Source organism: Rubritalea tangerina (assembly GCF_042683245.1).
GTDB lineage: Bacteria > Verrucomicrobiota > Verrucomicrobiia > Verrucomicrobiales > Akkermansiaceae > Rubritalea > Rubritalea tangerina.
In genome coordinates, this window is sequence record NZ_JBHUJB010000037.1 from 1 (window position 1) to 57,671 (window position 57,671).

At 51.5% G+C, this 57,671-nt stretch carries 45 protein-coding genes and 2 tRNA genes; 28 read left to right on the top strand and 19 right to left on the bottom strand.

Annotation, left to right across the window (positions count from 1 at the left end; translation table 11 throughout):
• The first annotated feature begins 586 nt into the window (after positions 1–586).
• Positions 587–2,011 carry an adenylosuccinate lyase gene (purB, locus tag ACFSW8_RS09380; protein WP_377091597.1) on the top strand — a complete coding sequence of 475 codons (1,425 nt, stop codon included), beginning with the start codon at positions 587–589 and terminating at the stop codon, positions 2,009–2,011.
• 99 nt (positions 2,012–2,110) lie between these two features.
• Positions 2,111–4,882, top strand: a complete 2,772-nt coding sequence (gene glnD / locus ACFSW8_RS09385; RefSeq protein ID WP_377178059.1) for a [protein-PII] uridylyltransferase — start codon at positions 2,111–2,113, stop codon at positions 4,880–4,882.
• Between the two features lie 110 nt (positions 4,883–4,992).
• Here the strand turns inward: glnD and ACFSW8_RS09390 are convergent, their stop codons facing one another.
• Complete coding sequence (locus ACFSW8_RS09390) at positions 4,993–5,631, bottom strand: carbonic anhydrase (RefSeq protein ID WP_377091056.1); 639 nt, start codon at positions 5,629–5,631, stop codon at positions 4,993–4,995.
• A 134-nt stretch (positions 5,632–5,765) separates the two neighbouring features.
• Here ACFSW8_RS09390 and ACFSW8_RS09395 point away from each other — a divergent pair, with 134 nt between their 5' ends.
• Together ACFSW8_RS09395 and ACFSW8_RS09400 are read left to right on the top strand one after the other, a co-directional pair.
• Complete coding sequence (locus ACFSW8_RS09395) at positions 5,766–7,127, top strand: replication-associated recombination protein A (RefSeq protein WP_377091057.1); 1,362 nt, start codon at positions 5,766–5,768, stop codon at positions 7,125–7,127.
• Positions 7,124–10,243, top strand: coding sequence for an efflux RND transporter permease subunit (locus tag ACFSW8_RS09400; protein ID WP_377091058.1), 3,120 nt, complete (start codon positions 7,124–7,126; stop codon positions 10,241–10,243). Before ACFSW8_RS09395 ends, ACFSW8_RS09400 begins: the two co-directional genes overlap by 4 nt.
• A 49-nt stretch (positions 10,244–10,292) precedes the next feature.
• Here ACFSW8_RS09400 and ACFSW8_RS09405 read toward each other — a convergent pair whose 3' ends face one another.
• The 7 genes from ACFSW8_RS09405 to ACFSW8_RS09435 all read right to left on the bottom strand — a co-directional run bounded on the left by ACFSW8_RS09405 (position 10,293) and on the right by ACFSW8_RS09435 (position 16,913).
• The gene (locus ACFSW8_RS09405) at positions 10,293–10,925 is read right to left on the bottom strand and encodes a hypothetical protein (protein ID WP_377091059.1); all 633 of its coding nucleotides are present in this window, start codon (positions 10,923–10,925) and stop codon (positions 10,293–10,295) included.
• Between the two features lie 164 nt (positions 10,926–11,089).
• Positions 11,090–11,782 (bottom strand): 3-keto-disaccharide hydrolase, encoded by a 693-nt coding sequence (locus ACFSW8_RS09410; protein WP_377091060.1) that lies wholly within the window; start codon positions 11,780–11,782, stop codon positions 11,090–11,092.
• A gap of 69 nt (positions 11,783–11,851) precedes the next feature.
• Positions 11,852–13,510, bottom strand: coding sequence for a family 20 glycosylhydrolase (locus ACFSW8_RS09415; protein ID WP_377091061.1), 1,659 nt, complete (start codon positions 13,508–13,510; stop codon positions 11,852–11,854).
• Between the two features lie 12 nt (positions 13,511–13,522).
• On the bottom strand, positions 13,523–14,953 hold the full coding sequence (locus ACFSW8_RS09420) for a sulfatase family protein (protein ID WP_377091062.1): 1,431 nt from the start codon (positions 14,951–14,953) through the stop codon (positions 13,523–13,525).
• 174 nt (positions 14,954–15,127) lie between these two features.
• A complete protein-coding gene (locus ACFSW8_RS09425) occupies positions 15,128–16,531 on the bottom strand; it encodes a sulfatase (RefSeq protein WP_377091598.1) in 1,404 nt (467 codons plus the stop codon).
• Positions 16,532–16,729: 198 nt separating this feature from the next.
• A tRNA-Asp gene (locus ACFSW8_RS09430) sits at positions 16,730–16,806 on the bottom strand.
• A gap of 30 nt (positions 16,807–16,836) precedes the next feature.
• Positions 16,837–16,913: transfer RNA gene (locus tag ACFSW8_RS09435), tRNA-Asp, on the bottom strand.
• Positions 16,914–17,344: 431 nt separating this feature from the next.
• Here ACFSW8_RS09435 and tsaD point away from each other — a divergent pair.
• The 6 genes from tsaD (at position 17,345) to ACFSW8_RS09465 (ending at position 22,809) form a co-directional block, all read left to right on the top strand.
• Positions 17,345–18,397 carry a tRNA (adenosine(37)-N6)-threonylcarbamoyltransferase complex transferase subunit TsaD gene (tsaD, locus tag ACFSW8_RS09440; protein WP_377178061.1) on the top strand — a complete coding sequence of 351 codons (1,053 nt, stop codon included), beginning with the start codon at positions 17,345–17,347 and terminating at the stop codon, positions 18,395–18,397.
• An 80-nt stretch (positions 18,398–18,477) separates the two neighbouring features.
• Entirely contained in the window at positions 18,478–19,653 is a 1,176-nt protein-coding gene (locus ACFSW8_RS09445) for a hypothetical protein (protein ID WP_377178063.1), read from the top strand.
• Positions 19,654–19,678: 25 nt separating this feature from the next.
• The gene (locus tag ACFSW8_RS09450) at positions 19,679–20,575 is read left to right on the top strand and encodes a hypothetical protein (RefSeq protein ID WP_377091068.1); all 897 of its coding nucleotides are present in this window, start codon (positions 19,679–19,681) and stop codon (positions 20,573–20,575) included.
• 141 nt (positions 20,576–20,716) lie between these two features.
• Positions 20,717–20,848 carry a hypothetical protein gene (locus ACFSW8_RS09455; protein WP_377178065.1) on the top strand — a complete coding sequence of 44 codons (132 nt, stop codon included), beginning with the start codon at positions 20,717–20,719 and terminating at the stop codon, positions 20,846–20,848.
• Between the two features lie 31 nt (positions 20,849–20,879).
• The gene (gene mnmH / locus ACFSW8_RS09460) at positions 20,880–21,977 is read left to right on the top strand and encodes a tRNA 2-selenouridine(34) synthase MnmH (RefSeq protein ID WP_377091070.1); all 1,098 of its coding nucleotides are present in this window, start codon (positions 20,880–20,882) and stop codon (positions 21,975–21,977) included.
• Positions 21,978–21,993: 16 nt separating this feature from the next.
• Positions 21,994–22,809: a TatD family hydrolase gene (locus ACFSW8_RS09465; protein WP_377178067.1), complete on the top strand. Its 816-nt coding sequence runs from the start codon at positions 21,994–21,996 to the stop codon at positions 22,807–22,809.
• On the opposite strand, the gene ACFSW8_RS09470 is transcribed toward ACFSW8_RS09465, so the two are convergent.
• Complete coding sequence (locus ACFSW8_RS09470; protein ID WP_377091072.1) at positions 22,797–24,323, bottom strand: PhoH family protein; 1,527 nt, start codon at positions 24,321–24,323, stop codon at positions 22,797–22,799. The two genes, ACFSW8_RS09465 and ACFSW8_RS09470, sit on opposite strands and share 13 nt — an antisense overlap.
• Positions 24,324–24,720: 397 nt before the next feature.
• Here ACFSW8_RS09470 and tdh point away from each other — a divergent pair, with 397 nt between their 5' ends.
• A complete protein-coding gene (tdh, locus tag ACFSW8_RS09475; RefSeq protein ID WP_377091074.1) occupies positions 24,721–25,746 on the top strand; it encodes an L-threonine 3-dehydrogenase in 1,026 nt (341 codons plus the stop codon).
• A gap of 143 nt (positions 25,747–25,889) precedes the next feature.
• On the opposite strand, the gene ACFSW8_RS09480 is transcribed toward tdh, so the two are convergent.
• Complete coding sequence (locus tag ACFSW8_RS09480) at positions 25,890–26,351, bottom strand: ExbD/TolR family protein (RefSeq protein WP_377091075.1); 462 nt, start codon at positions 26,349–26,351, stop codon at positions 25,890–25,892.
• 103 nt (positions 26,352–26,454) lie between these two features.
• Between ACFSW8_RS09480 and ACFSW8_RS09485 the strand changes: the two genes are divergently transcribed.
• The 4 genes from ACFSW8_RS09485 to ACFSW8_RS09500 are packed head-to-tail and all read left to right on the top strand — an operon-like array spanning position 26,455 to position 30,486.
• Positions 26,455–28,011 carry a hypothetical protein gene (locus ACFSW8_RS09485; protein ID WP_377091077.1) on the top strand — a complete coding sequence of 519 codons (1,557 nt, stop codon included), beginning with the start codon at positions 26,455–26,457 and terminating at the stop codon, positions 28,009–28,011.
• Between the two features lie 59 nt (positions 28,012–28,070).
• Entirely contained in the window at positions 28,071–28,523 is a 453-nt protein-coding gene (locus ACFSW8_RS09490; RefSeq protein ID WP_377091600.1) for a GatB/YqeY domain-containing protein, read from the top strand.
• Between the two features lie 7 nt (positions 28,524–28,530).
• Complete coding sequence (gene ispD / locus ACFSW8_RS09495) at positions 28,531–29,196, top strand: 2-C-methyl-D-erythritol 4-phosphate cytidylyltransferase (RefSeq protein ID WP_377091078.1); 666 nt, start codon at positions 28,531–28,533, stop codon at positions 29,194–29,196.
• A gap of 3 nt (positions 29,197–29,199) precedes the next feature.
• Entirely contained in the window at positions 29,200–30,486 is a 1,287-nt protein-coding gene (locus tag ACFSW8_RS09500) for a M16 family metallopeptidase (protein WP_377091079.1), read from the top strand.
• Between the two features lie 166 nt (positions 30,487–30,652).
• Here ACFSW8_RS09500 and ACFSW8_RS09505 read toward each other — a convergent pair whose 3' ends face one another.
• The 4 genes from ACFSW8_RS09505 to ACFSW8_RS09520 all read right to left on the bottom strand — a co-directional run bounded on the left by ACFSW8_RS09505 (position 30,653) and on the right by ACFSW8_RS09520 (position 35,137).
• On the bottom strand, positions 30,653–31,039 hold the full coding sequence (locus ACFSW8_RS09505; protein ID WP_377091080.1) for an ApaG domain-containing protein: 387 nt from the start codon (positions 31,037–31,039) through the stop codon (positions 30,653–30,655).
• Between the two features lie 88 nt (positions 31,040–31,127).
• Complete coding sequence (locus ACFSW8_RS09510; protein ID WP_377091081.1) at positions 31,128–32,402, bottom strand: hypothetical protein; 1,275 nt, start codon at positions 32,400–32,402, stop codon at positions 31,128–31,130.
• A gap of 1 nt (position 32,403) precedes the next feature.
• Positions 32,404–32,916, bottom strand: coding sequence for an RNA polymerase sigma factor (locus ACFSW8_RS09515; RefSeq protein ID WP_377178069.1), 513 nt, complete (start codon positions 32,914–32,916; stop codon positions 32,404–32,406).
• A gap of 139 nt (positions 32,917–33,055) precedes the next feature.
• Positions 33,056–35,137, bottom strand: coding sequence for a TonB-dependent receptor plug domain-containing protein (locus ACFSW8_RS09520; protein ID WP_377091084.1), 2,082 nt, complete (start codon positions 35,135–35,137; stop codon positions 33,056–33,058).
• A gap of 197 nt (positions 35,138–35,334) precedes the next feature.
• On the opposite strand from ACFSW8_RS09520, the gene coaD reads away from it, so the two are divergent.
• The 5 genes from coaD to ACFSW8_RS09545 all read left to right on the top strand — a co-directional run bounded on the left by coaD (position 35,335) and on the right by ACFSW8_RS09545 (position 40,565).
• A complete protein-coding gene (coaD, locus tag ACFSW8_RS09525; protein ID WP_377091085.1) occupies positions 35,335–35,817 on the top strand; it encodes a pantetheine-phosphate adenylyltransferase in 483 nt (160 codons plus the stop codon).
• Positions 35,818–35,921: 104 nt separating this feature from the next.
• Entirely contained in the window at positions 35,922–36,905 is a 984-nt protein-coding gene (locus ACFSW8_RS09530; RefSeq protein WP_377091086.1) for an AAA family ATPase, read from the top strand.
• Complete coding sequence (locus tag ACFSW8_RS09535; RefSeq protein ID WP_377091087.1) at positions 36,905–38,317, top strand: efflux transporter outer membrane subunit; 1,413 nt, start codon at positions 36,905–36,907, stop codon at positions 38,315–38,317. The genes ACFSW8_RS09530 and ACFSW8_RS09535 overlap by 1 nt, the downstream gene beginning before the upstream one ends.
• A 53-nt stretch (positions 38,318–38,370) precedes the next feature.
• Complete coding sequence (gene lepB, locus ACFSW8_RS09540; RefSeq protein WP_377091088.1) at positions 38,371–39,633, top strand: signal peptidase I; 1,263 nt, start codon at positions 38,371–38,373, stop codon at positions 39,631–39,633.
• 104 nt (positions 39,634–39,737) lie between these two features.
• Positions 39,738–40,565 carry a phytoene/squalene synthase family protein gene (locus ACFSW8_RS09545; protein WP_377091090.1) on the top strand — a complete coding sequence of 276 codons (828 nt, stop codon included), beginning with the start codon at positions 39,738–39,740 and terminating at the stop codon, positions 40,563–40,565.
• 253 nt (positions 40,566–40,818) lie between these two features.
• Here ACFSW8_RS09545 and ACFSW8_RS09550 read toward each other — a convergent pair whose 3' ends face one another.
• The gene (locus tag ACFSW8_RS09550) at positions 40,819–41,472 is read right to left on the bottom strand and encodes a helix-turn-helix transcriptional regulator (protein WP_377091092.1); all 654 of its coding nucleotides are present in this window, start codon (positions 41,470–41,472) and stop codon (positions 40,819–40,821) included.
• A 123-nt stretch (positions 41,473–41,595) separates the two neighbouring features.
• On the opposite strand from ACFSW8_RS09550, the gene ACFSW8_RS09555 reads away from it, so the two are divergent.
• The 3 genes from ACFSW8_RS09555 to ACFSW8_RS09565 all read left to right on the top strand — a co-directional run bounded on the left by ACFSW8_RS09555 (position 41,596) and on the right by ACFSW8_RS09565 (position 45,426).
• Positions 41,596–42,762 (top strand): KamA family radical SAM protein, encoded by a 1,167-nt coding sequence (locus ACFSW8_RS09555; RefSeq protein ID WP_377091093.1) that lies wholly within the window; start codon positions 41,596–41,598, stop codon positions 42,760–42,762.
• Positions 42,763–42,848: 86 nt separating this feature from the next.
• The gene (gene ppk2 / locus ACFSW8_RS09560) at positions 42,849–43,637 is read left to right on the top strand and encodes a polyphosphate kinase 2 (protein WP_377091094.1); all 789 of its coding nucleotides are present in this window, start codon (positions 42,849–42,851) and stop codon (positions 43,635–43,637) included.
• Between the two features lie 10 nt (positions 43,638–43,647).
• A complete protein-coding gene (locus ACFSW8_RS09565) occupies positions 43,648–45,426 on the top strand; it encodes a Na/Pi cotransporter family protein (protein ID WP_377091095.1) in 1,779 nt (592 codons plus the stop codon).
• A 12-nt stretch (positions 45,427–45,438) separates the two neighbouring features.
• Here the strand turns inward: ACFSW8_RS09565 and ACFSW8_RS09570 are convergent, their stop codons facing one another.
• From ACFSW8_RS09570 to ACFSW8_RS09585, 4 genes are all read right to left on the bottom strand, one after another.
• Positions 45,439–46,815: a hypothetical protein gene (locus ACFSW8_RS09570; protein WP_377091096.1), complete on the bottom strand. Its 1,377-nt coding sequence runs from the start codon at positions 46,813–46,815 to the stop codon at positions 45,439–45,441.
• Positions 46,815–47,426: a hypothetical protein gene (locus ACFSW8_RS09575; protein WP_377178071.1), complete on the bottom strand. Its 612-nt coding sequence runs from the start codon at positions 47,424–47,426 to the stop codon at positions 46,815–46,817. Before ACFSW8_RS09575 ends, ACFSW8_RS09570 begins: the two co-directional genes overlap by 1 nt.
• Positions 47,427–47,544: 118 nt before the next feature.
• Complete coding sequence (locus ACFSW8_RS09580) at positions 47,545–48,570, bottom strand: hypothetical protein (RefSeq protein WP_377091098.1); 1,026 nt, start codon at positions 48,568–48,570, stop codon at positions 47,545–47,547.
• An 86-nt stretch (positions 48,571–48,656) separates the two neighbouring features.
• A complete protein-coding gene (locus tag ACFSW8_RS09585; protein ID WP_377178073.1) occupies positions 48,657–51,323 on the bottom strand; it encodes a valine--tRNA ligase in 2,667 nt (888 codons plus the stop codon).
• 140 nt (positions 51,324–51,463) lie between these two features.
• Between ACFSW8_RS09585 and ACFSW8_RS09590 the strand changes: the two genes are divergently transcribed.
• The 5 genes from ACFSW8_RS09590 (at position 51,464) to ACFSW8_RS09610 (ending at position 57,550) form a co-directional block, all read left to right on the top strand.
• Positions 51,464–52,519: a quinone-dependent dihydroorotate dehydrogenase gene (locus ACFSW8_RS09590; RefSeq protein ID WP_377178075.1), complete on the top strand. Its 1,056-nt coding sequence runs from the start codon at positions 51,464–51,466 to the stop codon at positions 52,517–52,519.
• Between the two features lie 42 nt (positions 52,520–52,561).
• On the top strand, positions 52,562–52,807 hold the full coding sequence (locus ACFSW8_RS09595) for a glycine zipper domain-containing protein (protein WP_377091101.1): 246 nt from the start codon (positions 52,562–52,564) through the stop codon (positions 52,805–52,807).
• 141 nt (positions 52,808–52,948) lie between these two features.
• Positions 52,949–55,099, top strand: coding sequence for a protein-disulfide reductase DsbD family protein (locus ACFSW8_RS09600; RefSeq protein WP_377178077.1), 2,151 nt, complete (start codon positions 52,949–52,951; stop codon positions 55,097–55,099).
• Between the two features lie 207 nt (positions 55,100–55,306).
• Positions 55,307–55,969 (top strand): PEP-CTERM sorting domain-containing protein, encoded by a 663-nt coding sequence (locus ACFSW8_RS09605; RefSeq protein WP_377091104.1) that lies wholly within the window; start codon positions 55,307–55,309, stop codon positions 55,967–55,969.
• A gap of 108 nt (positions 55,970–56,077) precedes the next feature.
• On the top strand, positions 56,078–57,550 hold the full coding sequence (locus tag ACFSW8_RS09610) for a sulfotransferase family protein (RefSeq protein ID WP_377178079.1): 1,473 nt from the start codon (positions 56,078–56,080) through the stop codon (positions 57,548–57,550).
• Positions 57,551–57,671 lie beyond the last annotated feature (121 nt).

The following is a 57,671-nucleotide window of genomic DNA, read 5'->3' on the forward strand; positions in this document are numbered from 1 at the left end:
GATTCCGTTGTTCAATACAACTTACCCCTAACCAATAGAAAGGAAATAAACTTACCAGTTGACCTCTCTTCACATAAAAGCCCCTCGCGAAACTATTGGAGAGATTCGCGAGAGGGCTTTGACACACGCAAGATCAGTTTTGACGCTTCCCTACTATAAGTAAGTCAATATGCACACCACGCTGGAGCTCACTACGAGCACTCCACCGAGTAGCCTACGCCACGTTCTAGGATTTTTCATGGGAGTTTTATGGGAGGGTTGGATCGTGGATACTAACGGATGCATCCCCATTCGACGATGACTTTGCACAACTTATTCACACCCACCCCCACAACTTATTCACACACTACTCACATCCATCCCCGCTGAATCCCCAATTTTGTTAGCATTCACTATGACTCACTAATATCCAACACCTATCAAGAATTTGAAATGCTCAACAATTCCTAATAGTTAGTTCCTTCGTAACGACCTGCCCCCGCCCTCCCATCCCCCCAACTCCCAGCGCTTCCCCTTGCCCATTCCTGAGGCGAAAATGCACTGAGTTTGGCTTGCATGTTTGACCGGCCTGCCTACAACTCGACGCATGTCCGCAATTCCTAATGTCTTAGCCGAGCGCTATGCCTCACAAGCCATCCGCAATATCTGGTCCGCAGAGGGCCGTATCGTCCTCGAACGCGAGTTCTGGATCGCCGTTATGAAGGCCCAGAAAGACCTCGGCCTCGACATCCCACAGGAAGCAATCGATGCCTATGAAGCGGTCAAAGACCAGGTGAACCTTCAAAGCATCATGGACCGTGAGCGCATCACCCGTCACGACGTGAAGGCGCGTATTGAAGAATTCTGCGACCTCGCCGGTCACCAACACATCCACAAGGGAATGACCTCCCGTGACCTCACTGAAAATGTCGAGCAACTCCAGGTCTACCGATCCCTCCTTATTCTCAGAGACAAAACCATTGCGACTCTCGCCAAAATCGATAGCCGTGCTCAACAATGGCAAGGGCTCCTCATCACTGCACGCACCCACAATGTCGCAGCCCAACCCACCACCTTCGGTAAGCGTATTGCCATGTTTGGTGAAGAACTCCTCGGTGCCCTCAGCTCACTCAACCACCTCACCGAGACATACTCCGTTCGTGGCCTCAAAGGCGCCGTCGGTACCCAGATGGACCAAATCTCCCTCTTCGAAGGCGACATCGATAAAGTCAATGCCCTCGAGAATAAAATTTGCCAACACCTCGGAATCCCAGAAGTTTACGATAACGTCGGTCAGGTCTACCCACGTAGCCTCGACCTCCGCACTGTCTCAGTCCTCACTGACCTCGCTTCTGGCCCCTCCTCCTTCTCTCGCACACTGCGCCTCATGGCCGGCCATGAAACAGCGAGTGAAGGCTTCGCCAAAGGACAAACCGGTTCATCCGCCATGCCACACAAGATGAACTCTCGCTCCTGCGAACGAGTCAACGGATTCCAGACCATCCTCAAAGGCTACCTCACCATGGCCACAGGCCTCGCTGGTGACCAATGGAATGAAGGTGATGTCTCCTGTTCTGTCGTTCGCCGAGTCATGCTCCCAGATGCCTTCTACGCCTGTGACGGCATGTTCGAAACATTCCTCACCATCCTCAATCAAATGGATGCCTACCCAGCCGTTATCGAAGCCGAAAATGAACACTACCTTCCCTTCCTGATGACTACCACCATCATGATGGAAGCCGTCAAGGCTGGCGTCGGCCGCGAAGCTGCCCACAAAGTAATCAAAGAACACGCCGTCGCTACCGTCAATGACCTGCGCGCGCGCGAAATTAACAAAAACGACCTCCTCACCCGCCTCGCCGATGACGAGCGCATCCCGCTCAACCTCGAGCAACTCAACGCCCTCCTCGAAGAAGGCCGTAACAATGCCGGATCCGCCCGTGCCCAAGTAGACGCATTCACCAAGAAAGTCTCCAGCTGGACCGAGCGCTTCCCTAATGCCGCTAACTACGAACCCGGTTCTATCCTCTAACCGCTTACGTCAAAGCCAGCTCCCCCCCCACTTTGCCATGGCCTAGCAATCAATGCTGGGCCATTTTTTCACAAGAAGATCCTGAACAAGCCGCCACCAATGAAGCACCCCATTACTGAGACCATTACACAGACCGCCGATACGGTCTTGTTGCCAGCACTCAAACAGGCCAGCGAACAAAGTGAACGCGCACAACACATCAAGGACTTTATCCAAAGCCAAGATGCAAAAATTCGCGAACTCCACGAAATGGGGGCTGGCGGCCTCGAAGTCGCTGGGGCTCGCTCGCATATGGTCGACTGCTTCATCCGGGCCGCCTTCCTCTCAGCTCAGGAACGACTCTCGTCAAAGACTCCCATCAAAGTCTCACTCACCTCTGTCGGGGGCTATGGCCGTGGGACCCTCAATCCCGGCTCAGATATCGACCTGCTCTTCCTGCTCCCTGTAAGCTCCACTAAAATCCCCAAACTTACCGAGCAACTCGTCCAAGAAATGCTCTACCTGCTCTGGGATACTGGCTTCAAAGTCGGCCATGCCACACGGTCCATCACTGAATGTATCAATGAGGCAAAATCCGAACAACAATCCAAAACCGCCCTCATGGACACCCGCCTCATCGCTGGTGACCAAACACTCGTCGACGACTTCATCAGACGCTTCCAACGCGACTGTATCCAAAAACAACCAGAGGCCTTCTTCGAATTGCGCCGACAAGATATCCGCTCGCGTCACCGCAAGTACTCCCACACCGTCTTTCTCCAAGAACCACACGTCAAAGAAAGCTGCGGAGGCCTCCGCGACTACCATAATATCATCTGGGTCTCACAAGTCGAACGCGGCACCAATGACCTCGAAGCACTCGTCCGTGAACGGATCCTCACCAAAACCGCCTACAAAGAAATCGTAGAAGCCTACGACTTTATCCATAGAGTCCGTAACGAACTCCACTACCATACCGGACGCTCTACCGACATCCTCACCCTCCAACTCCAAGGGATCGTCGCTACTAACTTCCAATACCCCGAAAAAAGTATCCTGCGTCGATGCGAGTCATTCATGCGCGACTACTACCGACACACGCGCGCAATCTATAACCACACCACCTCATTGATGGAGATCTTCCAAATCGAAATCAACGAGAACGATGCCGCCAAAGGCTGGCTGCGCTTCCTTCCCAAACCCAAGAAAAAGCGCGTCGAAATAGATGGTTTCGTCATCCGAGACGGCCGTATCTATCCAAAAACCAATGACATCTTCCGCGAAGAACCGCACCGACTCATGCGCGTCTTCCAAGAATGCCAATTGCGTAACCTCACCCTCGGCCCCCAAATGCGCAAACTCATCAAAGCCAATTGGGACCTCATCGACTCCGACTTCCGCCATAATAAAGCAAACCGCGAAACCTTCCGCGCCATGCTCGAACGGAAAGGCCGAGTCGCAGACACACTCAGACGCATGCACCGCGTCGGCTTCCTCGGACGCTGGATGCCTGAATTCGGCCAACTCGACTGCCTCGTCCAGCACGAGTTCTTCCACCGCTACACCGCAGACGAACACACCCTGCGCTGTATCGAGCAACTCGATGCCCTCATTGACGACGACAGCCGCGAGCGCGCAGTCTATCGCAAAATCCTCACCGACCTCGAAGATCCCTACGCGATCTACCTCGCTCTCATCCTCCACGACACCGGTCGCGCTGAAAATGTCCGCGAACACACAGATGGCTCAGCCCTTCTCGCAGCCCGAGTCTGCTCCCGCCTCAAAATCCGTGGAGCACGTCGGTCCTTGCTTACCTTCCTAGTCGACCACCACCTCACATTCTGGCGCTACGCAACGAACAAAAATTTAGAAGACCCAGAGGTCATCGAAGAGTTTGCTGGCATCATGCGTGACCCAGAACGCCTCAAGGCCCTCTTGGTCTTTACCTTCGCTGACTCTAACGGAACTAACGAAGAAGCTTGGTCCCCCTGGAAAGAAACCCTCATGCTACAGCTCTTCCACTCCACCCTCGACTTCCTCAAGTCAGGTAAGGACCAATACCGTGAAGACCTCGCTAAAGAAATCCAACAACTCAAAAAGCGCACCAAAAATTGCCTCAAAGAAAAATACCATGAACAACTCGATACCCATTTCGAGACCATGCCTAAAGGCTACTTCCGCTACCGCGCCCCAGAATCAATCGCTATTCATGTAAGAGCTGTTAGGAGGTTCCTGATCAAAGAACAAAAGGCCGAAGAAAACTTTCAAGAATCCGACTTCCGCTGGATCAACAGAGATGACCGTGGCTACACAGAACTTGTGATCACCACGCGTAACCGACCACTCCTCATCGAGAAAGTCGCCTGCGCTCTAGCAGCCTCACAAATCAACATCATCGCTGCCGACGTCTACACCCGCACAGATGGTATCACCTGCGACATCTTCCATGTCTGCACCGAGGACCAACAACCCGTCACCCAAGCCGCTACCAAAAAACGCGTAGAATCCACCTTCTCCGAGCTCATCCAACAACACGAATACAACCCAAAGAAATTCCTCAAAAAGAAAAAGAATTTCCTCCAGCGCGACCCCAACGAAGGTGGTATCCCCTTCCCTGTACGCGCCTTCGTCAACAACCATACGAGCCAACAATTCACTGCTCTTGAAGTCCAAGCATTAGACCGCATCGGCCTACTCCACGACATCTTCCTCCATATCGGCCACTGCGGGCTAGCCACCGTCCACGCCCGTATCTGTACCGAAAAAGGTGCCGCCATGGACACCATCTACGTCAGTACCCCAGATGGCGCCAAAGTCACTGACCCCGAAAAAATCAAACAACTCGAGTCCTCGATCCAACGCCTCGTCGGATTCGAACACGCTGACGAGTAACTCAGCACACGCCCCCCAACATCAAGAACGCGCTGCCACCCAACAGAAATAAAAAAGCACTCTCACAATAACTGCAAAAGTGCCTTTAAAATCTAATCGGTCAGCTTGATCTAACGCGCTTGGAAACTATCGCGCTTACCAAGTCCGAAGCGTTGCTGTTCAGTAATAGCACTCCCGACAGGCTTGAGTTGACCACTCGCTAAATCAAATACCATCGGGTGAATCGTTAACTCTTGGCCGCGCTCCCATGCGTCTAATACTGGTGGTGACTGGGACATGTGGACCGCTTGCTCAATGGCATTGAGCTCACAAAGTCGCTGGAACCGTGCCTCTTCATCTAAGGCATCAAGCTCATCCTTGTACACGCTCATCACATCGTCAACGTGACGAATCCAACTATCCACCAAACCAAAACGCTTACCTGACATCGCAGCCTGCACACCACCACACCCATAGTGACCACAAACAATGATGTGCTTAACCTTCAAGTACTCCACGGAATAGTGAATCACCGCAAGGCTGTTAAAATCCGCATGCACCACCAAGTTCGCCACATTGCGATGCACAAATACCTCCCCAGGCTCTAACCCAAGTAAAGTCGCTGGGTCTACACGTGAGTCTGCACAGCCAATCCAAAGATACTCTGGTGACTGCCCTTCTGCCAATTGCTTGAAATACTCTGGATTTGAATCAGTGATGCTCGCTGCCCACTCCTCATTATTTCGTAAAATTTTCTCAATTCCTGCCATGGCCAGCGAGTGTCTGTAAAATTACGGATTCTGCAAGTTTTTACGGACTGACAACTGACATACCCCAGCCACAAGCTTCGTCGCAGCATTTCTCAACCTTGCTCCTAGCTTGGAGCTGTGTATTTTCTTGCTCCATGGACTCGCTCTTCCCTGACAGCCCAGAACCCAACACACCAAAACCAGATGCCGACCACTCAGATGCTCAGCCCCTGGCGGCACGCATGCGCCCCACCCAATTGAGTGAAATCGTTGGCCAACAACACATCCTCGGTAAAGGGAAACTCCTCAGACGCGCCATTGAAGCTGACCTCTTTTCCTCACTCATTTTCTACGGCCCACCAGGCACAGGTAAAACCACCCTCGCCACAGTCATCGCACAATCCACCCAGTCACGCTTCGAAATGCTTAATGGCGTGGAGAGTAATGTCTCAGAAATTCGCGACAAAATTGCCCAAGCTCGCACCTGGAAAAACCTACGCGGCCAGACAACCATCCTCTTTATCGATGAAATCCATCGCTTCAATAAAGCCCAACAAGACGTCCTCCTACCACACATAGAAAGAGGTACCGTACGCTTTATCGGGGCCACTACCCATAACCCCTTCTATTACGTCAATTCCCCACTCACTTCCCGCTCTCAAATCTTCCAACTCGAATCCGTGAGCACTGAGGACGTCACCGCTGTCCTCCAACGCGCCCTCACAGACCCTCAAAAAGGATTCGGCCAACTCAATGTCCTCGCTGAACCCGCCGCACTCACCCATATCGCCGAAAAATCAGATGGCGATGTCCGCAAGGCCCTCACCGCCCTCGAGCTCGCTGTCACCACCACCCCCGCAAATGAGAACAAAGCCATCGAGCTCACCCTCGCCATCGCCGAAGAGTCCATCCAACAAAAAGCCATCGTCTACGATGCCACCGGTGATGGTCACTACGATACCATCTCCGCATTTATCAAATCCATCCGAGGCTCCGACCCAGATGCCGCACTCTATTGGCTCGCCAAAATGCTCCACGCCGGCGAAGACCCTCGCTTCATCGCCAGACGCCTCGTCATCTCCGCCAGCGAAGATATCGGCCTCGCCGATTCTAACGCACTGAGAGTCGCCATGGATGCCCACCAAGCATTCGAATTCATCGGCATGCCCGAGGGACGCATCCCTCTAGCACACGCCACCGTCTACCTCGCGACAGCCCCGAAATCAAATAGCGCCTACGCCGCACTGGGCGATGCCATGGCTGACGTCCAGTCTGGACGCACACTCTCAGTCCCCCCACACCTGCGCACCCCCACTCGTAAAAAACTCGCCAAAGCCTCCGGTGCCTCAGAAGACTCGCTAGAATATTTTTATTCTCACGCATATGATGGGAATTATATCCCCCAGTCGTACCTCCCAGAGGGCAAGCATTACTATAGCCCGACAGAGAACGGCCTAGAGAAGCGTATCAAGGAACGTCTCGAATACTGGAAATCACTTCATCAAAAATCATCATGATTCGCTGGTTCGCAAAAAATCACGTTGCCGCAAATATTCTCATGGCCGCCATCCTCCTCCTGGGTGGCTACACTGCCTATTTCCAACTCCCTGTTGAAATCGAGCCAGCAGTCTCATTTCCCCAAGTGCAAATCCGTGTCCCCCTCCGCGGCGGCACCCCGAAGGACGTTGAACAAAAAATTATCCTCCCCATCGAACAAGCCCTCAATGACCTCTCAGGTATTGAAGAAATCGAATCCAGCGCCGACCGAAATTCCGGTAACGTCACCGTCAAAGTCGATGAATCCGTCGATATCGATAAACTCAAAGCAGATATCGAATCCCGCCTCGACCGTATCAGCACCTTCCCAGATGAAGCCGAAAAAGCCCGCATCTATATCCCTTCTACTGCCTATTGGCATGAAGTCATCTCCGTAGCCATCTACGGCGACCTCTCCGATCAAGATCTCATCACCGCCGCTAAAAAAGTCCGTGATGACCTCACCGCCATCAATGGTATCTCAAAAGTCATTATCAAAGGCCGACTCAATAAAGAAATCACCATCGAGGTCCAGCCCCAAACCCTCAATGCCTACGGCCTCACCATGGACCGGCTCGCCCGTAAAATCCGCGAGAGCTCAATCGACCTCTCCGCCGGATCTATCAATAACAATGGTGAACGTATCCTCATCCGTTCAAGCTCCCAAGCATACAGCGCTGAACAATTCCGTGACCTCGTCATCTCCAGAGAAAGTGGCTCCGAACTCACCCTCGGTGATGTCGCCACCGTCCGCGACCGCCGCGCCGATGACCAAAAGGTCATGCGCTATAACAACAAAAATGCCATCATCCTCGAAGTCCTCCGCCTCGATGGCGAAAACTCTCTCAAAATCGCTAACTCAGTCCACGACTACGTAGCCAATGCCCAAGACCGCTTCCCCACCGGTATCGAACTTGCCACTTGGGATGATGACTCAGTTAGCCTCAAGGGACGCCTCAAAACGCTGGCCGAAAACCTCGTCCAAGGTGGCATCCTCGTCCTCATTTTCCTAGGCCTCTTCCTGCGCCCTCAGATCGCCTTCTGGGTTGTTGCCGGTATCCCTATCAGCTTCGCCGGCGGAGTCATCGCCATGGATTACCTCGGTGTCTCAGCCAATAATATGAGTATCTTCGGCTTCATTATCGTTCTCGGTATTGTCGTGGACGACGCCATCGTCACCGGAGAAAATATCTACTCACGTATGAAAGACGGCACGCGCAGCCCACTAGACGCCGCCGTTCTCGGCACCCAAGAAGTCTCCACGCCCGTCACCTTTGGCATGCTCACCACCATCGCCGCCTTCGTCCCACTCATGTTCATCGATGGCTACCTCGGAGAAATGGCACGCCAAATCCCACTCGTCGTCATTCCTGTCCTGCTCTTCTCGCTCGTCGAATCTAAACTTATCCTCCCCGCCCACCTCAAACACCTCAAAACCAATCGTCAAAAAGCTGGCTGGCTCATCCGCACCCAACGCTACATCGCTGACGGCCTCGAACGCTTCGTCCAACGCGTCTACAAACCGTTGTTAGAATTCTCGCTCCACCACCGCTACGCTACCATCTCGCTATTTATCACCATCTTCCTCCTCACCGCGGGCTGGTATGTAAAATCAGATAACTTTGACCCCTCACCCTCCACCGACCGCTATTACATCTACGCGTCTCTCGAAACAGTAAGTGGCACAAGCTTCGAAACCACTGACCAACGCGTCAAACACGTCGTCAATGCTCTCGACTCAGTCCGCGATACCTTCGTCGACGAAGGCACAGGCGAGTCCCTCATTGGTAACGTCCTTACCTCATCCGGTGGTAAACCATGGAACAATAGCATGGACCCTACCGATGGTTACGTCCTCGTCGAAATCACCCCCCCGTCACAACGCACCACCCCAGGCCCCAAAAACCAAGAAATCGCAGAAGCCTGGGAAGCCGCCGTCGGTGAAATGCAAGGGGTCAAATCATTCTATATCCGCACCGAGAAAAATTCTTCCCGCGGTAAAAGCTCAGAACCCGTATCCATCGACCTCCGCTCCAATGACGATGACGAACGCGCTATCGTTGAAGAAAAAGTCAAACAATGGCTCAAGGACCACCCTAACATGAAAAATGCCTGGTCCAGTAGAGGCAGAGAACAAAGAGAACTCGAAATTAAACTCAATGCTCAAGGGCGCGAAGCAGGACTCTCTGAAGAAAACCTCGCACGCCAAATCCGCAGCGCCTTCTACGGCTCACAAGTCCAAAAAATCCAGCTCGGCGACGCCGAACTGCGCGTCATGCTCAAACTGCCTGAAGAAGACCGCGAGTCACTCCATACTCTCGATACACTCAAAGTGAGCCTACCTAACAACCAGCTCGCTAGCATTGCACAGTTCGCCACTGTCAGCGAAAATTCCTCACCGCCTAGTATCTATCGAAAAGATGGGAGCCGAGTCACTAGCATCACCGGTATTGCCAAAGGTGAATTCAATGTCACCAAACTCGAACCCGATCTCACCGCATTCCTCAACAAACTTATGCTCGATCACCCCAGCGTGACTTGGAGCTACCAAGGAGAACTCGCCGATTACAAAGAAGGCAATAAACGCCTGCTCGCCCTCTCCTGCATTCTAGCATTCACCCTCTACTCACTTCTGGCCATCCCGTTCAAATCCTTCATCCAACCATTCCTTGTAATGATTGCGGTGCCATTTGGCGTGATTGGTGCCTACTGGGGCCACGTCCTGCTCGACCTCAAAGTCTCCTACCTCAGCTACTTTGGCATGCTCGCCCTCGCCGGTGTAGTCGTTAATGACTCTCTAGTCATCGTGGACTTCATCAATAAACGTCGACTCGATGGGAAACCCCTGCGCGAAGCTATCGCTGAATCCGGCATCCGTAGATTCCGCCCCATCTTCCTGACCTCCATCACCACCTTCGCAGGACTCATGCCCATCATTTTTGAGAGCTCCATCCAAGCCCAATTCCTCATCCCCATGGCAGTCTCACTGGGCTTCGGCATCCTCTTTGCCACCGTCATTACCCTCTTCCTCATTCCTGCAGCCTACGCTATTAGCGTTGACCTCAGCTTAAGTAAGCAACCACCAAGACAAGAATAGCCCCCCTCCAAACACAGCTGAGCTCCCCCCCAGCTGTGTGACACGCAGCTCAGTTCTCTCTCTCTTGGTAAGCATAACAAACCACCGCTTGGTCGTCATACACATCCTTGATCTCTCTGCGCGCCAATAACTCAAATCCACTCGCTTCCACTATCTGAGTCACCGCCGGATACTGAGGAGCAGTCCGAACTAAAAATCCTCGAAACTTCTCCTTTAGTAAATCCCGATAAGCCTGAGGAATGCTCATGTCCTGCACCAAAAAAGGCGTGTATTGCACAATGTAAATCGGCTTTTGAAAGCGTACCCAAATCGGTTCCTTGTAACGCTTTGCCTTTAAACTCGCAGCTCCTCCCAATTTCACACGTCGGGTGATCTCCTTCAATGCTGGTAGATGATTCCTCACTTTGTTCTCCCAGAGAGCATCAGCTAACACATCATCTACCAAAAGAAGGTTGTACTCATGCCCCTCAGCCAGCGCACTCGAACTCAGGTGCTTCAATGACACTTTAATTGCTGATATCCTCTCGATATCTAACGGAAAGGTACGTGCACGTGCTTCGCTCTGTACACCGAAGGCTCCATGGCTGGATCCATGGTATAAAAGCTTCACAGCGCTGCTCAATGTAGAACAAGCATCTAACGTCGAGTAATCGAAAAAATAACTATCTTTCTCTTCTATCATAATTGGGTTCGTTGGTGTGACGACCCCATTGATTCAAATACAGACCAATGTCAACTCACCATGCAACACACTCAGGCAGCATCAGTAATAAATAGTATTTAAAAATGCTGAACCCAATATCGAGCTCAGCATTTTTGAAAACATTCACTGCAAAAATGTCGTTTTTACAGTTCTCTAACCATTATATTTCTTAAAGAAAGCCCTACGGTATTTCCATGGTCCTGGAAACCAATTTTCCCCTTGCTGTGGGTTCCAAATCCCGGCCATTGCTTAAACTTAGTTTTGCTTACCATCTCTTTAAACTCCTCACTATGAAGCTTAAAGTCAGCCACTATCTGTTCATTGAAAAAGACCTTCACCTGATCATCCTTCTTCCAAACTCTCGCCGAGTTCCACTCTCCTGATGGCTTAGACCACTCACGCTTACTAGGGAAAAGCCCAAAAACAGAACCCGCTATGAACAAATCAGGCGTCTTAGGGTTCGCCTCATTCCCCATAATTTGCGCCTCTATTGCGTCTTGATAAATCGGTCGCTCACTCTCCTTCACTCCTATGAATATCCCTGAGTTAATCTTCTCCCCAGCAGGCACTTTCCACTCCACCTTAAATTCAAAGTTTTCATATTCCTTCTCAGTGACAATATCTCCCCCACCACGCTCAGTGAGTTGGAGACTGCCATCGACAACCTTCCACTGAGGCCTGAGCTCCTTGGAATTATAGTTCGTCCAGCCCTTGGTCGTTTTGCCGTCAAACAATGTTGTCCACTCACCCTTAGCTTCCTCAGCAAGGGCACTACTCCCAATACTTAGTGAAACCACAGCGGATGCCGCTACCCGAGAATTAAATGATTTTGTCATTCTATTGATCTACGTGCAGCAGAATGCCTGTTCAATCCTCGAGTGCCTGTCCACTCCCACGACACCCATTCACTTCTCACCTCGCATGTTCATAGGTACGGGTAAAGGAGCTATCAGTTCCCCCCATTTGCCACCCTCTAACCAGACACCGTGCCACGCAGCCGGAGTCAACTCACTCTCCTTTGGCGCAGCCACATCGTTAAACATACTAAGCTTTCTATCCACTCGGCCCTTCAGTTCTTTATAGGCGACAACCTCCACCGGCGGATTCCAACTCACATCCGCACCAACCACAAAGTCAGGAAACCATTGGTCAATCTGATTCCCATGCCATTGGCAAACAGTCATCCCTATGAAATTCTCCCGATCCTTTCCTAAAATCGCCCATTCAGCCAAGTTGCGAAACGACTTCTCATAACCACACTTGCTCCCCGGACCATGAGAAGAACTCGAGCCAGCTCCCATCAATACCTTTTCCTTACAGCCTTCACCTAACAAATTCGGCACCTTCTGGTGCTTCAGATGCTTACTCATCCCACCATCAAGAGCTCTATTGCCATACGACCATGGACTGCGAATCACAATGTCCTTATAGGCCTCCGGCGTCTCAGGCGCGTCAGACCATACTATAAACTTCGGCTCAATACCGTATTCCTTTGCTAATTTCTGCACGCGCGGAATCAACACTTCCAAATGCTTCGCCTGATCCTCCTTCGGCATCCGAATCTCATCCATCCCTAAATGCACATACTCACACTCCATTACCTGAAACCATTCGCGAAATACTGAATCTAACAATTTTAGCGACCGCTCATCCGACGGCAAAAGATGGGCGCGAGTATAATGCATTCCCAGAGACTTCCCATGCACATTCTTACCGTACGGCTTGGCAGCTGTGCCTCGCACTAGTTCTGGATAATGCATCCTCCGAGCACCAGCGTGCCCTAAGCCCTCAATCTCAGGAATAACCTCTATGCCGTGAAGCGCCGCATAGCGAATGAGCTCTCTCACTTCATCCATTGTCAATGCCTCTGGGTTCTTAGAACCCAATGGATTCAAATCGTACCGCACAGCATTCAGTTCATTATCACTCTCCCTATAGAGCAGGAAATTAAGCTTAAAGGCTGAACACACCCTGATAATTCGTTTGAGATGACCTATCCTCACTGGAGCCCTCCCCGCATCAATCATAAACCCTCTCATTTCGTAGCGTGGGAAATCCACAATACGACATGAGCGCACACGACCATCCTCCACTAACTGAATCAATGTCATCGCGCCATTCCACAGCCCCTTGATGGAATGTGAACCAACTGCGACCCCTTCTTGATTGCTCTCTAAAACATAACCCTCATCCTTTCCGGCAATCGCATCAATCACCACCTCCCCCCCTTTATCCCTCTCCCCCAAAAACAATCTAAAACCCTCCTTAGCAGTCGTTGAAACCACCTCCAAATCTACCCCGTGACGTTCTTCAAAGAGCTCGGCTAAACGAACTCCAATGTGCCGCCCGTGCTCAGACCCATCACTCACTAAATAAATCCGAGTCTTCTCATCAACACTATAGCCACCTTCCCCTATCTCAATCTGCTGTGGCCTCGGTATAACAGAACGCGCTGGCTCCGCAGACGCACCTAACACAGTCATTGCCACGCAACTTCCCACAGCTACCCCCAACCTAATTAACGCTTTATAACGCATCCCGATCTTACTTGTTTTTTGTATCATCTAATCAACCTTTCACTTTTTGTTTTCACCTAACACATCACCACACCACTCCTTATACATCCCCCTCAGCTCAGAAACCTTTTCGGGCATAACTGAATAAAGATTATTTTTCTCCCCGATATCCTCCTTCAAGTTGTAAAGAAAATCTCCAGTCTCATCTTGATATAGATAATGCTGCCCTACTGAAAATTTTCGACCACTCGTACAATTACGTAACTTATAATCACCACTGCGCACGACAAAATCACGGTGCTCACTCCCACGACTCAACACCAAGAAACGATGATTATCTCCCTGTTCCTCTCCTCTTAGGATCGGTAACAATGACTTCCCATCGAGCTTGGCGTGAGGCTGACCTCCGGCTAACTCCACCAAGGTCGGATAGATGTCCATCGTGGAAACCAATGATCCAGTACTTCCAACTTCCTCAAAATGACCAGGCCAACTAAACAAAAAGGGAATCCTACACCCACCCTCAGCTTCGCAGTACTTATTCCCCTTCAGTGGTCCGTTGTTTGCCAATGTGTAAGGAGCACCACCATTATCGGAGATAAAAATAACCACCGTATTTTTTGTTAAACCACCAGCTTCTAAACTATCCAAGATCTTACTCACCCCATCATCTAGACAGGCCAAAGTTGCTAGATAGCGTTTTCTGAGATCTGGGTCATGACCCTTCCCCATCCCCCACTGCGAATGCCAATCCTTCTTGTAGTTCCCTTTGCTCGCATCATACTGAGGAAATGGTTTGAGCCCAAATTTCTTCTCATACTCCGGATGCCCCACATAAACTGGATGGTGCACCGCATTGTACGACATCTGTAAGAAAAATGGCTGACCACCAAAGTCCCGCTCGATGAACTCTACCCCCTCGTCAGTAAATAATTCCGTGGTGTAAGCATTCTTAAATTCTACCATCTCACCATCTCGCTCCAACGGGCCGCGGTGTGCCGCCTTATTCTTACTCGCATGACTGAGCTGCCGGTAATCCCAAGTGTGATCACTAAATCCAAAAAACTCATCAAACCCATGCTTCAGTGGATGAGATATATCACCCCTCTGGTTGTTCATGTGATTCTTCCCCACTTTTTTCGTGACGTAACCTAATGCTTTAAGCTCCATCGCTATCGTCTTCTCACCCACTGGTAATCCACCGCGCCCGTACCAATTATTTCCCCACCGTTGCTGGTACCGTCCCGTCGCAAGACCCGCCCTTGCTGGTGAACAAATCGGCGATGTCGCATACGCATTAGAAAAATACATCCCCTTCTTAGCAATCCGATCAATCCCAGGAGTCTCCACATCTCCCGCTGCAAATGGTAAAAAACTCATGTCTGCGTAACCTAAGTCATCAATGACAAATAATATGATGTTAGGTTTAGGGGCCGCCTCTAACGAGGCCATCAAACAACATAAGTAGATCAGAGTTTTACGTATCATCATTCTAAAGGAATCAAATTATGGCGCGTCATCACACCCTCACCCACCCTATGCTGAAACCCCATTGGCTATTACTTAAACTATCAATTCACACCCTAAATTTTCATAAAAAAAGACTCCCACGATACACACATAGGAGTCTTTAGATTTGTTTGAATATTATACCTCTATCTAGACTTACTTCTTATTTTTCGGCTTCTTCTTAGACTTTTTCTCTGTCGCCTTGTTAGGGTCGTATTCAGGATTTTTCTCAGTCGGAACTGGAGCTTCAGTCACCCCGTGCCACTTGATAAGCTCTTTAACTAACATGTCTCTCACCTCAGGATTTTGATTCGCCACATTCTTATGCTCACCAATATCATTCTCTAAATCATAGAGCTCAACAGATTGATTAGTGGCTATCGCATCTTTACCTCCGTCTAGAACCCATTCCTCGTGATAGAGATGAAGCTTCCAGCGCCCTTTTCGCATCACTGTCACAGGTCGCGTACGAAAGACTTTGTCACGTCCGCGTTTTACTGGCTTGTCCAAATAGCCAGGCATGTGCCAAAACAACGACTTGCGCTTCAACGCTCCAGTCTGCTTCATCAATGGCACCAAGCTCTCGCCATCCAGCGTCTTCTTCACGCTCACTCCCGCCAAATCTGTGAAGGTCGGAAAGTAATCAATCTGCATCACTGGCACAGAACACTGACTCCCCGGCTTAATAACCCCCGGCCAGTATGCCACCATCGGCTCACGAATGCCTCCCTCGTAATAACTCCCTTTGTTACCACGCAAGGGCTCCTGACTGCGCGTCCCGCCATTGTCACTGGTAAAAATCACTAAAGTATCTTTCTCTAAACCAAGCTCCTTGATCTTATCTAACACAATCTCGATGCTCGCATCCATATCGTAGATACAAGCCTTGAGTAGATCCGGAATCTTCTCACGCGTCGAATTACGTGCCTGATAAGGGCCGTGTGGTGCGTGGTGCGCTAAATAAACAAAAAAGGGCTTATCTTTGTTAGCCTCCATGAAATCACACGCTTGCTTAGACAAATCAAAGACGCCCTTGGGATCACTCTCAGGTCCCTTTTGGTTCCCTTTAGCACCCTCTGGCAGCTCCCCATTCCCAAAACTATCATAGGTGACATCAAACCCTTGCTTGCTGGGTAAGGCTCCACCTCCTCCCTTACTCTCAGCACCACCTTTGGAATACAAATGCCATTTCCCAAAGTGGCCCGTTGCATAACCTGCCGACTTAAGCACATCGGCAATCGTATCATCATCCTCCGCTAAACCATCTCTGTTGGGGATCGGTACCAATCGCATCTGATTCTTGGGACCTCGATTCGTACTTCCTACTGCAAACACATGATGCCGTGGCGTATAATTACCAGATAGAAGACAAGCCCGCGCCGGCTGACAGTTGGCTGCATTCGTGTAGGCATCCGTAAATACCATCCCCTCTTTAGCCATTCTGTCCAACACGGGTGTCTGATAAGACCCGTCAGATTGGTACCCAACATCCTTATACCCTAAATCGTCCGCGTATATCAAAACGATGTTGGGCTTCTTCGCTCCAGCCGCGTGCGCCATCACACCACAGCATAATATTGTGCATAAAACTCTCTTTATCATGGGTATCAATTTTTTCTGAATCAAAAGCAGCCCTGCGTATCCACTCACGCCCGTGCCACTCTATCACCCAAATGCACTTCCCACACAGATGTATTACCAGATTTTGTAGCAGACACAAAAAAAGCACACCCTGAGGTGTGCTATCTTATCAACGAGTGGCGAAGCGGACGGGAATCGAACCCGCAACCTCCGGCGTGACAGGCCGGTGCTCTAACCAATTGAGCTACCGCTCCACTCAGTCGATGTGTTGCGTTGAAAGGAAATGGCGAAGCGGACGGGAATCGAACCCGCAACCTCCGGCGTGACAGGCCGGTGCTCTAACCAATTGAGCTACCGCTCCGTTTCCTTTCGGTGCGTGCCTTGCGGCGGGCAGGAACCTACCTATTTCCCCATTCGGTGCAAGACCTTTTTTCCATTTTTCTTCACTTTTTTAGATCGCACAGACCTCCCCTACACCCACCACGACGCATAACACCACCCCAGCAATCTTAGAATCAATCATCTACCCAACACTTGTACCACCCCTCCCCATTCTCCCGCATCAAAAACATTTTTCCCTCCACCAGCCCCATTACCACTCCCCACCCACACACACCCGTTCATTTCGCGTAACAAATCGCGCATTTTCTCACTTCGCTGGATTATTTCCGGAACCTCTCCAAACAATCTACGCCCCAATTGCCGCGTAAGCTCCCGTCCTGTCGAACCATCCCCGCAACTTGACACTTGCATGTCACAAAGATTCAGGAATGGTCGGCACCATAACGACACATGACTCAGAAAGCCACTATCCTTGCGATCGAATCCAGCTGCGATGAAACTGCCATTGCCATCTTGCGCGGCGACCTCATGCGTACCGAAATCCTCAGCTCCGAAATTTCCTCGCAAATTGAAATCCACAGAGAGCACGGTGGCGTTGTACCTGAGCTAGCCTCGAGAAATCACTCGCTTGCACTACGCCCACTCGTCGACAAGGCCCTCGCGGAAGCTAAGCTCAGCATACATGATATCGATGCCTTTGCTGCCACTGCTGGCCCGGGGCTGGCCTCCTCCCTCTTGATCGGCCATACCGCCGCAAAAGCCATGGCGGTCGCCACCAAAAAGCCATTCCTCTCAATCAATCACATGGAAGGCCACCTCCTCTCCCCATTCATTGCTGGAGACCGTGGCGTGCTACCAAACATCTCACTCGTCGTCTCCGGAGGCCACACCATGATCCTTCACACGCAAGAATTTGGCTCCTACCAACTACTCGGAAAAAGCACGGACGATGCCGCCGGAGAAGCCTACGACAAAGTCGCTAAAATGCTGGGACTCCCCTACCCAGGAGGGCCTGAAATAGAAAAAACCGCAAAAACTGGCAATCCTGATGCATACAACTTCCCCCGCTCAATGCTCAAAAAGGGCAACCTAGATTTCTCATTCTCCGGCCTCAAAACCGCCGTACTCTATACCATCTCCGAGCTCAACCCCGAAACCGGCCGCGCCCTCCCTGAGCAACTCCCCGACCTCTGCGCTTCCTTCCAACAAGCCGTCATCGACGTGCTCGTCAAAAAAACGATCCAAGCAGCCCAAGCTTCCAAGCTCACTCGCATCACCATGTCCGGTGGAGTCTCCTGTAATGGCGCCCTGCGTGATGCCATGCTCGACGCCTGCCAACGCCATAGCTTCCAGCTCGATATCTGCAGTAAACACCTCTCCACAGACAATGCTGCCATGATCGCCTACGTCGCTCTCCAAAAATTCCTCCGAGGTGAACAATCGAAACTCGATGCAGATATCGACCCGAACCTACCACTCAATGCCCTAGTCCTGCGTAAATAAGCCCTCACTCAATCCTGTGCTTGCCGCCACACCAAATATTCCCTAAAGACTACGCACACCACATTCCAACCCAGCTTACCATGTCCGAAAATACACCCGCTCCCGCCAATAACCAAAACACCCTCATTGTCGTGGTCATAGCCATGCTCGGTATCATCGCCATCATGATGTTCTTTAGCATGCAACAAAGAGCTGGCCAACAAGTCAGCAGTGGCGCCAATACTGAAAAACTCATCGCCCTGCGCCAAAGTGTCGCCAATAAAGAACGCGAACTCCAAGACCTCGGCATCGCCCTTCCCGCTGACACTAGCTCCATCGATGAACTCAGCTCCCGCATCTCCCGCGACGCCATGGAGCTTCGCAATAATATCGAAACTTTCCAAACTGCCCTCAGCGCAAAAGAAGCTTCACTCACCAAGGCTCAAATCGACCTCAAAGCAGCAATCACTACCAACCAACACCTCAGCACCGAAGCCACAAAACTGCGCTCAAAACTCGCTGAGCTCGAAGGCCAAGGCGCCAACGTCGCCTTCCTTAAACAAGAAGTCGACCGACTCAAAAACACCCTCACTGAGCGCGATAAACAAATTAATGAGCTCAGCTCTCGCCCCACTCCCGAGACCGTTGCCCAATTCCGAGCATCACTCAACGAGACCATGCTCACGAACGAAAAGCTCAACAAAAAAATTGCAGAGCTCGAAATGCAAGCACTCAATGCTGTCAACAACTCAGACGTCGAAAGAATGCGTAGCGAAAACGAAGAAATGCGCGCAGAACTCCAACGCCTCAGAGCCGATAGCGACTACGACACACTCTACGCAAAATCTGCCGAAGAACTTCGCCCAGAAGCAGCTTTGCTCTACGCTGAACTCGAAAAGTTAGAAGGCCTCACCCCAGATCAACTCGAAGCTGCTTACATCCGAATCAGCGAAGAACACAATGCCCACATGGTGCGCTCGGTACGCTTTAAAACAAATTCCTCAGAAGTTGGCTGGTCCACACTCACACAAATTAAAGACACCATCGGTGGCGCCCGTAAAGATTCCTTCTTCCTCGTCGTCGGCTACGCCTCCAAAACTGGCAATGCCGAAAATAACAAAATCCTCTCCGCTAAACGCTCCGTCACTATCGCTTCCATCGTCAAACACCTCAAAGGAGGCACCGGCACACGTGCTGTCTTCCTCGGCCAAACCGATCGCTTCTCAAAGCAACCACTCGATAACCAAATCTGCGAACTCTGGGAGCTTCGTAAATAACCTCTTCTAGCCACTGTATTCTTCCATGAAAAAACACCTCTTTGCCTGCGCACTCGCAGCCACACTCAGCTCCACGACCTACGCCATCGAACGCGCCCCACTCCAAACCGGCTACATCTATGACTTCGCTACTGACGTCGATGGCGGTGGTGAAATCTCCAAAAACTTCTTCCACCTCACCGGCGGAATCCCACTCACAAACCCAGATAGCGACTTCTTCGTCGCCCTCAGCGCCTCATACCACTACCATGGCTACGATTTTAAATCGGGCCCCGTCGGTAGTTTTACCAGCCTCTCACCCTGGGACGATGTCCACACTGGTAACCTCGGCCTCTTCATGCGCTATAAGTATGACGAAAAATGGGACTTCTTTGCGATCCCTAACATCCGAACTTCAGGAGAAAGCGGCGCAAGCTTCAGTGACACCCTCACCGGTGGTATCCTCGCTGGTGCCTCCTATACCTTCAGTGACACCCTCACCATCGGTCCCGGCATCGGCGTCGTAGGCCAACTTGAAGATTCCGCCAGTGTCTTCCCCATCCTCGTTATCGATTGGCAATTCTGCGAGAACATGAGCCTCACCACAGGTTCTACCGTGGGCGCCTCACTCGGACCTGGTCTCGCCGTAAAGTGGGATATCAATGACAATCTCCGCTTCACACTCGGTGCGCGTAGCGAGCGCCTTCGCTTCCGTCTCGATGACTCTAACGTCCTTCTCAAAGACGCTATCGGTGAAGACAATAGCATCCCTGTGTTCGGCATTCTCACTTGGCAAGCAACCAATAACATCCAAACCTCTCTCATTGCAGGTGTTGGATTTGCCAATGACCTAGTGCTCGACGACAGCCAAGGCAATCGCATCCTACGTAAAGACTACGACAACGCACCTTTCCTTGGCGTCAACCTCGGCTACACATTCTAGTAAATAACTGATGAATCTTTCATGAGCGCCTAATGCTAGGAAACGCTCTTCAGATACTTTATACTCAGAGACATGACCACACTTCCATTAGTGCCTAAGTGCCTTGTCGCCTCTCTCAGCTTGCTGCTGTTCAGCTCCTGCATGCAGCAAACTGTACGAGATTCCAGTGGTGAAATCATCTACCAAGAACCCGTCATCGGCACCCCTTGGCAATCTGAAAAAGTCACCCAAAAACAAGTCGAAAAGCGTGAAGAAAAATTAGGCTGGCGCTAGCCCACTTACTTCATTTGCCCATCCAGCCAACATGCTGGCTCTTGCCCAGCGCGCCCATTGCATTCCACCTCGTGTGCACTACATAGAATCCATTTCCCTGCCACTTGAGTTAAACGACTTCTCTGAAATCATTGATGTCCGCTCCCCCTCTGAGTTTGCAGTCGACCATATCCCAGGTGCTACCAACCTCCCAGTCCTCAGCGACGAGGAACGCATGCGCGTAGGCAAACTTTACAAGCAATCCCCCTTCGAAGCCCGCCGACTCGGTGCAGCACTCATCTCCGTAAACGCGGGCAATCACTTGCTCAACCACCTCTCTGGTAAACCAGCCGATTACACCCCTCTCCTCTATTGCTGGCGTGGGGGAATGCGCTCACGATCCTTTACCCATATCCTCAGCTCCATTGGCTGGGAAGCCAAAGTGCTCGATGGAGGCTACCGCGCATTCCGTAAATTTCTTGTCGAAGACCTCGCGCAACAACTCAATGCTCCCAGCCTCAAAATCGTCGTCCTCTCAGGCCTCACTGGCGTCGGAAAAACCCGGATGCTCCAAGCCTTAAAAAATTGTGGCCAACAAATCCTCGACCTCGAACACCTCGCTAACCATAAAGGCTCGTTGCTAGGTGACCCCACCACCGGCTGCCAACCCAGCCAAAAGGAATTCGAAACAAAACTCTGGCACACACTCAGTAACTTCGACCAAAGCCAAATCATCTGGACCGAAGCCGAAAGCAATCGCATCGGAAAAGTCCATTGCCCCCCAGCACTCTGGCAAAAGCTCTCCTCCGCAACAGTCGTCCAACTCGAACTCCCCGTCGAGGAACGCATCAGATTGCTCAAGCAAGACTACCCGCATTTCTCAGATTCCCCAGAGTCACTCATTGAACTGCTCCAAGCACTCCGTAGACTCAGAGGCAATCAACAAGTCGACCAATGGCAAGATGCCATCAAAAACAATGATTGGGATGCCTTTCTGCGCTCCATCTTGATCGACCATTACGACCTTAGCTACCGGCAACCCGGGGAAGAGGGCTCAATCTATCAAGCCCCCAAACACGCGCTGCCAATCAAAAGCATCCTAGAAGAGGACTTCCTTGACGGAGCCAACCAGCTCATCAAACAATTCTAACTCCCCATCAGTCGCTATGGACACCTCCCTCAGCTTCTTCGATGCCCATAACCACCTCCAAGATGCAAGGCTCACTTCCTCACCTGACTTGCTCATCTCAAAGGCCCAATCTGCCGGCATCAAAAAAATGGTCGTCAATGGCACCTCGCCCAGCGACTGGCCATCCGTTAGCGACCTAGCCACCAAGTTCCCCGACATCATTGTCCCGTCATTCGGCCTCCACCCCTGGCACACCCCAAGCGATGAAAATGAATGGCTCCCACAACTCAAACACTTCCTCGCCAAACACCCAATCGTCGGCGTCGGCGAATGTGGACTAGATCGCTGGATGCCCAACCCGCATAAAGAAAACCAAATCCGCACATTCACCACTCACCTAGAACTTGCTGCCCAAAACAACCTCCCCCTCAGCATTCACGTGCTGAAAGCCTGGGGCTGGCTCATCGAGACCCTCCACCAAAATCCACTCCCCTCCCGAGGCTTCCTCCTCCATAGCTTCGGTGGTTCACGCGAAACCGCCCGCGAACTACTCGACCTCGGCGCCTACTTTTCCTTCTCCGGCTACTTCCTACACCCAAAAAAGAAAAACGTCCAAGACGTCTTTAAATACCTCCCACCTGACCGCGTCCTCATCGAAACTGATGCCCCAGACATGCTCCCACCACAAGCATTCTACTCAGATTCTAGTGAACACAATTCCCCCATCAACCTCTCTGGTATCTATCACGGATTCAGCCAGTTGCTAGAGGTACCCATCCAACAACTGGCCAATCAAGTAACTTCAAACTTCGAGCACTTCTTCCTCGAAACCCACCCTCATCACATCAGCTGAGCACCCGCTTCTGCCAAGGGGCTGCGCTCACCACGTGAGAGTGAAACGTGCGCTGTGAAGGGCTGCCCCTTCAATCGATTCCGCGTATACACTAAGCCATTACTCCGGCTATCAACATACGGATTATCAATCTGCGCAGGGTCGCCCACCATGATCAATTTTGATCCGCGAGACATCCTAGTCACAATCGTCTTCGCTTCCAACGGAGTCAGTTGCTGAGCTTCATCTAACACAAAGAAGCGGTTAGGAATAGAACGCCCGCGAATGTAGCACAATGCTTCTATCTCTATCAGCCCTTGTTCGATCAATGGCTCCCAAGGCTTGGCTGATGCCACAGCCTTATTTGCGGCCTCTTTCTTGGCCTGCTTCCTCCTTGGTCCCTGATGCAAATTCGCTGGCGGAGACATCAATAACTCAAGAGCATCGTAAATAGGCTGCAACCATGGCCGCATCTTGTCATCCAAATCACCGGGCAAGAAACCAATCTGGTCACCCATTGCTACTACCGGACGACTGATCGTGATTCCGTTGTACTCCCGATTGAACATCTCACTCAAACCCGCAGCTACAGCTACCAGGGTCTTTCCGGTGCCAGCCTGCCCATAACAAGTCACCAAGGAAATCTCTGGGTTCAACAAAGCATCAATCAAACACTTCTGTCCCAAATTCAATGGCTTCAAATGATGACCGTCAGGAATGCGCAAGACATCGGGAATCTGTAAACGCACAAACACTCCGTCAGCATCCAAACGCGCCGGCATCGTTTGCTTCTCACCCGCTTGCAGTAAAACGTATTGATTCAACACCACTCCAGACCTCCGCTCGTGCTCAATCTCTAAATGCCCAGTGCTCGCAAACCTCTGCAACTCACTCGCATCCACTTCCACACTCCGCATGTCATAATTCGAGACCTCACTCGGATCCACCTTGTCGTTCAAATAATCCTGACAATTAATGTGCACAGCACGAGCCTTGAGCTGCATGTTCAAATCCTTTGTCACCAGTACCACTGGCGTCTTGTTGTGCTCAGATAATAACAATGTAGCCGCTAAAATCCGGTGGTCCACACGCTCCCGGTCCGGAAATACACGCAAAAATTGCGCCAGCATCTCAGAGTTCTCCATACAAAATGTTGGATCATAGATCACCAAACGTACGGTTCCTCCCCCCTCCGTCTTCACCCCTCTTGTTACCTGCTGGCTCGTACCAAAAATCTCAGTGAGCCTCCGGTGCACCCGCCGTGCATTCGCCCCACGCTCAGATTGCTCGTTCTTAAATTTATCTAACTCAGATAATACATCCGCCGGAATACAGACGTGGTTGTCGGCAAAGCGATTCAAACATCCAGGATCGTGAAGTAACACATTCGTATCTAACACAAAGTTCTTCGCGGTCTGATTCGGGGCCTTGATGCCAAACTCTTGTAGCCGCTTGCTGGTCCTCTGAGATTCGGTCTTAGACTTGCTTACCTTCCGAGCTTGCGTTGAAACAGATGACTTTGTTGGTGAACTCATGGTTTATTTGGGTTAATACACTTGGGTTTTGCTGTAGGCGATGACGCTGAGCCAGTATCCCCCGCCTACTGAGGACCTGATCAATCACAGCATGCTGTGATACATGGAAAAACTTTATCAAGTTATCTAAACTATCGCACCACCTGCGTCTAAATGTAAACAGCAATCTACTGCCAAGCTCGGCCCACACCACCCACAACTCTCAACAATCACTTGATAAACGTGGACTTGCGCACGCTGCATCCTATCCGATTTTTTTCGCCCTCAGTCCAACTTCCCTCCCCCATAACTATGCACAAAATGACTACAGAAGATTATTATTTAGCAAAGCACTGGGTTTGACCTTTTCAGACGCCAGTGATCTGCTACACGCAGCCGTCCATTGACGATTTTTACCATGAAAGCACTCGTAAAATCCAAAGCCGAAGAAGGCCTCTGGCTCGAAGAAGTCCCCACACCTACTGCAGGTCCTGGCGAAGTCCTCATTAAGATCAAGAAGACATCCATTTGTGGCACTGACCTTCATATCTGGAAATGGGATAAATGGGCCCAACGGACCATTCCCGTACCCATGACTGTGGGCCACGAGTTCTGCGGTGAAATCGCCGAAGTCGGCGCAGGCGTACACGACTTCACCGTCGGTGAACGCGTCTCTGGTGAAGGCCACATCGTCTGCGGCCACTGCCGTAACTGCCTGGCTGGACGCCGCCACCTCTGCCCAAACACAGAAGGTGTCGGAGTAAACCGCACTGGTGCTTTTGCTGAATATCTCGTCATTCCAGCTGCCAATGCCTACAAGATCCACCCTGATATCCCCGATGATATCGTCTCTACCTTTGATCCACTCGGCAATGCTGTCCACACTGCTCTCTCCTTCGATCTCGTCGCTGAAGACGTCCTTATCACCGGAGCAGGCCCTATCGGTTGTATGGCGGCTGCTGTCGCTAAGTTTGCTGGCGCCCGTAATGTCGTCGTCACAGATGTGAATCCATACCGACTCGACCTCGCCAAAAAGCTGGGTGCGACCCGCGTCGTCGATGTCTCCAAAGAAAATCTCACCGATGTCAAAGCCGAACTCGGCATGACCGAAGGCTTCGACGTCGGCCTCGAAATGTCAGGCCACCCCAGCGGCCTCAATGACATGCTCGAACATAGCTCCAACGGTGCCAAAATCTCCCTCCTCGGTATCTTCCCCGAAAAAGTCGCTATCGATTGGGATAAAGTCATCTTCAAAGGCCTCATCCTCAAAGGAATCTACGGCCGCGAAATGTACGAAACTTGGTACAAAATGAGCTCCATGGTACGCGCTGGCCTTGATATCAGCCCAGTCATCACCCACCGATTCCACTACACGGATTTCGCCAAGGGCTTCGAAACCATGCTCTCCGGCCAATCCGGTAAAATCGTTCTCGATTGGGAATAAGCGAGCTTCCCCACACACTCCCCCCATTGCTGACTCTCTGTCTGGCGTGACTCTCAAGTCCGCCAGACATTTTTTTTTCGTACCAAAGCTACTCTGCAATGCTTAGCAAGGATCACTCACCTCTTTCGTAACTCGAATCGGCACTAGGATTCACCTCGAGTCACCAAAGAAATCTGCTCCACTTCCTTCTCACTCAGACAATTCATCACATCGATAAATCGTTGGTGAGAGGCATCATCCTCCACATCAATCTGCACCAACAGCTTGTTCGGACTAGCCGCCATTTGCATCATTTCAATGCGCTCTTCCAATACCGGTAATATCCGTACCCCTCCATCTGTCTCAAGGACATCACTTCCTCCCGAGTCCTGAACAATCGATATCGAGTCATCTGCTCCCACGCATATCCTCAAAACTAAATCATCCACCGGTGCAGACACCCCAGGCGATGGAAGCTGCATGTCCAAGTCCGATTCGCGCGGCATAATCGTTGCCGTCACGAGAAAAAAGATCAGCAGTAAAAAACACACATCAATCAATGAAGAGACATCTACAGGATGCTCCTCCTCATTGCCTCGGAATAAAGAACGGGGTTTTGTTTTCATACATTGAAACCAACGGACACCTCTACGGTTTTATTAGCTATCACAGCCGACAAATTTACCCTTTACCAGGAACTAGACGCACTTATATTACCTTTCCTACTCAATGAAACCTCTAAAATTAACCCTTCTTCTAACAATTCCACTCTTCACGGCCAGTGCCAACTGGCGTAACGAAGTGGGATGGTCAGACCTGCAGACTTGGACGCAGGAAGAAGGGGTTATACTCCCAGTGACTAACACCGTGTTTGCTGGTATGGTCGAAGCCGAAAACGGCAGTGACAAGCTCTCGATATATGCTCCCAACCCGAGTGAATCTGAATTTAATGACATCACAATCAATGACGTCTACGGTGAAACCCTCACCTACTCCGGTCACGCCACAGGAGTAGCAAAACGCTTTTTCGGCAACCAATCTAGTATCAGCCCAGATATACTCCAAGCCAATGTCTATGGCACCAATCGCTTTCTAAATTTGATTATCTCTTATCCAAGCTCTTGGAGTGAAAACGTCATGAGCCATGCTTATATCGGAAATTTTGCTGATAGTATCGATAGCGAAACAGAAGAAGTCACCGAGACAAAAGAACAAAAGTCCGAACGCTTCTGCCGCGCCTTTGATTACTCGGCTGCAGAGGGCAACATCCTTCATATATCAGGTGCAAATAACAATTCCAGTACCACACTCCCTCACATATGGAGCCACGCCTATAATAATATTACCATAGGCAGATCTGATGGTCTGCATAGTGCTGGCACTGTTCCTAGTAATTTTCATGGAGAAAAACGCCAGAAGCCAGAACTTGTCTTTCCAGCAACCACCACCAGCTCCTCCACAGGCTCCTGTGCCTCAATCGCCGCTGTCCTCCACGCCCAAGCCCAAACCCATGATTCATCGCTGGCCCAGCAACAACTCACTCTCAAGTCAATCCTCCTTGCTGGTGCAGATAAATCAAAATTCCCTAACTGGAGTAACACCAGCACCAAGCCGATTGACGTACTCTACGGAGCTGGTGAAATTAATATTCTCAATAGTTTCAGAATCCTGCTCGCTGCGGACGCTCAAAAAAATACCGACGTTCCTCGCTATGGTTGGGACCACACCAGTATCACTGCCGCAGAATCCATTACATATGCATTCTCAGTGCCCGACTACGCCAGTTCAGCAACCATCTCAGCAAACCTCAGCTGGAACCGCACAGTCACTAGAACCCGTTCTGGAAGAAATTGGATCAGCTCCTATGACTCCTTGTCGAACCTTTCATTAACTATCACAAATAGCTCGGGAACCCCCATCTTTGTTTCTGATAGCCCCTACGACAACCTCGAACACATCTGGCTCGAGAACCTCGCACCAGGCAACTACACCCTAGAGGTAAATATGCCCACAGGCAATGACACCACCTTCGCCCTTGCCTGGAGGGTTGATCTCAAAACCAATGCTCCCCCACAGCTAACAATCAATCAATCGGGAGACTACCAAATACAGTTCTCCCAACTTTCTCCAAACCACACCTATAGAATCGAACGCAGTAACAACCTCATTGATTGGTTCACACTCACTACCTCTCAAAGTGATGCTCAAGGTTCGCTTCTCTACTCAGAGCCCAGTCCACTACCCTCATCTCAGAATTTCTACCGCCTCCGCTATTTCAGCCCCTAGCTGACAATTAAACAAACTCAGCCCTTGTCTCCACGATGATTGCTCGCCACATTGCAGGTATGAGCATCAATGACACACTCACTGCAGATATGAAGGACGCTATGAAGTCCAAAGATAAGGTAGCTCTCACCACCATCCGAGCACTCAAAACTGCAATCAAAAATGCCGCCATCCAAGAAGGCAATGCCGATGCCCAACTCGATGATGCCGCCATCATGGGAATCATCCGTAAACAAATCAAACAACGCCAAGACTCAGTCGAGCAATTCAATAAAGCCGGTCGCCCAGAACTCGCAGAGAATGAGCTCGGAGAAATCACGGTCCTCGAGAAATACCTCCCCGCAGCCATGACTGCCGATGAAATTGCCACCATCGTCCAGCAAGTCATCACTGAAACCGGCGCCTCAAGCCGCGCAGATATGGGTAAAGTCATGGGCCTACTCCAGAAAAAAACAGAAGGTCGCGCCGACGGCAAAACCCTCTCTCAGGCCGTGATGCAGGCCCTCTCATAATACCACCATGCTCTCTGCCATCATCGTTGCTGCAGGCTCCAGCAGAAGAATGGGCTTTGATAAACTCATGGCCCCACTCGCCGGAATTCCCGTCCTCCAGCATTCCATCCAAACCTTCCTCCTCTGCCCAGCAGTCGAGGAACTTATACTCGTCTGCCCAGAAGAACGCTTTGCTCAGCTCGAGCTACAGCCAACCGACAAGCCGCTCATCAGAGTCGATGGCGGAGCAGACCGTCATAACTCAGTTTCTAACGGACTAGCAGCCCTCTCCCCCAACTCCCGCTGGGTTGCAGTCCACGATGGTGCACGCCCTCTCATCACTGAAAAACAAATTCTCAGCACTCTAGCTGCCGCTAAAGATCACCAGGCAGCAACCTCCGCAAGACGCGTCACCGAAACAGTCAAACGCGCCGACCAAAACCAGTTCATCCAGTCGCCAGTAGACCGCGAAAACCTCTGGCTCATGGAAACACCCCAAATCTTTGATAAATCACTTCTGCTGAAGTCCTACGCTAACGTCGAAAGCTCAGGCAGCCTTGTCACTGACGAAGTCTCGGCTCTCGAACTAATCGGTGTACCCACCTTCCTGCAGCCCAATGCGAGCCCCAACTTGAAAATTACTTTCCCCGAAGACCTCGCACTCGCTGAACATCTACTTACATTCTCAGCCTAACACATGGCTCCCGCGCCCAAATACCACCACGATCACGTTCGTGGATTCCATATCGCCACCTGCGAAATGCCCTACCTTGAATCGGTGTCTGTCGGCATTTACATCCCCGTCGGTAGCCGACACGAAGAGGCCGCCATCAATGGCTCTGCACACTTCGCGGAACACATGATCTTCAAGGGAACTGACAAGCGCAATGCCCTCGATCTCGCCATCGCTATCGAGGGCGCAGGCGGCACCGTCAACGCCTTCACCACAGAAGACCAAACCTGCCTAGAAACGCGTGGCCCATCAGAGCTCCTCCCCCACCTGCTCGGAGTCATGAGCGACATGCTCTGGCATTCCACTTTCCCCTTCGAAGAAGTAGAACGCGAACGTGAAGTCATCGCAGAAGAGATTGTCATGTACCAAGAGAATCCGAGCGATCACCTCCACGACCTACTCTCGCTCGCCCTCTGGCCAGACCACCCACTCGGCAGGTCCATCACCGGCTCTGAAGCCTCCATCCTTGGTATCAATGCCGACTCACTCAAAAAATTTACCGACCAACACTACAGAAGTGCTGGCATAAGTGTCGTGGTCGCCGGAAATGTTCAGCACAGCACAGTCATGGAACTCGTGCTCCAACACCTCCCTAAAGAAAGCCTCCCAAAAAGCCCATTCCAAGCATTCTCCCCCATCCCGTTTTCCGGCTCAGTCCCCCTACTCCACGATAAAAGAGACATTGAGCAAAGCCACCTCGCCCTCGCCTTTCACACCACCGGTAGACACTCAGATAACCGACAAACCCTTCGCATGCTCAGCCTGTTGTTAGGCGAAACCATGAGCTCGCGCTTGTTCCAAGAACTACGTGAAAAACGTGGCCTGTGCTACCACATCGCCAGCGACTTTAGCCTCTACGAAGATACTGGCACACTCGAAATCCACGCTGGCCTCGACTCCGATAGACTCGAAGAAAGCACCCACGCACTCCACAAAGTCCTCACTGACATCCTCCACCACGGTTTCACCCAAGATGAGCTCAACCAAGCAAAATCCTACGCCCTCGGCCAAGCCCGCATAGGACTCGAAACCACCCACGCCCAAATGAGCTGGATGGGTGATTCACTTACCTCCTTCGGCAAAATTATCGACCCAGTAGAAGCACGTAATAGCCTCAACTCAGTCACCCTCGACCAAGTCCACACACTCGCCACACACACATTCAAAACTGAAAATCTTGCCATCGCTAGCATCGGCCCACACCGTGAAAGAGATGTGCGTGCCTTGCTTGAGCCCTTCTCTCAACTCTAGCTAGGCCATAATTGAGGAGTGGACAACTGCCAACACAGCGAAGTGCCCAATGAGCCCCAAAGCACGAGTTTATGCTCACATAGCTCGATGACTTTTCATCTCATATTCTACCTGTTCGCACTGTGAAGCAATTTCTCCACATCGCCTAATAGAAGCAGCTCCTACCTCAGTCTGATAAAGGCAATCTCAAGGAAAAGTCTGGGATGCGAACGCTAAAGATGTCACCACCATCAGTACGCCCAAAAAGCGCCCCCTCGACTTCGGCGTCATGCTTGATCACATGGTAGCTGTTATAGGTAAATTCCTCCTCCGGAACGATCCTTGGCGTTTCTCCAACGACTCCGACTCCCTCCACCACCGTCACTTCACCATCAGCCTCAGTCACCACCCACTTTCGCCCTTTGATAGTCACTGCCTCATCAGAATTGTTGAGAATGCTGATGAAATAAACAAAGGCAAATGGCTTATCTTCAGGTGCCTCAAGACTCGGCACGTACATGACATTGTCTACCCTAACGGTCAATCCAGGGATATTTGCAAATGTCTGCTTCACGCCAGAAGCTTAATACACACCATCAGTCGAAAGCAACCCGAACCCACAGCTTTTGAGTGCCGATCAACAGCCACCCACTCTCAGATTACTACTGGCCAAGCCTCAAGCTCGCCGCCATCGCGTCCACTAACTCCGGAGCATCCACCGCATCACTTTCAGCAATCTGTTTCTCTAACAATGCACGCATCTCTGTGTCACTAGGGTTCTCTAACCAATACGCCCAAGTGAGTACTGCCACATCTAACTTGCGCGGATTACTCAACTCCTGCCACGACTTTGCACTCCCCCTCACCTTCAGCTGACCACTCTGCTCAGCGACCCGAAGCTTTAAATCACCTAGACCAGCATCCTCAGCTATCCCTGCTTCCGGACGAATGCGATACGCTACCTTGTGACCTGACTGTGCTTCAAACCGTCTTCCGGCAGGCGCCTCATTGTCCCCTTCACCACCATAACCAACAAGTTTGTAGAACTTCACCACCTCATCAAACACCAATGCCGCCTCAGCATCACACGCCTCACGTCCAATAAAATCAATGAACACTAACAGCTCACCATCCGACCATGGTGATCGCACCACCTCGACAGAGACACCCAAGGCCCCCACCTGCAGATCCACCTCTTGGCTCAGTGGTCGTTCATTAAGTAATTCTTCAGCACGTACCACCGCAGGCTCCGGCATCACCTTCTCCAATAGTGCCTTCCGCACCCAAGCCATGCTAGCATTGCCTGCTGATAATGGCACGCGTACCGCGTCCCCTCCGACGGGCTCTCTCCAGCCACGTACTGTCTCTAACTGCTTCGGTGCAGCCAAGCCACCACTCTCAGCGCGTCGCTCGACTTCCTCGTGAAGAGAACTCGCATGCAAACGCATCGCTTGCGTGAGATCCTTTTTCACATCAACCGAACTATCTGCACTAGGCTCAGCAACTTGCTCCCAGCTTTGGGAACTCGCTTGCGTGCGCCCCGTCAGTTCAAGATCGGACCATTGCTCCCAATCCATCACCGCCAATGCTTCTTCATCTGTCGCAGCTGGACGTTGCAGCACAGTCAATGTCAACACCACAGCTGCCGCACTCGCTAAGACAGCAACCACTCCACGGTTCCATGATCGCTTTGGAATATGCACCACATTCTGCGGCACCTCACTCGCTTGAAAAATGGCAGCACGTTGCTCGGGCCTCAAGCGATATTGCTCCTCTTGCTCATTCTTGAATAATGCCTCAATCGCAAGTAATTCATCCACCACCTTTTGCAAATCTGGTTGAGACCTCAGCGCCTGAGCCACCTCGCGGGTCTCCTGCGCATCGAGTTCACCAAATGCATAAGCAGTGAGTCTGGGGTCATCCTTACTTAGTTTCATGCTATTTTAAAATGTCTTTGGGTAACAGCTCTCTGAGCTTCTTAAGTCCATTGTGTAATAAAAAACCAACATTGCTCGAACTCAGCCCTGTGGCCTCGCTGATCTCTTGGTAACTCATGCCTTGTTCAAACTTGAGCCGTATCACCTTCTGTTGGTTCTCACTGAGTGCTTCCATCGTCTTTTGCACCTCTTCTAGCCTTTCGTGCACATCTGCAGAACTATCGGGTGCCGCCACATTGCTCGCTTCATTCTCAAAAAGCGTCTCATCACTCGCGACCATGCGCTTTTCCTTGCGCAAGACATCGAGGGCGCGGTTGCGACACACCGTGAACAACCAGCTCTTCAAGCCCCCCTTCACCTTCTCTACATCTTGCTTGTAGAGACGAATAAAGGTGTCTTGAACCACATCGCGTGCACGTTCCTGATCACGTACGATGCCTATAGCAAAGCCGATAAGTGGTGATTCATACTCCTTGAGCGCGTGTTCAACCAACTGTTCTGGGGTCGTGATCATGTCTAGATTCCTAGTGCCCATTGCTTGCACTATTTACCTCTAAAACGCCCGTACCAAGTCTTTCTTAGAAAAAAGACAAAAAAAATCCGAGGCCCATCCAGAACCTCGGATCATATGAATAACGACAAATCGATTGAACTTACCAATCGTACTTGATGCCTAACAAGGCATTCAGGCCAGTCTCATTTAGGCCAGAGCCGTGCACGCGGTAATCTTCATCACTCACGTTCTCGATACCCAGTGTCACAAGCAGGTTCTCCTGCGCTTGCCAGCCGCCACGGACCGATCCCACCAAATAGCCAGGTGTGCCATTGCTTGGAATACGTTGGTCATCGCCGACATCACGTCGTGAAAGGTTGTCTTGAGTCACAGCTCCTAAGACCTGCCCTTCCACCCAGTACTTACCTCCTGTCTGGGTCCAACGCAGGCGCACATTGCCCGATAAAGGCATCAGACGAGACACGGTGTCCTCGACCACTGGTCCGCCAATTTCAGCACGCGACTTCTGCTTTCCGTCCTGATAAGTGAGATTGCCAAAGAGCTCCCATTGTTCAGTGATGCGCCAGGCGGCATCCCCTTCAAAGCCCCAAATGTAACCTTCCTCTCCATTCGTCAGACGCAGGTAATCCACGCCATCAATAGTCTGCTCAGCACTCGTGATCGGGTTGCGAATCGCTGTGTAAAAGCCTGCCACACTCATCGTCACATCACGCCAATCAGCTTTCGTCCCCAATTCAAAACTCAAAACCTTCTCAGCATCCAAGTCCGAAGACCCAATCACCTCGTCGCGTGAACGAGAAACAGTAGAACCAGTCAAGTCCGCTAGGTTCGGTGCCCGGAAACCTTCAGATACCCCACCGTAGAGTGCCCAGTCGTTGCTCAATGAATAGGTACCACGCGCACTAAAGGAAATGTCCCCCCAGTTGCCGCTCCCAGATTCGTCGCGCCCTAAATTGCGGTTGTACGCTCTGTCCCAAGCCGCATCGAAGTAACTAGCGCGCGCTCCGAGGTCAAAGTTGAAGTTCTCCACGACATCCCAGTTGTACTGAGCAAACGCCCCGAAGGAATCGTATCGTGAGCCATCAGCCACTGGACGACGACTCGGGTCGCTCGCGTCCGTCTTCACCGCGTCGTGGTAAAAGTCACCACCCCAAATCAATTGACCTGGGCCAGTCGCCGAACTCGCCTGAAAACTCGCACCAAATGTCTGCACATTGGCCACTCCCCAGCGTGGGTCGCTGCGCGTCTCCGAATCCTGTGACTTCTGATAGGAAATTGTGCTAGTCCATTGCTCGAGCAAGCCAGCCCCCTCAGTACCAGAGAACTTCGCGTAGGTCAAAAAGCGCTCTTGATCATAATAACGGTAGTCCAATGACCCAGCTTCAGTCACGTGATCCTGATGCACCCAGCTTGTACCATTATTGCCACGCTCACTCAGCGTCGTACTGTGCCAACGCCAAATATCATCCTGATTGAGGTACTGGAATGCCAGATCCATCTGCGTCGTGTCACTCAATGCATAGCTATACTTTAAGTCCACATTCTGCTCTGGGTAGCCAGTACGATTCATCTGCCCAAAAAAGCTATCGCGAATGTCCCCGTAGCTCTTCACACTAGCACCCAAATGCAACCCCCATTTCCCCCCCTCACCAATGCGTTGCTCAAGGCGCCCCACATGGCTTTGGCTGTTCGTGTCAAAACGGTAGTACACACCACCGTCCTGGAAGAACCCTTGCGCGTCGCGATACAGCGCACTCTTACTAAATAAATTGAGTGTCCCCCCCAGGGAATCAGAACCATACATCACAGAGCCAGGTCCCTTCACCAGCTCCATGCGATCCACCGCATACACATCCAAAGTATTCCAGTACTGGACAGGGCCACTGCGCCAGGTCGAATTATTCATGCGCACACCATCCACTAACAAAAGGTTCTGGCGGCCAGTAAAACCACGAATAAACGGGCTGCCGTGTCCGTGGGTTGTCTTCTGAATCAACACCCCTGATACATTGCGTAATGCTTCAGGTACTGTGCGCATCTGCTCGTTGATAATCTGATCCTTATCAATAACGGCCACACTGTAGGGTGTATCTAACTGCTCCTGCTCAATGCGCGAAGCACTCACCACTGTCGGCTCAAGAAAGTCCTGCGCCAATACAGGGCTCACTAAGCTCACTAAGGGCAGGACGAATCGTAGGTTTCGTGACGGAATCGTTGTCATATTTCGGTTTTTCGTATGTAGATAGACGGGGTTACCCACATGCAACGCTCATTGCCATCAGAAAATTAGACCTTATTGAAAATAATTCTCAATAAGACCACTTTCTTTGCCCACACCCCGCATTTTGCTAGGAAAAGATTCCCTCATAAAAAATAAATTCAGATGACAAATGACCAAATCTAACGCAAAACACAGTCATGCGCACTGCTGTCTACGCGGGATCATTTGATCCCCCCACCAATGGCCACCTCTGGATGATCGAACAAGGGCTCGAACTCTTCGACCACCTCTATGTCGCCATCGGATCGAACCCCTCGAAAAGCTACACCTTTTCTGTCGAAGACCGTATCCAAATGCTGCGCGACTCCCTCCCCAGCTGTGACCGACTCACCATCAGCCACTTCGACAACCGCTACCTCGTTGACTACGCCAAAGAAGTCGACGCCCATTACATCCTCCGCGGCATCCGCTCGCCTGGCGATTATGAATACGAACGCGTCATGCGTCATATCAATGGCGACATGGCACGCGATATCACCACCACCTTCCTCATGCCCCCACGCGACATCGCAGAACTCTCATCGAGCATGATTAAGGGACTCACAGGCCCCGAAGGATGGGAAGACATTGTCCGCCGCTACGTTCCAGCTCCCGTCATGGACAAGCTGCTCGAAGCCTAAGCAATTTAGACAAAGCCCATCAGCCCACACGCTTAGCTCAGCACACGCCCCCCCACTAAAGATTTCAGAAACATTAGAAACCTAACCCACGTAACAAGCAACTCATGGATCACGAAGCACTCTCTGCAGAAGTCGAAAAACACCACAGCTGGGTAGAGGCCCTCAAAAATGAAATGGCTCGAGTCCTCGTCGGTCAGGCAGAACTCGTCGACCGCCTCGTCATCGGCCTCCTCACCAACGGCCACATCCTCCTAGAAGGTGTCCCTGGACTCGCTAAGACACTCGCGATCAAGTCCCTCGCTGGCTGCATGAAAGCCGACTTCGCCCGCTTGCAGTTCACCCCTGACCTCCTTCCTGCCGACCTGCTTGGCACCATGATCTATAGCCCAGAAAGTGGCGAATTCTCCGCCAAACTTGGCCCGGTATTCTCCAACCTCATCCTCGCCGACGAAATCAACCGCGCGCCCGCAAAGGTCCAATCCGCCCTCCTCGAAGCCATGCAGGAACGCCAAGTCACCATCGGCGATACCACCTACCCGCTTCCCGACCCCTTCCTCGTCCTGGCGACCCAAAACCCAATCGACCAAGAAGGTACCTACACCCTCCCCGAAGCACAGCTCGACCGCTTCCTCGTCAAAGTCACCGTCGATTACCCCTCCAAGCAAGAAGAACTCACGATCCTCGACCGCATGGCAACCTCCGGAAAAGTCGCCGCCACTAAGCAAGTCGTCGACACCGAAACCGTCTCTAAAAGCCGTGACATCGTAAACCAAATCTACATCGACCCAGCTGTGCGCGAGTACATTGTCGAGCTCGTGCACAATACCCGGAACCCATCCGGCGTCGACCCGAGCCTCGTCCCGCTCATTCGCGCAGGGGCCTCACCACGTGCCACGATCAACCTCGCCCTGGCTGCAAAAGCCCGCGCCTTCACCCAAGGCCGTGCCTTCGTCACCCCTCAAGATGTCAAGGACCTCGCCCCCGACGTCCTGCGCCACCGCATCCTCCCCAGCTACGAAGCGGAAGCAGAAGAAATTAGCACCGACACCATCGTCGAACGCATCCTCCAGAAAACTATCGTCCCATAATGCCACTCACTCGTCTTCTTCTCCCGACCTGCTGCTTGATAGGCCTCACCGCCTGCGCCGACCTCGTGCCCACAAAAAGCACCCAGAAAGCGGTCGTCAACGCCCCCAGTAGCTGGAAAGAAGCCTCAAAAGGACAACATAAAAAAATCTCTTCCGGGTGGCTCGAGGAATTCAATTCCCCGGAAATGTCGAGCCTCGTTAACGAAGCCCTGACCAACAACCCCAACCTCAATGCTTCCGCTGCGCGACTCCGCGCCGCTAAGCAAGGCACCATCGGTGCCCAAGCTGCCTTGCTTCCCACCGTCACCGCGGGCGCTGGCGGCTCGCGCACCCGACTCGGCAATGGTGACAATGCCAGAGTCTATACCGAAAGCTATAACATCCGGCTCAATGCCTCGTGGGAACCTGACCTCTGGGGCCGCCTCCGCGACCTCCGTGACGCCTCCTATTCCGGCTACTACGCTGACGCATACGAATTCCGTGGCGCCCGCCTCTCCCTCGCCGCCAATACAGCGAAAGCTTGGTGCAACCTCATCACTGCTGAAAACCAACTCAGACTCGCAGAAAACATCCTCGCGTCCTTCAATAAAAATAACGCCATCGTCGAGCGAAACTATAAAGCCGGTGTACCCGGCACCCGCGCCCTCGCCGTCCAGCTCTCCCGCAATAACGTCGCCCAAGCTCAACGAAGCCTACGCAGCCGTACTCAACAACGCGATGAAGCCGCCCGCCAACTCGAACAACTACTCGGCCGCTACCCATCTGCTAGCCTCAAAGGTTCACTCAAACTCCCAAAACTTACCAAAAACCCACCCGCCAGCCTCCCCTCAGAATTGCTCATCCGTCGTCCAGATCTCGCAGCTGCTCAATCCCGAGTTTACCAATCTGCTATGCGCGCCGACGCCGCCCAGAAAAACCTCCTCCCCTCCATCGACCTCACCGGCTCACTGCGCAGCTCGAACGCTAACATCGAGAATGTCTTTAACCCACACTTCCTCGCCGCCAGCGCCGCAGCTTCCCTCACCCAAAACATCTACCGTGGTGGCGCTCTCAAAGCCGAAGCTCAAGCCGCTCTAGAACGCAATAAAGCCTCCATCTACGACTTCAGCGACCGAGCCATCCGCGCCTTCCGCGAAGTCGAAGACGCCCTCGCGGCCGACCGCTCACTCGCGGAACAAGAAAAATTCCTCCTCGTCGAAGTCCGCCAGGCACAACTCGCCGTAAAGTCCGCCGAAATGGATTACTCCGAAGGCCTCGACAACTCAGGGATCCTCGAAATTCTCGAATCCCAAAGACGCGCTAACAACTCGCGCGCCCAACTCCTGGCACTCAAAAATCGTAGGCTCCAAAACCGCATCGACCTCCACCTTGCCCTAGGCGGCGACTACACCACACCCGCCCCAAAGTCGTAGCGAATTTATGCTTTTCATCTAGCATAAGGCTGCCAATCTCCTCCCACATTATTATGTTCACTCCAAAATGGAAAAAAGAGGCGAAGCACCTCTACAAGGGCGCCAAAAAATTCATCAACTACAAACGTGACCTCCTCGCGGAGGACCGTATCGATGAAATTGAATCCCGCCGTGAGGACCTCAAAAATGCTTGGAAAGCTGGCTCCAAAGAAGAAACCAAAGAAGCTGGAAAACAACTCCAAGCCTGTTGTGAACAAGCACTCCCACGCTACAAGGCACCTGACGCTGTCGCTGAAAATGTCGAAGTCCTCTTCGTTGCCATCGTCGTAGCCCTAGGCCTCCGAGCCTACTACCTGCAGCCATTCCGTATCCCCACCGGCTCCATGCGCCCAACCCTCAACGGCATCATCGGCCACGTCGAATCCAAAGACAAATGGCCAGCCCTCCCCATCCGACTCGCCCAAGAAGTCACCCACGGCCGCAGCTACCTCTCCGTTGTCAATGAAACCAAAGGTGACCGCATCACCAAAGTCGAAGCCAAACAACAATTCCACTTCTTCTCACGTACCGTCATCACCTTTGAAAGTGGCCGTACCGAAAATATCGCAGGCTCACCCACAGCCTTCGCTGAAGCAATCAATACAAAAGCATTCGAAGAACTCGCCGGAGGGAAAATGAGCGAAAACCTCAATGAACGCCTCCTCCAGATTACCCAAGTGCGCCTTCCCGTCGGTTTTATCATTGCCGAAGGCTACACAGAAACCGGTGACCTCGTGCTCGTCGACAAATTCTCCTACCACTTCCGAGCCCCCAAAGATGGCGAAGTCTTCGTCTTCGACACCCGCGAAATCAAAGGTATCCACGATGAAGCGGCTCGCTCAGGTACCCCAGTCGGCTCACATTACATCAAACGCCTCATCGCCACCCCAGGACAAAAAGTCGAACTCAAAGGCGGTAACCAACGCACTCTCACCTTCGCTCGCCCCGACGGAAAACTCGGAGTCATGCAAATCAGCGAACAAGCCCTCGTCTATATCGACGACGAAAAAATGCAGGCCCCAGGCGTCCTGCGCGTCGAATCTAATGCCAATGGCTACGGCGGATACCAAAGCCTCCAAAGGCTTGCCCCAGGACGCTATGTCCGTCTCGCGGATAAACCCTCCACTGGAAAATCCGAATACTGGGCCATGGGCGATAATTCCTCTAACTCCTCAGATTCCCGGATGTGGGGCACCGTCAAAGAATTTAACCTCGTCGGTCCAGCCATGATTGCGCTCTGGCCATTCGGTTCAGGACACTGGGGCTTCATCGACTAAATCTATCAACCACTCAGAAATCACCCCTGACACATCCCCTAACATAACACCCTGCCAACTTCCTACTTCCCCAAATTGCCCCGCGATTTGGGGAACTCTTTACAATGTCCGAAGCAGCTACCATCACCCAACAGGCAAAATCTAACTTGGCCTTCGCCTTCCTCTGCCTCCCTAAAGACAGACGCGATGACATGGTCACCTTCTACGCCTTTTGCCGCGTCATTGATGATCTAGCAGATGAACCAGATATCCCTATGGAGGAAAAACGAGCCGGCCTCGACTCCTGGATTCAATGCTTCTCCCCCAACGGCAAACCTGAGACACCATTACAAAAGGAAACTCTCCAGCTGCGCGACCGCTACGGCATCAGCAACCAACTCTTCCTCGACCTCATCGAAGGCTGTGAATCAGACCTTAACCCCCATCGCCGCTTCGCTAACTGGGACGAACTTAAAGAATATACCTACCGCGTCGCCAGTATCGTTGGACTCATCTCTATCGAAATCTTCGGCTGCACCAGCGAACAATCAAAAAAATATGCCGTCGCCCTCGGCCACGCCCTCCAACTCACTAACATCCTTCGTGATGTGGGCGAAGACCTAGCTGACCGCGTCCGCATCTACATCCCACTCAATGATATGGACCGCTTCCAGTACACCGAGCGTGACCTCATCGGCAAAGTCTATGATGGCCGCTTCATCAACATGATGCACTATATCGCTGAACGCGCGGAAGCCTATTACCAAGAAGCTATCGAAAACCTCCCTGAATGCGATAAACGTGCCCTCCGCGCCGCTGAAGGCATGCGCCGGATCTACCACGGCATCCTTAAAAAAATGCGCGATGATAACTTCCAAGTCTTCGACCAGCGCTATTCATTGCCAAAATGGAAAAAACTCGTCTACCTCTTTGGTACCCAACTCGGATTTTAATACCATTGAGCGAAACGGAATGGACAATGGTCGGAATGAGCTTGCAGAATATCAAGGCCCAGTGAAGGCCTCCCGCACGCGCGGGACAACTGAATGACAACGATGACATTCGGTAAGATAATCCGATTTACTCTAAATTCGCGAAGCGCAAACTTCACAAGACTCAACCACACTCCATTCGTCTATTCCGAGTCGAGAGATGGTATAGCACGGCTCCATCACCCGTGACCGCACCCTAAGTCTGGCTAACCGCCTAGCCTAACACTCCTATGCGGTAGATCACAAGCTCCCCACCTTTCTCCAATGGCTGCACCACACGCTCGACTCGCGTACCTAACAGATGCTCCATCATCCTTACCTCCTGCAAAATGGCTGAGGGATAACGATCAAAAATCTCCTGCATCGGATGGTGGTATTCCTCAATTCTGAATCCCCCCTGTCTAGTGTAATGGCACTGACAAAACACCCCTGACTTCTCTCGTAAATCCGCCAAACGCGTCGCCTTCTCCACCATCGATTTCCCCTTGCTCACATGTGTCGCCCACTTTGAGCGCTGCTGTTCATAGTGGTGAAACAAAATCTTCTCAGGAGCCGAATCTCCAAAAAATCGCTTCACCCCTTCCATCACATTCAAAGTCAAATCCACCCCAGCTTGTGGAAATAAATGCGCACACTTCTCCGTCAAAATATAAAGCTTCTCCGGCCGCCCAGCCGCCTTGCGGGGTACCCGCCAAGTTTTTACAAACCCTAATGCTTCCAATTTCTCACAATGCTGCTTGGCACCCATATAACTCAACTCCACCGCCTTAGAAAGCTCACTCACCGTCATCCCCTGAGACTTCTTCAAGGCTTCTAATATATTGAGCACGTGCGGCTTAGTTAAATCACGAAAGGCTTCCGAAAACATACTCGGCCCACACTTCTCTATTTTAACGAAATTGGCGACTCTAAAAGATAGTTAATTTCAGTTAAACAAATTTACCATCCCCCTTTTGACATCCTCAAAAATCACCTTACTATCGCTAAACACATGAGCAGCGCAGACGAATACGATCGATCGATGAATATCCAATCGCACGCACCAGGCTACTGGCCACTAGAAGCGATGGAGAAATGGAACGACCATAAATGGCAACTGCGTAACCGCATAAACTCACTCGAAGAGCTTGAATCCAAAATCAATCTCACCCGAGAAGAACGCTCTGGTATCCTCCTCTCCGGCAACAAGCTCGCCATGTCGATCACCCCCCACTACATGAACCTCGTCGATAAAGACGACCCCAATTGCCCAATCCGCCGACAAATCATTCCACGTATCGAAGAAACCTGGGAAGACCCAGCGGAGCTCTCAGACCCCTGCGGTGAGGATTCTCACATGCCCGTCCCAGGCCTCGTCCACCGCTACCCAGATAGAGTCCTCTTCCTCGTAACCGACCGCTGTGCCTCCTACTGCCGATACTGCACCCGCTCACGCGTGGTCTCAGGTGTCGGCGAACAACAACTCGAAACCCAGTACGAAGCAGCCTTCGAATACCTCGAAAACACACCAAGTGTCCGTGATGTTCTCCTTTCAGGCGGTGACCCACTCCTCTTTACTGATGCCAAACTCGACCGCATTCTCACACGCCTGCGCCAAATCCCTCACATCCAATTCGTCCGTATCGGCTCACGCATCCCAATCTTCCTCCCCCAGCGCATTACTCCCGAACTCTGCGCAATGCTTAAAAAGCACCATCCACTTTTCATCTCCATTCATACTAACCACCCAAAGGAGCTAACCACTGAAGTCCAACAAGGCCTCATTCGACTCGCAGAAGCCGGCATCCCTCTCGGCAACCAATCAGTCCTCCTCAAAGGTGTCAACGATGACGTCATCACACAACGAGCACTCGTTCACAAATTGCTCATGTGCCGAGTCAAACCCTACTACCTCTACCAGTGCGATCTCATCGAAGGGTCTTCACACCTCCGCACCAGTGTCAGTAAAGGCCTAGAAATTATCGAAGGCTTGCGTGGCCACACATCCGGATACGCCATCCCACAATACGTAATCGATGGCCCAGGCGGAGGCGGAAAAATTCCACTCAACCCTAACTATGTTGTCCAACATACCGACAACCAAGTTGTTCTTAGAAATTACGAAGGAAAAGAGTTCATCTATCCAGAGCCTAACAGCATGCCGGCATTTCTAGAATAACTCCACAAATGCACGACAACCTGAGAGATTTATGAGTTTCCTCGTCTAACGAATTCCTGTACGATGCTCATTCACCCTCTCAAAGTATGTCGCATAAAAAACACCGCAAAAAAGAATACCTCCGCACCCTCGAGTACCTACAGACTGAACTGGTCCACCTCCAGAGTTGGATCCAAGCCAAAGGTCTCAGAGTCGTTGTTATTTTCGAAGGTAGAGACGCCGCGGGTAAAGGAGGCATGATCAAACGCATCACCGAACGCGTGAGCCCCCGCGTCTTCCGCACTGTCGCCCTCCCAGCCCCTACCGACCGCGAGAAAACTCAAATCTACCTCCAGCGTTACATCGCACACCTCCCCGCTGCAGGTGAAGTCATCCTCTTCGATAGAAGCTGGTATAACCGAGCCGGTGTCGAAAAAGTCATGGGCTTCTGCACCCCACAAGAACACGCTGACTTCCTGCGTACCGTCCCCAACTTTGAAAAGTCCCTGATAGATCAAGGCATCATCCTCATCAAATATTGGCTCAATGTAACCAATGAGGAACAAGAAAAACGCTTCCTCAAACGTATCAATGACCCCATGCGTCGCTGGAAACTCAGCCCCATGGATCTAGAATCCCGCCGTAGCTGGTTCGCCTATTCCCGCGCTCGTGATGAAATGTTCGAAGCTACCGATACCGATTGGGCCCCATGGAACCTCGTGAATTCCAATGATAAAAAGAAAGCTCGCCTCAATTGTATCTCACACCTCCTCAGCATGATCCCCTACGAAAAACTCCCCCAAGATCAAATCCAACTCCCCCCACCCATACAAGACGGCGCCTACGACTCAATCGCCTCCGTGAAAAATAGACACTGGATCCCCGAACGATATTAAGCACACATTCATGCGATTGTTTCCTAACAAAATTTGGCTACGCGTAAGCCTCCTCGTCGCCCTCCTCACTCTGAGCTGCCAGTCACTCCTCGCCGCCGGTACTCCTTCTGAGGAGATGGACATCGATTGGGGCATTGTCATTATGCAGCTCTTTGGTGGACTCTCGATCTTCCTACTTGGCATGGAGATCATGACGGATGCAGTCCGCACCGTAGCCGGTGATGGCATGAAACGCTTCCTCCAGAAAATGACGGGCAACCGCTTCATGGGTGCCTTCTCTGGGGCCATCATCACCGCCATACTCAACTCCTCCTCCGTCACCACCGTCCTCGTCGTAGGCTTCATCAGTGCCGGCCTCATGAGCCTCACCCAGGCGATCAGCATCATCATGGGAGCCAATATCGGTAGCACCATCGCCGCCCAAATTATTGCCTTCAATATCACCCAATACGCCTTGCTCCCCGTGGCCCTTGGCTTCCTTCTACGCGTCGGCGCAAAACGTAAAAAAGCCCGCGAATACGGAGACACCATTATGGGACTCGGCCTCGTCTTCTTCGGCATGGGTTTGATGGGAGCCGCCATGGCCCCACTGCGTGAATACCCTGCATTCCTCGAACTCATGCAGCGCATGGATAACCCGATGTTGGGAATTCTCGTTGGAGCTGGATTCACAGCTCTCATCCAGTCATCCGCCGCCACCACTGGGATCGCCATAGCCATGGCCAGCGGCGGACTTATCACCCTAGAAGCTGGAGTCGCACTCGCTCTCGGCTCAAATATCGGTACCTGCATCACCGCCATCCTCGCCGCCATCGGCAAAAATAGATCAGCTGTTAGAGCTGCCATCGCACACGTCCTCATCAATGTATTTGGGGTCCTGATCTGGGTCTGGTTCATTCCTGAGTTTTGCGAAATTGTGAGGGACATCTCTCCATCATCTGACGAGCTCACCGGCACCGCAAAAATGAAAGCCGAGGTGCCCCGCCAAATTGCCAATGCCCACACCTTCTTCAATGTCGCAAACACCGTGCTCTTTATCTGGTTCACTGGCCCCCTGGCTCGCCTCTGCACCTGGATCGTCCCAGAACGCCCATCGACGGATGAACCCGTCATGACCGCCCAATATCTGGACAAAGAGCTCCTCGCCACTCCCGCCCTCGCCCTCCAACGCGCCCAATTAGAAATCGGTCGTATCGAAGGGTTTATCGACGAAATGTTCTCTCGATTCCAAAAAGCTGGCTGGGATGCAAAAATTGAACAATTTAGAGAAATTGCCCACCGCCAAGACGATATCAGCACACTCATCCAATCGATCCTCGAGTACCTCTCCATGCTCAACCGTGACGGTATGAATAAACACGACAGTAACCAACTGCTCCTCATCCTAACAGCATGCAACTACCTCCAAAGCATCAGCTCCACACTCGCAACAGATCTCGTCGAGGCCCTCATCGAAGCACGCTCACAACACGTCGTACCTAGCCCTAAAATGAAAGAGCTGATGAGTGATACCTATAAATCCGTCTGGCGAGCCTCAGTACTTTGCGCAAAAGGAATCTCACACGACGACCCAGACCTCGCACGCCAAGTCCTCGACCGCTCACTCGAAATCAAAGAACACATCCATATGTCTCTCGAACACCAAGCGAGTATGCTGACAGCCTCCCAACCTAACAGGCTCGCTATCTATAAAGTCGAAATGGAATTTATCAATACCATGAAGCGCATATACAACCACGCTAAACGCATCTCCAAACAACAACTTATCCTAGCCAAAGCTGATAGCTAACCCGCCTCACAATCACTCGCTCTCACGAGTGCCCATCAGCTTCTGAACCTTATCTAAATACGGGTCAATGCTCGTGTCCTTCTTGTGCTCACGCTCCATTGCCAAACTCTCTTTCAAATTCATATACCCAGAAAAATCACCCCTTACCTCATACGCGCGTGTGATCTGGTACCAATCCAAATAATCGCGACACCTTTCGTCAGCGATCACCATCTTTTGTCGCTCATCCGCCAATACTGGCAATCTAACCGACACGTTCTCTGTGTTCCCCTGAGATACCTCCATCCCCAGCTTTGCATACTCTAATAAGATTGGACGGTAGACTGGATGACAACGGTTTGAGAGTTGAACCACATTTTGACGTAAAGCCTCGGTCGCCTGAATCTTCTGGCTCTTACTGAGCTCGTCTAACAAAAAATATTGATCAAATGGAACGAGCCGAGCATTGCCCCCTTCATCCGCGATACTCAATGTCAGTGCCTCCACCAACTTCTTGTCAGAGTCAGCAATTGAAAATGTCTCGACCATCTTCGGTGCAGCCATCTCAGCCACCTGCAAACTCCATACCTTTTTCAAAGCATTCGCTCCAATGCTGAGATCTGGAAAATGCTTCCTCAAAAGAATATCAATCTCTCCCTCAAACAAAACGACCTCAGACAAAAACGCCTGCATGGCCTCCTCCCCACCATCTTGTCGAATAAGTGCCAGCACTAAAGCACAGGAACCCGCTCGATAAAAACTCTCGTTAGTAGCATCAAAAGCTCGCACCTCACGACCATTACTACTGAGCACTTTATCTAAGGGAAAAACCTCAGGGTTCGACAACAAATGCTCAAATACCCTTCGCCGCGAACTGTCCTTCTTCCAAGCAATCGCCTCTATCAATCCATAACTCAGCCATGGCGGCACAACCGCTTCCTGCCCATCTGCCAGATTCTTTACCCCCTCTAAACCTCGGCGATATAAATACACATCTAATATTCCATGTGCTAATATTGCCCTATCCACTTTCGATCGAGTATCTACTAACAAACGGATCACCAAGTCGTTTTCAAATGGAGTCACAGAGGGCCGCACCTTCAAACGACCTCTGGCCTTTCCATCCTCATACATGTCAATAAAGAGAATCCGATCGCCTTGGTAAGCTTCTGGTTCCTTTAGCAAAAGGTGCAGCTCCTTACCCATTCTATTGGCAATCGAAGCAATCGCCATCCTCATCTTGTTGTTGTCCCCTTTGACTACAACCTTCTGAATCTTGTTAGTCGACAGATTATGACTGTCCTCTGGCAATAGATTCTCGCCCACTGGCGCGTTGACCTGCGCACGCACCCCCTGGCCCAGTAACATCAGGCCGAGCACATAAATAAAACTGCCCCTCCACCACTTCATCAAGGCTGTGCTGGTTGAGCTGTCACTGGCCGTGGATCTAACTTAATGAGACCATCCTCCACCTTCACACTCGTCATCTGCCGATAACCCAATTCCACTTCCTCACTAAAGTGGTTGAGTATGATATCAAAACTTGGCTTCACCACATAAACTAACAAACCTGGCGCTGGAGCCTTGCCGAAATTACCTCCCGGAAAATGAACTGTCGTCTTCTTTCCTCCATCGACATCATCCACTGTCTCAACTTCTAACTGCATGGATACGGTCTGAGCCATTGGCAAAAAACCAACTTTCTTAGCGCCGTCAGCCTGCTGGTTGTCTGGCATCGTAAATTCCCTCTCAATACTCACGTCAATCACCCCAGGCTTGAGATCTACATAAATGCCCTTGATGTGCACGTAATCATCAACAATCGGTGACTGTGTCAGCTGTAACTTGCTCGCTAAATATCGATTCAATTCCTCCTCAGTGATGGTAACTTCATACGATTTCTCAACTGCCTCTTTCAGTCGCGCATGCAAATCTGCCACCGGCTGCTCGTCACTTGAATGCATGCCATCAACCTCTTGCAGGTTTCTTGGCACCCAAGATAAAACAGTGTGCGCAGCCATGCTTCCCAAAGCGAGAACTACAATAACGGCTATGATTGTTTTTGGCAGTGAAAACCCACGTCGCATCATGTCGCGTACACTAGTGACTCAGTGATGACTTGGCAAGAAGCGATCGAGCTCATTCTTTCACCCGAATCGCCGTCCCACAAAAGATACAGCGAAACCACTTGAAACTAATCAAATGCAATGCCGTCGGTAACATATTGCCCAATCCCGGATAACTGTGCGCTTTCACATGCTTGCGACACGCCTTAGGCACAAATTGCCTCTGCCGACACACCGGACACGAACTCTTGCGAGCCACAAATACATACACACATAGCCCCAGAAATGCGATGGCCGGCGCCAATACCCCCCATAGGTAATCCTCGCGCTTCCACACAATATATACGATCGGTAACACTGAGCTCATCAGCAACAATAAGCTTAATACATAACCATAAGCTCCAATATAGGTGCGACGACCATCATTGTGCAGAACCCCTCGTATATACTTCTTCGACTGCGGATCCACCCCTTCATTAGTCTCCTTCTTCGCCATCCGCACCCGATCCCTCTCACGATTCGGTTCAACAACCGGAAGCGTCTCACTTTGTTGCTGCAGACTCTCTACGCTCTTCAGCTTGGACTTATCTACATTGCGCTTCTCTGGAGCAATCGTCTGAACGATCGCTTTGCCCGTCGATGCCTTATCTGGCAACACAACACCCGATTCCAATAACGATTCCTCACCGAGCTCAGTAGGCTCAGGAATCTCAACAAGATCCACACCCTCCTCGTGCGCAGGTACAACACTTGCTCTAGGTAGTGTTGCTAAATCCATAGCATGACTCTCAATGAACTTCTCAGTCATTGGAGTGGCAAAATGAATCCTTTGACCCTCTTCACTCATGGTCGATAACTCGTCGGGATAAAATATAGGTCTGTATTGTACAGGATCTATCAGACTTTCTTTCCAGCAAATTAAGGCGTCAATCGAGGGAACCTCATCGACAATCTTGAGCATCCGGTTTGCCTTCGCAAGCTCGGTGAATAAATACTCAGGACGATATAATATGAAAACATCAACACTCGTAAAACCAGCAGCTTCAAAAAGCTCAACTACTGGTGAATCAATTCCTTCTATGTCTGATAGGCTAAGCATCCTTAATCTGAACCATTAAAGATCCTTAAAGCCATTCCCACAGTGACCGCAAGCGGAAAGTAGGAATGGCCTCCATTAGCCTGCTGTTAGGCTAGTGCCTCACGCATAGATTTTAGCTGCTCAAGCTTTCCTTCCCACTCACCGAGTCGCTCACGCTCCTTGGCGACAACCTCGGGCTTAGCGCGCTCAACAAAGTTCGGGTTGTTAAGCTTCTTGCCTGCTTTCTCGACCTCTTTGGACACTTTCTCGATCTCCTTATCGAGACGAGCCTTCTCTGCATCCATATCAATCAAGCCCTCTAAAGGCATGTAAACTTCGCCAAAGCCAGTCACCGCCGCAGGTGTCCCCTGAGGTGCCTCATAATCAGCCTGCAAGGCCATCTCCTTGGCCCCAACCAATGTCGCCAATGTATCACACTCGGCAGCCACCCAGTCAGCCACAGGCTTGAAGACAAACCTAACATCCTTACTCGCTGCTAAGTTGTACTCTGACTTCAAATTGCGCAGCTTGCCTGCAGTCTCGTAAAGCGCAGCAGCAATCTCTTGCCCCTGAGAAATCTCATCCTCTGACAATGCTGCAAGTACTGGAGTAGTATCGATGGTCTTCTGCATCAAAAACTCACCTTCATTCACATAGCCCATCTTCGCTGAGAGCTCTTCAGTGATGTGTGGCATGAACGGATGCAAGTAGGCAAGATAGCGGCTCATTACCAAATCAATTACCCCAAGCGCCTTCTGCTTTGCTTCACTATCACCCGAGCGGAAATCAAACTTCGCCGCCTCAAGGAACTTGTCGCAATACTCAGTCCAGAAAAACTCGTAGAGTTGTTGGGTCAAATCGTTGAAGCGGTATTTGCCATACGCAACCTCCAAATCAGCACCTAACTTGTCCAACTTCGCAAGGATATCGATGGCGTAGCTCGGTAAGCTCGCATCCACTACTAACTCAGAACCATCACTTTCCTGCATCTGACGAAAACGACAGGCATTGTAGATCTTGTTCGCAAAATTGCGCCCCTCTTCAACCTGAGCTTCATCAAACTTGACGTCCGCCCCCACAGGAGCAATGCGCATCAATCCAAATCGCAAGCCATCTGCACCATACTTGTCCATCAAATCAATCGGATCCGGCGAGTTGCCCAATGACTTACTCATCTTGCGTCCCTTCAAATCACGAATGATCGATGTGAAAAACACATTCTTGAATGGCAACTTACCTTCAAAACGGTACCCCGCCATGATCATCCGTGCCACCCAGAAGAAGATAATATCAGGACCAGTCACGAGGTCCGTCGTCGGGTAAAACTTTGACTTCACATCCTCGCTCATCGTCGCAAATGGCCAGAGCCATGAGCTGAACCAGGTGTCCATCACATCCTCGTCGCGTTCCCACTCGCCATCACTTGGAGCCTCTGTGCCCACGTAGATGTCACCTGACTCGAGATCAGCAATATCGAGACTCTCTTTCTCGCGGAGCGCAAAGGCCTTCTCCTTCTTGTACCAGACAGGAATCTGGTGCCCCCACCACAACTGGCGAGAAATACACCAATCCTGCAGGTTGCCCATCCAATGCGCGTAAGTCTTCTGCCATCGCTCAGGACGGAAAGTAATCTCACCGTTCGCCACCGCCTCCGTAGCTTCCCCAATCGCTGGGTACTTCAGGAACCATTGCATCGAAATGCGTGGCTCAATCACTACATCAGCACGCTCAGAGAAACCAACATTGTTCTCGTATTCCTCAACCTTAATAAGGAGACCTTTTGCCTCGAGCATCTCAGCCGCCTTCTTGCGGGCCTCAAAACGATCAAGACCATCAAGCTCAGGAACCTCAGGGCAGTTCACTCTGCCATCTGGATGCAACACATCGATAATCTCAAGATCGTGACGCTCACCAATCTCAAAGTCAGCCTTGTCATGCGCAGGGGTGATCTTCAAACACCCAGTACCAAATTCCACATCCACGTGATCATCAGCAATCACAGGAATCTCCGCCTCAGGGAATGGACGGCGCACCTTCTTGCCTACCAAATGCTTGAAGCGCTCATCACTTGGGTTCACCGCAACAGCAATATCACCCATCAATGTCTCTGGACGGGTCGTCGAAATCTCTAAAAATTCTCCAGGCGTATCCACCAGCTCGTACTTCATGAAGTACAACTTCGACTTCTTAGGCTTCATGATCACCTCTTCGTCAGACAATGCCGTCAATGACACTGGACACCAGTTGACCATCCGCTTGCCACGGTAAATCAAACCTTCCTTAAAGAGATCCACAAATACTTGTGAAACCTGCTGCGAGTAATCCTCATCCATTGTGAATCGCTCGCGATCCCAATCACAGCTACATCCTAGACGCTTCAGCTGCTTGATAATAATGCCACCATGCTTGTCCTTCCAGTCCCAGACTCGCTCCAAAAACGCATCGCGCCCAAGCTCACGCTTCGACTTGCCCTCTTCCTCACGAATCTTCTTCTCAACCTTCGTTTGAGTCGCAATACCCGCGTGGTCGGTACCTGGTAACCACAATACTTCCTTGCCCTGCTGACGTGCACGACGGGCCAAAATGTCTTGAATCGAATTGTTCAACACATGCCCAAGGTGCAATATCCCTGTCACATTCGGCGGAGGAATCACAATCGAGTACGCCTCCTTCTCAGAAGACGGATCCGCATGGAAACACTTGTTCTCCAACCATTGTTGGTACCAATTCTTTTCAACCTCCTGGGGTTCGTATGCTTTCGGCAGCTCGGACATGCCCGCTGCATAGCGCGTCAAAGGCCATGGGTCAAGAGTACCAACCAAAATCCAGATCTTTCAGCATGCCCCCCCCCAATAACTCTTGACCAATCAACTATCAACTCGCTGCAGCGAGTCTCTGGCTTTACAAAGCCCAGATGCCCCGCTATGCAGCGTCCATGACCAGTGGCCAGTACAACTTCGCACGCAATCTCCTCTTTAAGCTCGACGCAGAAGACGCTCACCACCTCTCACTCGACCTCCTGCGCAAATCCGAGTCACTCGGACTCCTCAAATTCCTCGCAGGCAAGACCCCTCCCTCGCAGCCAGTCGAATGTATGGGCCTCACCTTCCCTAACCCTGTCGGCCTCGCCGCAGGACTCGATAAAGAAGGCTCCACCATTGACGCCCTCGGACGACTCGGCTTCGGCTCAGTCGAAATTGGTACCATCACCCCCAAACCACAACCCGGTAACCCCACCCCCAGACTCTTCCGTATCATCGAAGAAGAAGCCATTATCAACCGCATGGGCTTCAACAACGTCGGCATCCAACAAGGGGTCGCTAATGTCCGTTCCTCCAAAACCTTCAAAGGAATCGTCGGATTTAATATCGGAAAAAATAAAGTCACCCCCAACGAAAATGCTGTCGATGACTACCTCGCTGCCCTCCGTGGCTGCTGGGGCGTCGCTGACTACGTCACCGTAAATATCTCATCCCCTAACACTCCCGGCCTGCGCGACCTCCAAGCCGCCGATGACACCGCGAGGCTGCTAGAAGCTCTCAAGCGTGAACAAGCCCACCTCACCGAGACCACCGGCACCCATATGCCCATCGCTCTCAAAGTAGCCCCTGATATGGGAGATGAACAAATCGCCGAACTCTCCCGCGTCTTCCTCAATGGCGGCCTCGACGGCCTCATCGCAACCAATACCACAATCAGCCGTGAACCCGTCCTCGGAAAACCCTTCGCCCAACAAGCTGGCGGACTCTCCGGAAAACCCGTCACCCAAAAATCCACCGAAGTTATCCAAGCATTCTACTCCCACCTCGATGAACAAATCCCTATCATCGGAGTTGGCGGCATTATGACTGCCGACGACGCCATCGAAAAGCTCAATGCCGGTGCGAAACTTATCCAACTCTATACGGGCTTCATCTACCACGGCCCACCATTGATCCATTCCATACTCAATAAACTTGCAGCGAGGTAATATGCTGTTAGTTTGTTGGATAACCCCATTGGAAGAAATACTATGAAAAAGATCATTACAGCAATCGCAGCCGTATCCACCGCAGCAGCATTCACTAGCTGCCAACCACAAAACCACGCCCAGGCAAATGCAGGAACTGGTGCAGCTCTCGGAGCTATCGCAGGGGGAATTATCGGTCACCAATCTGGCAATGCTGCTGAAGGTGCCGCTATCGGTGCTGCACTCGGTGGTGCTGGTGGCTACGCCGTCGGTAACGAAAAAGACAAACAGCAGAACCAATACCGCTAATCCAGCAAGTCTTAGTAAATTCTTTAAGGCACCTCCTCACAGGGTGCCTTTTTTATTGCTAGGGATTTGGCTGGGAATAAACATCCACCCATCGTCCCTCATACGGAAAACAAACAATCGCACTTACCTATCCCACACCCTATGAATCGCCGTATTCTCACCCTAGCCCTGACCTTGCTCGCAAGCCTAGCCACAAGCCTCCACGCCCAGTTTGGAGAACCAAAAACACAGGCCGCCATCGTCACCGAGTACACCACTGTCACTCCAGGCCAAAGCTTTGACGTCGCCATCGAACTCACCCACGACTCCCACTGGCATTCCTACTTCATCAATGACGGCATCGGCACCTCCATCATCCCCGCTGCCGACTGGACACTCCCAGACGGCTGGAAAGCCTCCGACCTCCAGTTCTCTGCCCCCCACGAATTCTCCTTCACCGGTGCCAAAGTCTATGGCTACGAAGGAACCAACTACTTTTTCACAACCCTCACCGCTCCTGCCGATGCTCCCCCCGGTAGCCCCGCAAAGTTCTCCGTCGAAGCCTCTTGGCAGGTCTGTGACGACTCCAGCTGCCTCCCCCCTAATAGTAAAAGCTTCGACCTCACCATCAACATTGGCGACAGCCCTGTCAAAAATACCAAGTACCAAGAAGTAGAAGCCTACCGACTCAAGGCATTCCCCACCAAAGACCTCCCCGCTGATTGGATCATCACTGCCAATGAATCCGCGGACGCCATCACCCTCACCATCAAAGGCAATCTCCCCGACAAAGTCGAATTCTACGAATACGACAAACAAATCGATGTCCAAGGGAAACGCACCCACAACTTCTCCGATGGTGTCCACACCTTCACTGCCACCCGTAACATGGGTAATAAACTCGGTGGTGAGGCCGGTCCCAAACTTCCCTCACTCCGTGGCATTCTCTACCTCCCTGCAGGCGCCGAGGGCACCCAAAACCACGCCTTCTGGATCGACGCTCCCTTCGGCGGTTCAGCCGACTCAGCCACAACGGAAACTTCTGAAAGCACCCCATCCTCCGAAAAGCCAGAAGGCGAACTCGGTGTGGTCTTCGTGCTCGCCTCCCTCCTACTCGGTGGCCTCATCCTCAACCTCATGCCCTGCGTCTTTCCTGTCATCGGCCTCAAAATCATGGGCTTTGTCCAACAAGCCGGCGAAGATACGAAGAAAATCAAGCTCCACGGCATCGCATTCACCGTCGGCGTCCTTCTCAGCTTCCTCATTCTCGCAGCCGTTCTCTTCCCACTTAAATCCACAACCACACTGGGCTCACAGCTACAGGAACCATGGGTGGTATTCTCACTACTCGTAATCATGCTGCTACTCGCACTCAGTATGGCCGGCCTTTTCGAGATTGGTGCCAAAGCCACGAGTGTCGGCGGTAACCTCACCCAAAAAGAAGGCGTCTCTGGCTCCTTCTTCTCCGGAGTTCTCGCCGTTGTCGTCGCAACACCTTGCTCCGCTCCATTCCTCGGACCTGCAATTGGTGCAGCGTGGAAATTTGACGGCCCTCTCTTCTTCCTCTCACTCCTCATGATGGGTATCGGACTCGCTCTCCCCTACATCACACTCTCTTTCTTCCCCTCCTTGGTGAATAAACTCCCGCGCCCAGGCGCTTGGATGGAATCCTTCAAACAAGGCATGTCCTTCCTCCTCTTCGCCACCGTCGGTTACCTCGTCTGGGTCTACAATGGCCAAGTCGGTGAAGTCGGCCAAAAAGGCCTCGCTATCATGCTCGGAATCACTGCCATCGGAGCCGCCGCTTGGATCTACGGCCGATGGAACACCCCAGTTAAAGCCAAATCCACCAGACTCACTGCCAACCTCCTAGCTCTCGCCTTCCTCGCAGGCGGCTTCGTCCTCGCCATGCCCCCCAAAGCCGAAGACCCTACCGTAGCTGCCGCTGAAAGCGCCGTAGAAGATCTCACCTGGGAAACCTGGTCACCACGCCGAGTCGAAGAGCTCCTCTCCGAAGGCACCCCCGTCTATGTCGACTTCACCGCCAAATGGTGCCTCACCTGCCAGACCAATAAAGCCGCCGCTTACACCGCTCCTGTCCGCCAGTACATGTTCGATAAAAATGTTGTCACGCTCAAAGCTGATATGACGAAAAAGCACCCGGAAGCCACCAAGGCCATCCATAACCTCGACCGCTCAGCAATCCCCGTGAACGTCCTCTATGTGCCCGGCGACGCCTCACCTCACGTCACCCGTGAACTCCTCACTGCCGACTACATGCTCGACTTCCTCAAACAACGACTCGAAGAATAACCCCCAGCCACAACTCTCTCTTTTCCAGCCAGAGCGCTTACCTGAGCCTCTGGCTTTTTCGTGCCCCCATCCACCACACTGATGTGCATTCCACATATCTCAATGTGGACTCAGCACTCTTGTCGTATATCTCTTACTCTGAGTAAAGTGCACACTACTTGATGACACTTTTGATCAACAAGTTGGCAAAACTACCACAAACAAACTATGAAATTGAAAAAAACGAGCCTCATGCTCCTCGCGACATTCGCAGGCATGAGCTACGCACAAGCTGTCACCCTTATTAACGCCAGCTTTGAATCCCCGCAGACATTCAACTCTTTCAACTACGACCGTATTAATGATCCAACAGGCTGGACGATTGACCGTCCAGCTTCAGCATGGGATGTTGCTGCAGTAAACCAAGCATATGCAGACGCAGCAGATGTTCAAGTCGGACCACTAATTGGAAATCAAGCCCTCTGGGTTTCCAATAACGGCGGACAAGCTACAAATATGAGTGCCGAAAGCTTTGCTTCCCATGGAGCTGGTACCTTTACCTTCACACTTGCGATCGGTCAGAGCCAAAACTTCGCAGGTGTCGATCTCATCACGATTTCTATCGTCGACGGTAACGGTAGTGTACTCAATTCAAATGCCATTACGACTCTAGATCCTGGTGACGATCTCGCTGACTTCTCAGTAGACTACTCCGCCACTGGTGCTGAATTCGGCAATGTAGGAGTACGCGTCACATCTGGCGCTGACAATCTAACAGGCGTCTACGTGGTGGATAATGCACGCTTGGACTTCTCCGCCGTCCCAGAACCAAGTTCTACCATGTTGTTAGGACTCGGAGGCCTCGCACTCATCATGCGCCGCCGTAAGTAACACGACGCACCAATACTTTTTACTCGTTTCCATAGCCAGCCCTAGCTTCTGCTAGGGCTGGCTTTTTTTCTCTACACCCCCACACATGCACACTAAACTCCCCCATTCATGAAAGGCTTGGCGGAACATAAAAAAGCATGCGACCTCTGGCAACGAGGCAAACGCAATATCGCACTAAAAAAACATGAGAAAGCCTGCCAGCTCTCGCCTAACAACCCGGTCTTCCTCCGCCACTATGCCTTCGCTCTCATGCAGGTACACGAGCCCGCTAAGTCGGCCCAAGTCATGCTACATGCCCTCGATTGCGCATGGAGAGAACCCTCCCACCTCATCGATACCTGCGTCACTGCACGCAGCGCCCAACTCTACGACCTGATCTACAACTTCCTCACGGAAAAAAAACTCCCAGACCCCATCAAATACTTCTACGCCGACGCCCTAGACCGCCGCGGCATGAGCGCCGACGCCCTCAGTTTGATTCAAACAATTCCAGAGCCCAAACGACTCGCATTCCCCTTCCTCCAACTGCTCTTCGCTCAACTCCTTGTCAGAAACAAACAATACGCTGAAGCAAAATCCGTCATCGACACGATCAACACCGAACAACTCCCCACCCCACTTCAGGCAGAGCTCCACTACACCCGCGCAAGTATCCATGACAAGCTCAACGCACCCACCCCTGCTTTCCAAGAGCTCAGACAAGCCAAAGCATTGCTTCTAAAACAACAAGCAGCGACGCCTACTCTCGCCCAGCAAGCACTCACACTCAATCGTGCTATCCTTCCTATAAGTGCCAAAGAATCCACTCCTGCTCCCAATCCTCCAGTGATTCTCTGCGGTCACCCACGATCAGGCACCACCCTCATAGAACAGGTCTTAGATTCCCACCCTTCTGTCCTCAGCGTCGAAGAACAAGATTGCTTCTTTAGCCAAGTCGCCACCCCACTACATACCTCGCAAACTTCCCCACTAGAACTCGCCGCTCACCTCACCAATCTCACAGATTCCGAAATCTCAGCCTACAAAAACGACTACCTCGAAAAACTCCACCGCTACCTTCCTGAACCTAACAATAAAAGAGTCGTCGACAAATTTCCAGACCTCAGCACCACACTCGGACTCTACCGTAAAGTCGTGCCAGAAGGAAAAATGATCATAGCTCTGCGAGACCCACGCGATGTCGTCCTCTCATGCTATTTCCAAAACCTCCCCCTCAACCCCGCCAGTGCCCCATACCTTCAGCTGAAATCAGCTGCTGAAAAATACATCGCTACGATCCAATGTTGGCTAGAAAGTAAGGAACACTTCACTGACGGCTGGATAGAAACCCGCTACGAAGACTGGGTGCACAACACCGAGAAGGAAGCCAAACGTGTCCTCAGTTTCCTCGAACTCGATTGGGATCCCACTGTCCTCAGCTTCCACACGCGTCATAAAACTGTCAGTTCCCCAACTTATGCCGATGTCGCACAACCCATCTACACGCGCTCAATCGGCCGCTGGCAACACTACCAAAAACAACTTGACCCAATCCTCGACACCCTTGACCCAATCTGCCAACAACTAGGCTACTCGACATAAGCTTTTATCCTTGTTCTCAGCACCACTATAGCCCACCCTGTAACTGCTGGCATAAGTCATGCAGCTTACTTCCAAGTCCGCTTGAGAAGAAGAAAAATGGCGAGATAAGCAAGAGATTGAT

Excerpts from the sequence above, each read along its gene's own strand:
- ACFSW8_RS09600 (WP_377178077.1), top strand. The coding sequence starts at position 52,949 with ATGAATCGCCGTATTCTCACCCTAGCCCTGACCTTGCTCGCAAGCCTA.
- ACFSW8_RS09470 (WP_377091072.1), bottom strand. The coding sequence starts at position 24,323 with ATGAGTTCACCAACAAAGTCATCTGTTTCAACGCAAGCTCGGAAGGTA.
- tdh (WP_377091074.1), top strand. The coding sequence starts at position 24,721 with ATGAAAGCACTCGTAAAATCCAAAGCCGAAGAAGGCCTCTGGCTCGAA.
- ACFSW8_RS09530 (WP_377091086.1), top strand. The coding sequence starts at position 35,922 with ATGGATCACGAAGCACTCTCTGCAGAAGTCGAAAAACACCACAGCTGG.
- ACFSW8_RS09465 (WP_377178067.1), top strand. The coding sequence starts at position 21,994 with ATGGACACCTCCCTCAGCTTCTTCGATGCCCATAACCACCTCCAAGAT.
- ACFSW8_RS09425 (WP_377091598.1), bottom strand. The coding sequence starts at position 16,531 with ATGGCGCACGCGGCTGGAGCGAAGAAGCCCAACATCGTTTTGATATAC.
- purB (WP_377091597.1), top strand. The coding sequence starts at position 587 with ATGTCCGCAATTCCTAATGTCTTAGCCGAGCGCTATGCCTCACAAGCC.
- ACFSW8_RS09595 (WP_377091101.1), top strand. The coding sequence starts at position 52,562 with ATGAAAAAGATCATTACAGCAATCGCAGCCGTATCCACCGCAGCAGCA.
- ACFSW8_RS09510 (WP_377091081.1), bottom strand. The coding sequence starts at position 32,402 with ATGAAACTAAGTAAGGATGACCCCAGACTCACTGCTTATGCATTTGGT.
- ispD (WP_377091078.1), top strand. The coding sequence starts at position 28,531 with ATGCTCTCTGCCATCATCGTTGCTGCAGGCTCCAGCAGAAGAATGGGC.
- ACFSW8_RS09480 (WP_377091075.1), bottom strand. The coding sequence starts at position 26,351 with ATGAAAACAAAACCCCGTTCTTTATTCCGAGGCAATGAGGAGGAGCAT.
- ACFSW8_RS09550 (WP_377091092.1), bottom strand. The coding sequence starts at position 41,472 with ATGTTTTCGGAAGCCTTTCGTGATTTAACTAAGCCGCACGTGCTCAAT.
- ACFSW8_RS09565 (WP_377091095.1), top strand. The coding sequence starts at position 43,648 with ATGCGATTGTTTCCTAACAAAATTTGGCTACGCGTAAGCCTCCTCGTC.
- ACFSW8_RS09415 (WP_377091061.1), bottom strand. The coding sequence starts at position 13,510 with ATGATACAAAAAACAAGTAAGATCGGGATGCGTTATAAAGCGTTAATT.
- ACFSW8_RS09515 (WP_377178069.1), bottom strand. The coding sequence starts at position 32,916 with ATGATCACGACCCCAGAACAGTTGGTTGAACACGCGCTCAAGGAGTAT.
- glnD (WP_377178059.1), top strand. The coding sequence starts at position 2,111 with ATGAAGCACCCCATTACTGAGACCATTACACAGACCGCCGATACGGTC.
- ACFSW8_RS09490 (WP_377091600.1), top strand. The coding sequence starts at position 28,071 with ATGAGCATCAATGACACACTCACTGCAGATATGAAGGACGCTATGAAG.
- ACFSW8_RS09610 (WP_377178079.1), top strand. The coding sequence starts at position 56,078 with ATGAAAGGCTTGGCGGAACATAAAAAAGCATGCGACCTCTGGCAACGA.
- ACFSW8_RS09570 (WP_377091096.1), bottom strand. The coding sequence starts at position 46,815 with ATGAAGTGGTGGAGGGGCAGTTTTATTTATGTGCTCGGCCTGATGTTA.
- ACFSW8_RS09520 (WP_377091084.1), bottom strand. The coding sequence starts at position 35,137 with ATGACAACGATTCCGTCACGAAACCTACGATTCGTCCTGCCCTTAGTG.
- ACFSW8_RS09390 (WP_377091056.1), bottom strand. The coding sequence starts at position 5,631 with ATGGCAGGAATTGAGAAAATTTTACGAAATAATGAGGAGTGGGCAGCG.
- ACFSW8_RS09410 (WP_377091060.1), bottom strand. The coding sequence starts at position 11,782 with ATGACAAAATCATTTAATTCTCGGGTAGCGGCATCCGCTGTGGTTTCA.
- ACFSW8_RS09450 (WP_377091068.1), top strand. The coding sequence starts at position 19,679 with ATGAAAAAACACCTCTTTGCCTGCGCACTCGCAGCCACACTCAGCTCC.
- ACFSW8_RS09395 (WP_377091057.1), top strand. The coding sequence starts at position 5,766 with ATGGACTCGCTCTTCCCTGACAGCCCAGAACCCAACACACCAAAACCA.
- ACFSW8_RS09455 (WP_377178065.1), top strand. The coding sequence starts at position 20,717 with ATGCAGCAAACTGTACGAGATTCCAGTGGTGAAATCATCTACCAAGAA.
- ACFSW8_RS09445 (WP_377178063.1), top strand. The coding sequence starts at position 18,478 with ATGTCCGAAAATACACCCGCTCCCGCCAATAACCAAAACACCCTCATT.
- ACFSW8_RS09400 (WP_377091058.1), top strand. The coding sequence starts at position 7,124 with ATGATTCGCTGGTTCGCAAAAAATCACGTTGCCGCAAATATTCTCATG.
- ACFSW8_RS09590 (WP_377178075.1), top strand. The coding sequence starts at position 51,464 with ATGCCCCGCTATGCAGCGTCCATGACCAGTGGCCAGTACAACTTCGCA.
- ACFSW8_RS09545 (WP_377091090.1), top strand. The coding sequence starts at position 39,738 with ATGTCCGAAGCAGCTACCATCACCCAACAGGCAAAATCTAACTTGGCC.
- ACFSW8_RS09585 (WP_377178073.1), bottom strand. The coding sequence starts at position 51,323 with ATGTCCGAGCTGCCGAAAGCATACGAACCCCAGGAGGTTGAAAAGAAT.
- ACFSW8_RS09535 (WP_377091087.1), top strand. The coding sequence starts at position 36,905 with ATGCCACTCACTCGTCTTCTTCTCCCGACCTGCTGCTTGATAGGCCTC.
- ACFSW8_RS09405 (WP_377091059.1), bottom strand. The coding sequence starts at position 10,925 with ATGATAGAAGAGAAAGATAGTTATTTTTTCGATTACTCGACGTTAGAT.
- ACFSW8_RS09420 (WP_377091062.1), bottom strand. The coding sequence starts at position 14,953 with ATGATGATACGTAAAACTCTGATCTACTTATGTTGTTTGATGGCCTCG.
- tsaD (WP_377178061.1), top strand. The coding sequence starts at position 17,345 with ATGACTCAGAAAGCCACTATCCTTGCGATCGAATCCAGCTGCGATGAA.
- coaD (WP_377091085.1), top strand. The coding sequence starts at position 35,335 with ATGCGCACTGCTGTCTACGCGGGATCATTTGATCCCCCCACCAATGGC.
- ACFSW8_RS09500 (WP_377091079.1), top strand. The coding sequence starts at position 29,200 with ATGGCTCCCGCGCCCAAATACCACCACGATCACGTTCGTGGATTCCAT.
- ACFSW8_RS09605 (WP_377091104.1), top strand. The coding sequence starts at position 55,307 with ATGAAATTGAAAAAAACGAGCCTCATGCTCCTCGCGACATTCGCAGGC.
- lepB (WP_377091088.1), top strand. The coding sequence starts at position 38,371 with ATGTTCACTCCAAAATGGAAAAAAGAGGCGAAGCACCTCTACAAGGGC.
- ppk2 (WP_377091094.1), top strand. The coding sequence starts at position 42,849 with ATGTCGCATAAAAAACACCGCAAAAAAGAATACCTCCGCACCCTCGAG.
- ACFSW8_RS09580 (WP_377091098.1), bottom strand. The coding sequence starts at position 48,570 with ATGCTTAGCCTATCAGACATAGAAGGAATTGATTCACCAGTAGTTGAG.
- ACFSW8_RS09485 (WP_377091077.1), top strand. The coding sequence starts at position 26,455 with ATGAAACCTCTAAAATTAACCCTTCTTCTAACAATTCCACTCTTCACG.
- ACFSW8_RS09575 (WP_377178071.1), bottom strand. The coding sequence starts at position 47,426 with ATGGCTGCGCACACTGTTTTATCTTGGGTGCCAAGAAACCTGCAAGAG.
- mnmH (WP_377091070.1), top strand. The coding sequence starts at position 20,880 with ATGCTGGCTCTTGCCCAGCGCGCCCATTGCATTCCACCTCGTGTGCAC.
- ACFSW8_RS09555 (WP_377091093.1), top strand. The coding sequence starts at position 41,596 with ATGAGCAGCGCAGACGAATACGATCGATCGATGAATATCCAATCGCAC.